General features: G+C 47.9%; 54 protein-coding genes (2 of these 54 only partly in view). 30 read left to right on the top strand and 24 right to left on the bottom strand.

Annotation, left to right across the window (positions count from 1 at the left end; genetic code table 11):
- Both ICN25_RS05330 and xseB read right to left on the bottom strand, forming a co-directional pair.
- Positions 1-752, bottom strand: partial view of a polyprenyl synthetase family protein gene (locus tag ICN25_RS05330; RefSeq protein ID WP_370624728.1) — the 5' portion only. It extends 133 nt beyond the left edge of the window; the window shows 752 of its 885 coding nt (coding positions 1-752); its start codon is at positions 750-752; its stop codon lies off the left edge, out of view.
- Between the two features lie 31 nt (positions 753-783).
- A complete protein-coding gene (gene xseB / locus ICN25_RS05325) occupies positions 784-1,017 on the bottom strand; it encodes an exodeoxyribonuclease VII small subunit (protein WP_015421852.1) in 234 nt (77 codons plus the stop codon).
- 162 nt (positions 1,018-1,179) lie between these two features.
- Between xseB and ICN25_RS05320 the strand changes: the two genes are divergently transcribed.
- Positions 1,180-2,286, top strand: a complete 1,107-nt coding sequence (locus ICN25_RS05320; protein WP_216179758.1) for an aromatic ring-hydroxylating dioxygenase subunit alpha — start codon at positions 1,180-1,182, stop codon at positions 2,284-2,286.
- Between the two features lie 36 nt (positions 2,287-2,322).
- Entirely contained in the window at positions 2,323-3,153 is an 831-nt protein-coding gene (locus tag ICN25_RS05315; RefSeq protein ID WP_216179756.1) for a sulfurtransferase, read from the top strand.
- Here the strand turns inward: ICN25_RS05315 and ICN25_RS05310 are convergent.
- Genes ICN25_RS05310 through polA form a run of 3 tightly spaced genes read right to left on the bottom strand, consistent with a single transcriptional unit; the run spans position 3,150 to position 7,669 of the window.
- Positions 3,150-3,923 (bottom strand): ZIP family metal transporter, encoded by a 774-nt coding sequence (locus ICN25_RS05310; RefSeq protein WP_216179754.1) that lies wholly within the window; start codon positions 3,921-3,923, stop codon positions 3,150-3,152. The genes ICN25_RS05315 and ICN25_RS05310 overlap by 4 nt on opposite strands.
- 5 nt (positions 3,924-3,928) lie before the next feature.
- Entirely contained in the window at positions 3,929-4,825 is an 897-nt protein-coding gene (locus ICN25_RS05305; RefSeq protein WP_216179752.1) for a dienelactone hydrolase family protein, read from the bottom strand.
- A gap of 15 nt (positions 4,826-4,840) precedes the next feature.
- Positions 4,841-7,669 (bottom strand): DNA polymerase I, encoded by a 2,829-nt coding sequence (gene polA, locus ICN25_RS05300; RefSeq protein WP_216179750.1) that lies wholly within the window; start codon positions 7,667-7,669, stop codon positions 4,841-4,843.
- Positions 7,670-7,750: 81 nt separating this feature from the next.
- On the opposite strand from polA, the gene ICN25_RS05295 reads away from it, so the two are divergent.
- Genes ICN25_RS05295 through ICN25_RS05285 form a run of 3 tightly spaced genes read left to right on the top strand, consistent with a single transcriptional unit; the run spans position 7,751 to position 9,924 of the window.
- Positions 7,751-8,158: a hypothetical protein gene (locus ICN25_RS05295; protein ID WP_255536696.1), complete on the top strand. Its 408-nt coding sequence runs from the start codon at positions 7,751-7,753 to the stop codon at positions 8,156-8,158.
- A gap of 9 nt (positions 8,159-8,167) precedes the next feature.
- On the top strand, positions 8,168-9,145 hold the full coding sequence (locus ICN25_RS05290) for a homoserine kinase (protein ID WP_216179748.1): 978 nt from the start codon (positions 8,168-8,170) through the stop codon (positions 9,143-9,145).
- The gene (locus ICN25_RS05285) at positions 9,142-9,924 is read left to right on the top strand and encodes a BPSS1780 family membrane protein (RefSeq protein ID WP_216179746.1); all 783 of its coding nucleotides are present in this window, start codon (positions 9,142-9,144) and stop codon (positions 9,922-9,924) included. The genes ICN25_RS05290 and ICN25_RS05285 overlap by 4 nt, the downstream gene beginning before the upstream one ends.
- Here the strand turns inward: ICN25_RS05285 and ICN25_RS05280 are convergent.
- Entirely contained in the window at positions 9,921-12,308 is a 2,388-nt protein-coding gene (locus ICN25_RS05280; protein ID WP_216179744.1) for a UvrD-helicase domain-containing protein, read from the bottom strand. The two genes, ICN25_RS05285 and ICN25_RS05280, sit on opposite strands and share 4 nt — an antisense overlap.
- A 24-nt stretch (positions 12,309-12,332) precedes the next feature.
- Here ICN25_RS05280 and ICN25_RS05275 point away from each other — a divergent pair, with 24 nt between their 5' ends.
- A complete protein-coding gene (locus ICN25_RS05275) occupies positions 12,333-15,224 on the top strand; it encodes a valine--tRNA ligase (protein ID WP_216179742.1) in 2,892 nt (963 codons plus the stop codon).
- A gap of 13 nt (positions 15,225-15,237) precedes the next feature.
- A complete protein-coding gene (galU, locus tag ICN25_RS05270; protein WP_216179740.1) occupies positions 15,238-16,128 on the top strand; it encodes a UTP--glucose-1-phosphate uridylyltransferase GalU in 891 nt (296 codons plus the stop codon).
- A gap of 75 nt (positions 16,129-16,203) precedes the next feature.
- Here the strand turns inward: galU and ICN25_RS05265 are convergent, their stop codons facing one another.
- Both ICN25_RS05265 and alaS read right to left on the bottom strand, forming a co-directional pair.
- Complete coding sequence (locus ICN25_RS05265; RefSeq protein WP_114692512.1) at positions 16,204-16,431, bottom strand: sulfurtransferase TusA family protein; 228 nt, start codon at positions 16,429-16,431, stop codon at positions 16,204-16,206.
- A gap of 8 nt (positions 16,432-16,439) precedes the next feature.
- Positions 16,440-19,064: an alanine--tRNA ligase gene (alaS, locus tag ICN25_RS05260; RefSeq protein ID WP_216179738.1), complete on the bottom strand. Its 2,625-nt coding sequence runs from the start codon at positions 19,062-19,064 to the stop codon at positions 16,440-16,442.
- Positions 19,065-19,187: 123 nt separating this feature from the next.
- On the opposite strand from alaS, the gene ICN25_RS05255 reads away from it, so the two are divergent.
- The 3 genes from ICN25_RS05255 (at position 19,188) to ICN25_RS05245 (ending at position 23,028) form a co-directional block, all read left to right on the top strand.
- Positions 19,188-19,649, top strand: a complete 462-nt coding sequence (locus ICN25_RS05255; RefSeq protein WP_216179736.1) for a tripartite tricarboxylate transporter TctB family protein — start codon at positions 19,188-19,190, stop codon at positions 19,647-19,649.
- 19 nt (positions 19,650-19,668) lie between these two features.
- Positions 19,669-21,171 (top strand): tripartite tricarboxylate transporter permease, encoded by a 1,503-nt coding sequence (locus ICN25_RS05250; RefSeq protein ID WP_216179734.1) that lies wholly within the window; start codon positions 19,669-19,671, stop codon positions 21,169-21,171.
- An 84-nt stretch (positions 21,172-21,255) separates the two neighbouring features.
- On the top strand, positions 21,256-23,028 hold the full coding sequence (locus ICN25_RS05245; protein WP_216179732.1) for a glutamine--tRNA ligase/YqeY domain fusion protein: 1,773 nt from the start codon (positions 21,256-21,258) through the stop codon (positions 23,026-23,028).
- Here the strand turns inward: ICN25_RS05245 and ICN25_RS05240 are convergent.
- Positions 23,009-23,896: an SDR family oxidoreductase gene (locus ICN25_RS05240; RefSeq protein ID WP_216179730.1), complete on the bottom strand. Its 888-nt coding sequence runs from the start codon at positions 23,894-23,896 to the stop codon at positions 23,009-23,011. The genes ICN25_RS05245 and ICN25_RS05240 overlap by 20 nt on opposite strands.
- 36 nt (positions 23,897-23,932) lie before the next feature.
- Here ICN25_RS05240 and ICN25_RS05235 point away from each other — a divergent pair, with 36 nt between their 5' ends.
- The gene (locus tag ICN25_RS05235) at positions 23,933-24,973 is read left to right on the top strand and encodes a 2Fe-2S iron-sulfur cluster-binding protein (protein WP_216179728.1); all 1,041 of its coding nucleotides are present in this window, start codon (positions 23,933-23,935) and stop codon (positions 24,971-24,973) included.
- A 51-nt stretch (positions 24,974-25,024) separates the two neighbouring features.
- Positions 25,025-26,218, top strand: a complete 1,194-nt coding sequence (locus ICN25_RS05230) for an acetylornithine transaminase (protein ID WP_216179726.1) — start codon at positions 25,025-25,027, stop codon at positions 26,216-26,218.
- Positions 26,219-26,270: 52 nt separating this feature from the next.
- Here the strand turns inward: ICN25_RS05230 and ispH are convergent, their stop codons facing one another.
- Entirely contained in the window at positions 26,271-27,212 is a 942-nt protein-coding gene (ispH, locus tag ICN25_RS05225) for a 4-hydroxy-3-methylbut-2-enyl diphosphate reductase (RefSeq protein ID WP_216179723.1), read from the bottom strand.
- Positions 27,213-27,215: 3 nt separating this feature from the next.
- Positions 27,216-27,662 carry a peptidylprolyl isomerase gene (locus ICN25_RS05220; protein ID WP_216179721.1) on the bottom strand — a complete coding sequence of 149 codons (447 nt, stop codon included), beginning with the start codon at positions 27,660-27,662 and terminating at the stop codon, positions 27,216-27,218.
- A gap of 42 nt (positions 27,663-27,704) precedes the next feature.
- Here ICN25_RS05220 and radC point away from each other — a divergent pair, with 42 nt between their 5' ends.
- From radC to rpmG, 3 genes are all read left to right on the top strand, one after another.
- Complete coding sequence (radC, locus tag ICN25_RS05215; protein WP_370624727.1) at positions 27,705-28,388, top strand: DNA repair protein RadC; 684 nt, start codon at positions 27,705-27,707, stop codon at positions 28,386-28,388.
- 144 nt (positions 28,389-28,532) lie between these two features.
- A complete protein-coding gene (rpmB, locus tag ICN25_RS05210) occupies positions 28,533-28,766 on the top strand; it encodes a 50S ribosomal protein L28 (protein ID WP_011903570.1) in 234 nt (77 codons plus the stop codon).
- 11 nt (positions 28,767-28,777) lie between these two features.
- The gene (gene rpmG / locus ICN25_RS05205; RefSeq protein WP_015421876.1) at positions 28,778-28,945 is read left to right on the top strand and encodes a 50S ribosomal protein L33; all 168 of its coding nucleotides are present in this window, start codon (positions 28,778-28,780) and stop codon (positions 28,943-28,945) included.
- Between the two features lie 78 nt (positions 28,946-29,023).
- Here the strand turns inward: rpmG and ICN25_RS05200 are convergent, their stop codons facing one another.
- Genes ICN25_RS05200 through purN form a run of 3 tightly spaced genes read right to left on the bottom strand, consistent with a single transcriptional unit; the run spans position 29,024 to position 32,461 of the window.
- Complete coding sequence (locus tag ICN25_RS05200; RefSeq protein WP_216179717.1) at positions 29,024-30,217, bottom strand: fatty acid desaturase; 1,194 nt, start codon at positions 30,215-30,217, stop codon at positions 29,024-29,026.
- A 28-nt stretch (positions 30,218-30,245) separates the two neighbouring features.
- On the bottom strand, positions 30,246-31,835 hold the full coding sequence (locus tag ICN25_RS05195) for an RsmB/NOP family class I SAM-dependent RNA methyltransferase (protein ID WP_216179715.1): 1,590 nt from the start codon (positions 31,833-31,835) through the stop codon (positions 30,246-30,248).
- Positions 31,832-32,461 (bottom strand): phosphoribosylglycinamide formyltransferase, encoded by a 630-nt coding sequence (purN, locus tag ICN25_RS05190; protein ID WP_216179713.1) that lies wholly within the window; start codon positions 32,459-32,461, stop codon positions 31,832-31,834. Before purN ends, ICN25_RS05195 begins: the two co-directional genes overlap by 4 nt.
- Positions 32,462-32,512: 51 nt before the next feature.
- On the opposite strand from purN, the gene ICN25_RS05185 reads away from it, so the two are divergent.
- Genes ICN25_RS05185 through dut form a run of 5 tightly spaced genes read left to right on the top strand, consistent with a single transcriptional unit; the run spans position 32,513 to position 38,562 of the window.
- Positions 32,513-33,463, top strand: coding sequence for a bifunctional riboflavin kinase/FAD synthetase (locus ICN25_RS05185; RefSeq protein WP_216179711.1), 951 nt, complete (start codon positions 32,513-32,515; stop codon positions 33,461-33,463).
- Positions 33,438-36,317 carry an isoleucine--tRNA ligase gene (gene ileS, locus ICN25_RS05180; RefSeq protein ID WP_370624726.1) on the top strand — a complete coding sequence of 960 codons (2,880 nt, stop codon included), beginning with the start codon at positions 33,438-33,440 and terminating at the stop codon, positions 36,315-36,317. The genes ICN25_RS05185 and ileS overlap by 26 nt, the downstream gene beginning before the upstream one ends.
- A 29-nt stretch (positions 36,318-36,346) precedes the next feature.
- Positions 36,347-36,841, top strand: coding sequence for a signal peptidase II (gene lspA, locus ICN25_RS05175; RefSeq protein ID WP_216179705.1), 495 nt, complete (start codon positions 36,347-36,349; stop codon positions 36,839-36,841).
- A gap of 9 nt (positions 36,842-36,850) precedes the next feature.
- Positions 36,851-38,062: a bifunctional phosphopantothenoylcysteine decarboxylase/phosphopantothenate--cysteine ligase CoaBC gene (coaBC, locus tag ICN25_RS05170; RefSeq protein ID WP_216179702.1), complete on the top strand. Its 1,212-nt coding sequence runs from the start codon at positions 36,851-36,853 to the stop codon at positions 38,060-38,062.
- 50 nt (positions 38,063-38,112) lie between these two features.
- Positions 38,113-38,562, top strand: coding sequence for a dUTP diphosphatase (gene dut, locus ICN25_RS05165; RefSeq protein ID WP_015421884.1), 450 nt, complete (start codon positions 38,113-38,115; stop codon positions 38,560-38,562).
- On the opposite strand, the gene ICN25_RS05160 is transcribed toward dut, so the two are convergent.
- The 3 genes from ICN25_RS05160 to clpS all read right to left on the bottom strand — a co-directional run bounded on the left by ICN25_RS05160 (position 38,563) and on the right by clpS (position 42,224).
- Positions 38,563-39,267, bottom strand: a complete 705-nt coding sequence (locus tag ICN25_RS05160; RefSeq protein WP_216179699.1) for a hypothetical protein — start codon at positions 39,265-39,267, stop codon at positions 38,563-38,565. It abuts the gene before it with no gap.
- A gap of 297 nt (positions 39,268-39,564) precedes the next feature.
- The gene (gene clpA / locus ICN25_RS05155; RefSeq protein WP_216179696.1) at positions 39,565-41,871 is read right to left on the bottom strand and encodes an ATP-dependent Clp protease ATP-binding subunit ClpA; all 2,307 of its coding nucleotides are present in this window, start codon (positions 41,869-41,871) and stop codon (positions 39,565-39,567) included.
- Positions 41,868-42,224: an ATP-dependent Clp protease adapter ClpS gene (gene clpS / locus ICN25_RS05150; protein WP_216179694.1), complete on the bottom strand. Its 357-nt coding sequence runs from the start codon at positions 42,222-42,224 to the stop codon at positions 41,868-41,870. The genes clpA and clpS overlap by 4 nt, the downstream gene beginning before the upstream one ends.
- 275 nt (positions 42,225-42,499) lie before the next feature.
- Here clpS and ICN25_RS05145 point away from each other — a divergent pair, with 275 nt between their 5' ends.
- Positions 42,500-42,703, top strand: a complete 204-nt coding sequence (locus ICN25_RS05145; protein WP_011903586.1) for a cold-shock protein — start codon at positions 42,500-42,502, stop codon at positions 42,701-42,703.
- A 121-nt stretch (positions 42,704-42,824) separates the two neighbouring features.
- Entirely contained in the window at positions 42,825-43,280 is a 456-nt protein-coding gene (locus ICN25_RS05140) for a DUF192 domain-containing protein (RefSeq protein WP_216179691.1), read from the top strand.
- A 5-nt stretch (positions 43,281-43,285) separates the two neighbouring features.
- Here the strand turns inward: ICN25_RS05140 and ICN25_RS05135 are convergent, their stop codons facing one another.
- The 4 genes from ICN25_RS05135 to argF form a co-directional block, all read right to left on the bottom strand.
- Positions 43,286-44,026, bottom strand: a complete 741-nt coding sequence (locus ICN25_RS05135; protein ID WP_216179690.1) for a hypothetical protein — start codon at positions 44,024-44,026, stop codon at positions 43,286-43,288.
- A gap of 73 nt (positions 44,027-44,099) precedes the next feature.
- Positions 44,100-44,405 (bottom strand): pyrimidine/purine nucleoside phosphorylase, encoded by a 306-nt coding sequence (locus ICN25_RS05130; protein ID WP_015421889.1) that lies wholly within the window; start codon positions 44,403-44,405, stop codon positions 44,100-44,102.
- 45 nt (positions 44,406-44,450) lie between these two features.
- The gene (locus tag ICN25_RS05125; protein ID WP_216179688.1) at positions 44,451-45,680 is read right to left on the bottom strand and encodes an argininosuccinate synthase; all 1,230 of its coding nucleotides are present in this window, start codon (positions 45,678-45,680) and stop codon (positions 44,451-44,453) included.
- Positions 45,681-45,727: 47 nt separating this feature from the next.
- Complete coding sequence (gene argF / locus ICN25_RS05120; protein WP_216182086.1) at positions 45,728-46,675, bottom strand: ornithine carbamoyltransferase; 948 nt, start codon at positions 46,673-46,675, stop codon at positions 45,728-45,730.
- A 153-nt stretch (positions 46,676-46,828) separates the two neighbouring features.
- On the opposite strand from argF, the gene ICN25_RS05115 reads away from it, so the two are divergent.
- Positions 46,829-47,143 (top strand): DUF3579 domain-containing protein, encoded by a 315-nt coding sequence (locus ICN25_RS05115; protein WP_114691861.1) that lies wholly within the window; start codon positions 46,829-46,831, stop codon positions 47,141-47,143.
- A gap of 75 nt (positions 47,144-47,218) precedes the next feature.
- Here the strand turns inward: ICN25_RS05115 and rpsT are convergent, their stop codons facing one another.
- The gene (gene rpsT, locus ICN25_RS05110; RefSeq protein WP_015421893.1) at positions 47,219-47,485 is read right to left on the bottom strand and encodes a 30S ribosomal protein S20; all 267 of its coding nucleotides are present in this window, start codon (positions 47,483-47,485) and stop codon (positions 47,219-47,221) included.
- A gap of 153 nt (positions 47,486-47,638) precedes the next feature.
- Here rpsT and murJ point away from each other — a divergent pair, with 153 nt between their 5' ends.
- Both murJ and ICN25_RS05100 read left to right on the top strand, forming a co-directional pair.
- Positions 47,639-49,192 carry a murein biosynthesis integral membrane protein MurJ gene (gene murJ, locus ICN25_RS05105; RefSeq protein WP_216179686.1) on the top strand — a complete coding sequence of 518 codons (1,554 nt, stop codon included), beginning with the start codon at positions 47,639-47,641 and terminating at the stop codon, positions 49,190-49,192.
- 5 nt (positions 49,193-49,197) lie between these two features.
- A complete protein-coding gene (locus tag ICN25_RS05100) occupies positions 49,198-50,040 on the top strand; it encodes a SirB1 family protein (RefSeq protein WP_216179684.1) in 843 nt (280 codons plus the stop codon).
- 32 nt (positions 50,041-50,072) lie between these two features.
- Here the strand turns inward: ICN25_RS05100 and ICN25_RS05095 are convergent, their stop codons facing one another.
- Positions 50,073-50,732 carry a DedA family protein gene (locus ICN25_RS05095; protein WP_216134791.1) on the bottom strand — a complete coding sequence of 220 codons (660 nt, stop codon included), beginning with the start codon at positions 50,730-50,732 and terminating at the stop codon, positions 50,073-50,075.
- A 67-nt stretch (positions 50,733-50,799) separates the two neighbouring features.
- Here ICN25_RS05095 and miaA point away from each other — a divergent pair, with 67 nt between their 5' ends.
- Positions 50,800-51,804 carry a tRNA (adenosine(37)-N6)-dimethylallyltransferase MiaA gene (miaA, locus tag ICN25_RS05090; protein ID WP_216179682.1) on the top strand — a complete coding sequence of 335 codons (1,005 nt, stop codon included), beginning with the start codon at positions 50,800-50,802 and terminating at the stop codon, positions 51,802-51,804.
- 14 nt (positions 51,805-51,818) lie between these two features.
- Here miaA and purM read toward each other — a convergent pair whose 3' ends face one another.
- On the bottom strand, positions 51,819-52,871 hold the full coding sequence (gene purM, locus ICN25_RS05085) for a phosphoribosylformylglycinamidine cyclo-ligase (protein ID WP_216179680.1): 1,053 nt from the start codon (positions 52,869-52,871) through the stop codon (positions 51,819-51,821).
- 73 nt (positions 52,872-52,944) lie between these two features.
- On the opposite strand from purM, the gene ICN25_RS05080 reads away from it, so the two are divergent.
- The 4 genes in view from ICN25_RS05080 to pcnB are tightly spaced (at most 12 nt apart) and all read left to right on the top strand, a layout consistent with a single transcriptional unit that may run on beyond the window.
- Entirely contained in the window at positions 52,945-53,934 is a 990-nt protein-coding gene (locus tag ICN25_RS05080) for an AI-2E family transporter (RefSeq protein WP_216179678.1), read from the top strand.
- Between the two features lie 12 nt (positions 53,935-53,946).
- Positions 53,947-54,705 carry a DnaA regulatory inactivator Hda gene (gene hda / locus ICN25_RS05075; RefSeq protein ID WP_216179676.1) on the top strand — a complete coding sequence of 253 codons (759 nt, stop codon included), beginning with the start codon at positions 53,947-53,949 and terminating at the stop codon, positions 54,703-54,705.
- A gap of 4 nt (positions 54,706-54,709) precedes the next feature.
- A complete protein-coding gene (locus tag ICN25_RS05070) occupies positions 54,710-55,390 on the top strand; it encodes an HAD family phosphatase (protein WP_216179673.1) in 681 nt (226 codons plus the stop codon).
- Positions 55,387-56,704 carry the 5' portion of a polynucleotide adenylyltransferase PcnB gene (gene pcnB / locus ICN25_RS05065; RefSeq protein WP_216179670.1) on the top strand. Its footprint extends 83 nt past the window's final position, so the window shows 1,318 of its 1,401 coding nt (coding positions 1-1,318); the start codon lies at positions 55,387-55,389; its stop codon lies beyond the right edge, outside the window. Before ICN25_RS05070 ends, pcnB begins: the two co-directional genes overlap by 4 nt.

The raw sequence follows: 56,704 nt of genomic DNA, 5'->3' as shown, positions 1-56,704 counted from the left end.
AAGGTGACATAGGTTGGCTTGTCATTAGCAGCGTCTTTTCCAGCGGTTTTACCCAGGGTTTGACTATCCGAAGTGGCGTCGAGAACATCATCCACAATTTGAAAAGCTAAACCTAAAGCTTCAGAGTAATTTTGGAGATGCTGCATTTGGGTAGGATTCAATTTGGCAGCAATACCACCCATCTGGACGGAGCAAGAAAGTAGAGCACCGGTTTTCATCGCATGCATTTGCTTTAAACCAGCGAGGTCTAATTTTTTACCAATACTATCGAGGTCAATTGCCTGGCCACCTGCCATTCCACGCGAACCAGATGCGCTAGCTAAGGCGCTGATCATAGCCAATCGTGTATCAGCATCACACTGTGCGTTTGCCAAAATCTCAAATGCACGAGTCTGTAATGCATCGCCAACTAACAAAGCAGTCGCCTCATCGAAGGCCTTGTGAACTGTAGGTCGACCACGACGCAAGTCATCGTCATCCATACAAGGCAAATCATCATGCACCAATGAATAGGCGTGGATACATTCGATTGCCACAGCAGCAGCATCTAATGCGCTTTGATTTGCCTCATCACTCAATGCACCAGCGGCATAAACTAAGAGAGGACGAATGCGTTTGCCACCACCTTGAGCGGCGTAACGCATAGCTTCATGCAAGCGCGCAGGATTGGTATTAGCTGCATCAAGCAAATTATCTAAAGCCGATTCAGTTCGCCGCCCGTAAGCGCGAACCCAATCCTCGAATGAAAGCATGTTGTTCATGAAGGTTTAATTTGCGCGTAACTTACGCTTCAAATACTCGAACTTGTTGCTCAACTTGAGCAAGCATGGCTTGGCAATGTTTCAAGAGCGCTGCGCCTCGTTGATAAGCCAAAAGTGTCTCTTCCAAGGAGAATTTGCCTGACTCCATATCAGAAATCAGCTTTTCTAGCTCCTTTACCGCCTGCTCGTAACGCAAGTTGGGGTCGATTTGAACCTCAAGACCGGGCTTCTGACCCTCAGATTTCTTCGCTGGCATTGGCTTATTTCCTTCAAATTTCTTACCTGTGTAGCCCTACATATTAAAGCGAGACGGGGGTCAGATGGGTATAATCCCCTCCTTCCTTTCCAATATCGATCCGTCGATGGTTGGATTGGTTATTCCGCTTAGCTTCGGCTGACGTTTTCGGGGGTGGGGAGAATGACTAATCTGGCTACCGCGCAGCAGCTTGCGCCGTCCAATTTACAACTGCCGGTTTCGGCCTATTTTGACGTTGATCTCTATCAGCGTGAAATTGAACTGCTTTTTAAGCAGGGCCCAGGCTATGTTGGTCACGAACTCATGGTTCCTGAGCTTGGCTCTTATCAAACCCTGACCTCAGAAAATGAGGGGCGCCTGCTGGTTCGCAATGCCCAAGGCGTTGAACTTCTTTCCAATGTCTGCCGTCATCGCCAAGCACTCATGCTCAATGGCAAAGGTAAGGCGGACAACATCGTTTGCCCTTTGCATCGCTGGACCTACGATTTAAATGGTCAACTCATGGGTGCACCCCATTTTGAAGATAAGCCTTGCCTCAATTTAGGCAAATCGCCTTTGCAGAATTGGCAAGGACTCTTATTTGAAGGTCCGCGTGATGTACGCACTGACCTTGCCAAACTCGGCGTAGCTGATGATCTTAATTTTGAAGGTTATGTTCTCGATCACGTTGAAGTCCATGAATGTAATTACAACTGGAAGACTTTTATCGAGGTCTATCTTGAGGACTATCACGTCGTTCCATTTCATCCAGGTTTAGGTAAGTTTGTTTCTTGTGAAGACTTGCGTTGGGAATTCGGGGACTGGCACAGCGTACAAACTGTGGGCATTCACAAAAACTTAGAGAAGCCAGGATCACCGGTTTACCAAAAGTGGCATGAAGCAGTATTGCGCCACCATGAGGGTAAGACACCGCGCCATGGCGCTATCTGGCTGACCTACTACCCCAATGTAATGGTGGAGTGGTACCCAGGCGTTTTATGCGTCTCTACCCTGCACCCAATGGGTCCGAACAAAACACGCAATATCGTCGAGTTTTATTACCCAGAAGAGATTGCTCTTTTTGAGCGTGAGTTTGTAGAGGCAGAACGTGCGGCCTACATGGAAACTTGCATCGAAGATGATGAGATTGCAGAGCGCATGGATGCTGGTCGCGCCGCCCTACTAGCCCGCGGTCAAAATGAAGTGGGGCCATATCAAAGCCCGATGGAAGACGGTATGCAACATTTCCATGAATGGTACCGTCGTGCCATGAACTATCAGGGCGCATAATCCAGTAACACCCATCGCCAACATTAGGAAGCCATCATGACGCCTCTCATTACTGCAAACCAGTTAGAAGAAATCCTCAATAGTGGCGAGAATGTTTTGCTATGTGATTGCCGCTTTGATTTAGTCGACCCACTCGCAGGCAGAAAGTCATATTTAGAAGGCCATATTCCGGGCGCACTCTACGTCGATCTAGATCACGATTTATCTGGCGCTAAGACCGGTAAAAATGGTCGTCACCCACTACCAACTCCTGAAGCCTGGGCACAAACAAAATCCCGTTTAGGAATGGATTCAAAAACTTTGGTGATCGCCTACGACAATCAAGGCTCCGTTTATGCCAGTCGCTTGTGGTGGATGCTCAAAGCTACTGGTCATGCCAATGTTCAAGTATTGGATGGCGGTCTAGATGCTTGGAATGGCCCAATCGGCACCCTGCCACGCCAGCCTCAAGCCACAAGTGCTCCTGTGGCAGCAATGCCTTATGTTGGCTTGGCAACGGTAGAAGAGGTTGTTCACAATCTTCAAGCCAAAACCAATGTCATTGTTGACGCTCGTGCAAACGATCGCTTTCATGGACGGAATGAAACCTTAGATCCGGTTGGCGGACATATTCCCAACGCAATCAATTACTGCTTTAGAGAAAATCTCACCGGCAAAGCATTCAAACCTGCGGAGCAGTTATTCAAAGATTTTCATGGTTTCTTGGGAACTACCAAACCCTCTGAAGTAATTCACCAGTGTGGTTCTGGAGTAACGGCCTGCCACAACTTACTTGCCATGGAAATCGCTGGCCTCAAAGGTTCGCGTATATATGCAGGCAGTTGGAGTGAATGGTGTGCCGATCCGAGCCGGCCAGTGGCGCTTTAATGCAGCAGCGAGAGCAAGATTACAAAGCCAACGCCGCAAGCAATCAAAATCGTTTGACGTAAAGACTCAGCCCAATGTGGGCGTCGATGCATTTGCGGAATGAGATCGCTCACCGCAATGTAAATAAAGCTACTTGATGCAATCACGAGCAAATATGGCATCGCTGCATGAGCCTTCTCCAAGAAGAAGTAAGCCAGTACACCGCCCACTACCGCAGACAAACCACAAATGAAGTTGTACATCAGGGCGCGAGTTCTAGAGAATCCCGCATTGAGCAATACGATGAAGTCCCCAATCTCCTGGGGAATCTCATGGGCAATGATGGCAATCGCAGTAAAAATACCAACCTGGTAATCCGCCATAAATGCTGCGGCAATCAAAACACCATCAACAAAATTGTGTAGGCCGTCGCCGACCAAAATCATCCAACCGCTACGACCCGCCACCTCAGCATCATGACCGTGATGGTGACCATGACCATCTCCTTCATGGTGATGACTGTGGCGCAGTAAAGCAATCTTCTCCAGCAAGAAAAATCCCAAGAGTCCTGCCAGTAAGGTTGCAAATAGCAACTGAGGGCTCGCGCCCGCCATCGTAAATGCCTCAGGCAGCGAGTGCAGCAAAGCAGTGGCCAGCAAAATACCAACTGACACACTAACCATGCTGTGGACCATCTTTGACAGCAAAGACAAAGAAAAACTTGCGGCAACGAGAACGCTAGCTGTTCCCGCTAGCGCTGTTACCAACAAGATGCTTTGCAGTACTGACATAGAAATTATGCAACTCCGTTTTGTTTAAACCAGGCAACGCACTTTTCCCAGCCATCTTTAGCTGGACCTTCGCGATAAGTTGCTCGGTAGTCAGCATGGAAAGCGTGCGGTGCATCAGGGTAAATTTCAAAACGACAGGCTTTAGCTACTGGATTTTTTGGAGCTGCTTTTGCAAGCGCTTCACGCATTTGCTCAACACTCTCTAAAGAGATGCCAGTATCAGCACCGCCATACAAGCCCAGCACAGGCGCTTTCAGATCGGCAGCGATATCCACCGGATGGCGCGGGTTGCCTTCTGTTTTTTCACCAATGACGCGACCATACCAAGCTACACCAGCCTTCACCTGAGGCAGGGTAGCTGAGAGCCATGTAATACGGCCGCCCCAACAGAATCCAGTGACGCCCACCTTTTTCGAATCGCCGCCATTCTTGCCGGCCCACACCAAGGCTGCTTGCAAATCATTCAGCACTTGCATGTCGGTAGTTGGTGCAACAATATTTTTCTGAATCTCAGCAACCGTGCCATAAGTATTCGGATCACCAGCACGAGTGAAGAATTCTGGGGCAATCGCCAGGTAGCCTAATTTTGCAAACCGACGTGTGACGTCAGCAATGTATTCGTGAACACCAAAAATTTCACTCACCACAATCACGATTGGTAAATTGCCCTTAGCTTTCTCTGGACGAGAAACATAGGCAGGCATCTGAAAGCTTCCGACCGGAATCATTTGCTCACCAGCCTTAATGCCGGCAAAGTCTGTTTCAATTGCCGCAGCTAAGACTGGCTCAGAGGCAGCGACAAAACCAATGCCCATAGTTGTTGCAGTAATGGCAGAGGCTTTCATAAAACCCCTTCTATCGCTAGACACTATTTTTGAATCTTGATCTTTTTTTGCTGTCATTTTTTGCCTCCTGATTTAGTGCGCTTCTTCCCAATTATCACCAATCCCAATACCAACCACCAAAGGAACCTTTAGATCGGCCACCTTACACATCAAGTCCGGCAACTTCGCCTGTAGGAGCTCCAGCTCATCCAAGGGTACGTCAAATACCAATTCATCATGCACCTGAAGCAGCATACGGGTCTTGAGTTGCTCTTTTTCTAGCCAGTTCTCGACAGCAACCATGGCTAGCTTAATAAGGTCAGCTGCCGTTCCTTGCATTGGCGCATTGATCGCGGCACGCTCTGCCCCTTGGCGGCGAGGGCCATTAGAACCCTTTATCTCAGGCAGCCATAGACGTCGGCCAAACACCGTCTCGACATAGCCATTCTCCCTAGCCTCCAAGCGAGTGCGTTCCATATATTGAGCAACTCCTGGATAGCGATCGAAGTACTTGGCAATGTAATTTTGGGCTGCTGAACGCTCAATACCCAAGTTACCTGCCAAACCAAAAGCACTCATGCCGTAGATCAAACCAAAGTTAATCACCTTGGCATAACGACGCTGCTCTGAAGTAACGCTTTCCAATGAAACACCAAAAATCTCAGCGGCGGTGGCTTGGTGCACATCTTTACCGGCAGCAAATGCAGCTAGTAAGTTTTCATCTTCGGCAATGTGCGCCATGATGCGCAATTCAATTTGAGAGTAATCGGCTGAGAGCAACTTACAACCTTCAGCTGGAATAAACGCCTCCCGAATGCGACGCCCCTCTTCCGTACGCACAGGAATATTTTGCAAATTCGGATCACTAGAAGCCAAGCGCCCCGTCACTGCAGTCGCTTGAGAAAAGCTCGTGTGCACTCGACCCGTCTTAGGGTCAGCCATGCGTGGCAGCTTCTCAATATAAGTCGACATCAATTTAGCGAGACTGCGGTAATCCAAAATACGCGCAGGCAGCGGATAGTCTTCAGCCAGTTTTTGCAAAACCTCTTCATCGGTTGATGGAGCACCCGACGGCGTCTTTTTAATTACTGGGAGCTCTAACTGACCAAACAAAATTTCTGCGATCTGTTTGGGTGATTGAATATTGAAAGGTTGCCCTGCAAGCTGATGAATCTCACCCTCTAAAGCTAGCAAACGTTTGCCAACCTCTTGGCCCTGCTTAGACAGCAACCCCGAATCAATTCGAATCCCATTGCGCTCCATGATGCCAAGGACGCGCATTGCTGGCATCTCAATATTTTCATAAACGTATAGAAGGCCTGGGCTCTCCTGAATTTGCGGCCACAAAGCTAAATGCAGGCGCAAGGTAATATCCGCATCTTCTGCAGCGTAGTCTGTAGCAATCTTCAGATCGACTTGATCAAAGCCAATCTGATGCACGCCTTTGCCACACACCTCTTCATACTTAATGGTCTTCATGCCAAGATGTCGCTCGGCCAAGTTATCCATGTTGTGCGGCATATGTGATTCCAACACGTAAGACTCCAGCATGGTGTCAAACGCAATGCCTTGCAAAGTAATGTCGTAGTTCGCAAAGATATGGCTGTCGTACTTGAGGTTTTGGCCCACCTTCAAATGCGAAGTGCTTTGTAACCAAGGCTTCAGGCGCGCTAAAACTAATTCGCGACTAAGCTGAGTTTCTCCATTACGGTGTGCGACGGGGATGTAGCAGGCCTCTCCAGGAGTGACGCTAAGCGAGATGCCTACTAACTCAGCAGCAAGCGCATCTAAGCTCGTAGTCTCAGTATCGACCGCTGTGAGATCAGCGCCTTCAATTTTTTTAACCCACCGATCCAATGCCACTTCATCGATAACACATTCATAGTGTTTTTCAATCGCACCTTGCAGATCCGTCGTTTCTTGCGATAAGGCAGTAGTTGCTTCTGTAGCAGTGGGACCAAACTTCTTGGGTACAGCTTTTACATTTTCTTCAGCAGTATTTTTGATGGGGCTACCAGCCAAATCAAAACCACTAGCGGCTTCAGGAGCTGCTCCACCCAACTGTTTCTCCACATCACGTAACCACGTCTTGAAAGCATAGCGTTCAAATAACTCTCTCAATAGCGGCGCATCTTCTGGTTTTGCATGCAGATCATCTAAGCCCGGAAGATGTGGAGATAAATCACAATCGGTTTTAACGGTAATGAGTTGACGCGCTTGTGGGAGCCACTCCAAACTATTACGCAGGTTCTCACCCACAACGCCTTTTACTTGATCGGCATTCGCCATCAAATTATCTAAATCGCCAAACTCAGCCAACCATTTATTTGCTGTTTTAGGACCAGCCTTTGGAACACCGGGGACGTTATCAACCGTATCTCCAATAATCGAAAGGTAATCTACGATGCGCTCGGGAGGCACGCCGAATTTTGCAATGACGCCTTCGATGTCGAGCTTTTCATCAGTCATCGTATTAATCAAAGTGACGGATGAATTCACCAGCTGAGCTAAATCTTTATCGCCAGTGGAAATAATGGTTTCCCAGCCAGCTTGGGTGGCTTGACAAGCCAAGGTACCAATCACGTCATCAGCCTCAACCCCAGAAACCATCAAGACTGGCCAGCCCAAAGCCTTCACCATGGCATGAATCGGCTCAATTTGTTTAACCAAATCCTCCGGCATGGGAGAGCGGTGCGCCTTGTACTCCGAGTACATTTCATCCCGGAAAGTCTTGCCTTTGGCATCGAAAACACAGGCAATATGGTCAGCCTTGAGCTCCGAGCGAGCGCGGCGCATCATATTAACCATCCCATAGATTGCCCCGGTTGGGTCGCCTGCCCCATTTCTGAGGTCTGGCATGGCATGAAAGGCGCGATAGAGGTAGCTAGAGCCGTCTACCAACAAGAGTCTATGTTTAGTCATACCGCAATCGTACAATCTAGTTGCTAACTGCCTACAGATCAGGTTCAAATCCCCCTGAAAAGAGGCCTAAAAAGGTGAAAAATGATGCACTCTCTAACTAACTTACTCCACTCTTCTTTGAGCCAAACCCTTGTTCTTACAAGCTTTTTAGTGGCTTTTGCCTCTTTTGGTCTCAATTTTGCGCACGCCCAAAACAATTCTCAAGCACTGAGCCCATCCGAGCTACAGCGCATTAATAGCCAGCCTTTGGCACCCGCAGTCAACGCATCACAAGTGACAAATGCTCCTGAAAGTCGTAAACCGAGCTTTCAGCATAAAGAAGTTACCGGCACTGAAGTTACTGAATACAAGGATGCCAATTCACCTACGCAAGTGGATGTGAAGACGCGCTACACCAGCTATGAAATGGCGCCTCCAACAACAGTGATGCCTGGCGTACCAAAAGAAACTGATCTGATCAGCGTACCGAGTATCAGCATCCCTTTTTAATTTCTAGTTATGGCCGTCTTCACCCCTATTGAATTAAGCGATATCTCCGCTTGGATCTCAAATGATTTTGATATTGGGCAGGCCATCGATATTCGCGGAATTCATGGTGGTATTGAGAACTCCAATTTTTTTCTCGACACCGAGAAAAATGGCAAGAAACAAGAATATGTTTTAACTATTTTTGAAAGACTGTCAGCAGAGCAACTTCCGTACTATTTAGAGTTGATGCGCCACTTGGCTGACAAGGGTATTGCAGTACCTAAGCCTCTTGAAAATAAACAGGGGCAAATTCTATTTACCCTTAAAGGCAAGCCCGCAGCAATTGTGAGCAAGCTTCCGGGCCTTTCTAGACTAGCGCCTGAAGCAAAGCATTGCGCATTGGTTGGCGAGAACCTGGCAAAGATGCATTTGGCCAGTAGCGATTTCAAACACACTCAGGAAAATCTACGCAGCCTGTCTTGGTGGCAAAAAACAGTTCCACAAGTGTTATCGCACTTGAGCGACGCACAAAAAGAATTACTCACGACTGAGCTTGCTACTCAAGAACAATTCTTTGCCTCTGCTGCTTATGCATCACTGCCTCAAGGGGCAAGCCATTGCGACCTGTTTAGAGATAACGTATTGTTCGATCCTCAGGGTGCAAGCGATAGACCCCAAGACCAACTTGGCGGCTTCTTCGACTTTTATTTCGCCGGCACAGACAAGTGGTTATTTGATTTGGCGGTGACTGCGAATGATTGGTGTCTTGCTGAAAACAAACAAGATTTAGATCCTGTGCGTTTCAAAGCATTGATGGATGCTTATCAGTCTGTTCGCCCCTTAAACAAGGAAGAGCAGGCGAGCTGGCCACTGATGATTCGCGCTGCAGCTCTACGCTTCTGGATTTCACGTCTGTGGGATTTTTATTTGCCACGTGATGCGCAAATGCTCACGCCACATGATCCTCGTCATTTTGAAAATATTCTCTTAAGTCGCAAAGCAATATGAAACTAAACTCCGTCACCCCAAAAGAGGGTTACACCTGGATACGTCAAGGCATTTGGCTGTTCAAACAAAATCCTTTGGGGTTTTTAATGTTGGTATTCATGTATGTGTTTGTGGCGCAGTTAGCAGTGCTCGTTCCAGTGATTGGTGTTTTTGCCGTCTTATTACTGACGCCCACTTTGTCGGTAGGCTTTATGACCGCCTGTCGCCAAGCGATTCAAAAAGAACGCATTCGCCCATCGGTATATGTCATTGCTTTGCAATCCTCGCCATTAATTCGTAAACGCATTTTGCAACTAGGTTTGATATATGCAGCACTCATCCTGGCCCTCAGCTTTATCTTAAGCATGTTGGTGGATTTCGAATTGCTCATCCCACTAATGACGAACGATAAGCCCATTACCCCAGAAGTAGTTCGTCAGATTTATCTGATTCTCTTTTTTGGCGGCCTACTGTATATCCCGGTAGCGATGTTGATGTGGTTCTCTCCCGTACTCGTTGCTTGGGCTGATATGCCGGTAGCGCAGGCGCTCTTTTCTAGCGCCATTGCTTGCTGGGCAAATCGTGGCGCATTCTTTTTGTATATCGCTATTTGGGGCGCGATCTTAATCGCTATTCCATTAACGATCGGCTCTATCTTTGATGCGCTGGATTTGGGTCAAGCCGCATCATTCATTATCGCCCCCATTTCCATGGCGGGATTGACGGTCATGCATTGCTCGTTCTTTGCTACTTGGAAAGCGTGCTTTGCTGAAAAAGAATCAGCAACCTTAATTGCTTAGTCTATCGCTGCAAGCTTAGCAATACTGAGCTGTAACCATTTCACACCATGGCGCTTGAAGTTCACTTGAGCACGCGCATCCGCATCATTACCCTCTAAGCCAGTCACACGCCCCTCACCAAACTTAGTATGAAAGACATTCTGTCCGATAGTAAATGGATAGTTACCACGTGGTGGTGAAGCCATTCGGGTAACAGAAGTTGAGGCAGATCCTACACGCCCAATTTGTCTTGCAGGTCGCTCACGCTCATTACCGGAATCAAAGAAGTCATTCGATCCAAACTCGCGTTGACGGGTATAGCCATCCTGCCAAGTTGATCCTGAACGACCGCCATTACCACCAGTTGTACCGCCCCAGCGAGCATCTTTTACTTTTGGTGTGAGCCACTTCAATGAATCAGATGGCAGCTCTTCCAAGAAGCGAGAAGGCATGTTGTAACGCACTTGGCCATGCAACATCCGTGATTGCGTATGAGAGAGATAGAGACGCTCCTTGGCGCGGGTAATCGCAACATACATCAAACGTCGCTCTTCTTCTAAACCATTCTGTTCGTTGATGCTGTTCTCATGTGGAAACAGACCCTCTTCCAAACCAGTAATAAATACAGAGGTGAACTCTAGACCTTTAGCAGAATGCACTGTCATCAGCTGAACGGCATCTTGGCCTGCTTGAGCTTGGTTATCACCAGCCTCGAGCGATGCATGGGAGAGGAATGCGGCCAATGGTGAGACCTCCGCTACGCCAGGTGCATTCTCACCGGGTAGTGTGGCAGCAGTGGCATCTTGGCCATAACCCTCTTCCGCAATAAATGCGGTCGCAGCGTTAATCAATTCTTGTAAGTTTTCAACGCGATCTTGACCTTCACGCTCTGAAAGATAGTGTTGAATCAAACCGCTATTCTGAATGACGAACTCCACTGTCTCGGGCAAAGTATTGTGACGAGTGGCTTCACGCATGTGATCTACTAAACGCACAAAGCCGCCTAAAGCTGCACCCGCCTTACCATCCAGTGTCGATGCAGCCAAATACAAAGAACTGTTTTGCGCGCGAGCTGCATCTTGCACAGCCTCTATCGATCTTGCCCCAATACCGCGTGTCGGGAAATTCACTACACGCGAGAACGAAGTGTCGTCATTCGGATTTTCTAAAAGACGGAGGTAGGCCAAAGCGTGTTTAATCTCAGCACGCTCGAAAAATCGCAATCCACCGTAAACGCGATATGGAATCGCTGCAGAAAATAAGGCGTGCTCGATGATGCGTGACTGAGCATTACTGCGATAAAGCAAGGCAATTTCAGTACGCTTGATACCGCTATTTACTAGTGCTTTGATTTCATCTACGAGCCAAGCAGCCTCTGCATGATCGCTAGGTGCATCGTAGATACGGACTGGCTCACCATGACCTGCATCGGTGCGCAGGTTTTTACCGAGTCGATCCGTATTATTTGAAATGAGATAGTTGGCAGTATCTAGGATGTGGCCATGTGAGCGATAGTTTTGCTCAAGCTTGACCATCATTGGATGGTATTGCTTTTCATACAGACGCATGTTCTCAACGTCTGCACCACGGAAAGCATAAATACTTTGATCGTCATCACCCACAGCGAAGACCGCACTACTTCCCATGCCGCTGACATTCACACGACTAGCATCGTGACCGGAGAGTAATTTGAGCCAGGCGTATTGCAAGGCATTGGTATCTTGGAACTCATCAATCAAGATATGACGGAAGCGCTCTTGATAGTGGGTGCGAATCGCTTCGTTGTGCTTGAGCAATTCATAGCTGCGCAATAAGAGTTCAGCAAAGTCGACTACGCCCTCACGTTGACACTGCTCATCGTAGGCTTCATACAATTGAGCCATCTTGGCCTGAAAGTCGTCCCCTACCGACAATTCTTTAGCGCGCTGACCGCGCTCCTTGGCGTGCGCAATAAAGTATTGCAACTGCTTAGGGGGGTATTTCTCATCATCAACCTTTAAGCCCTTTAAAAGACGCTTAATGGCGGAAAGTTGATCTTGGGTGTCCAAAATCTGAAAAGTGGACGGCAAACCAGCCTCTTTGTGATGCGCACGCAGTAAACGGTTACAAAGACCGTGAAAAGTGCCAATCCACATACCCCGAGTATTGATGGGCAACATGGCACTTAAGCGCAACATCATCTCTTTAGCGGCCTTATTGGTGAAGGTCACCGCAAGGACGCCAATCGGCGAAACCTGACCCGTTTGGATCAACCAAGCTATACGGGTCGTGAGTACGCGGGTCTTTCCACTCCCAGCGCCAGCCAAAATCAGGGCTGACTGGGCCTGGCCATTTTCATTTACTGGCGGGAGGGTCACTGCCTCGCGTTGTTCTGGATTAAGGTTTGCGAGTAGGTCTGAGTACATCGCCCCAATTATAATTTGCCTCTTATGCCAAATGCTTCGAATACCCCTAATTCATCAGCGGCCAGCTCCTTAGACGAACTAGCCAAATCCTACGAACCCGCCCCAATTGAAGCTTATTGGGGTCCGGAATGGGAACGCCGAGGCATTGCCGACGCCACCCTAGATGAGGGCAAGGGAGATTTCTCGATTCAGTTGCCGCCACCGAATGTGACGGGAACCCTACACATGGGTCACGCCTTCAATCAAACCATCATGGATGGCTTGGTACGTCATGCCCGTATGTCTGGCAAAAATACCTTGTGGGTTCCGGGTACGGATCATGCTGGCATTGCAACGCAAATCGTTGTTGAGCGCCAACTCGATGCACAGAAAGTTTCTCGTCACGATTTAGGTCGCGAGAAATTCTTAGAAAAAGTTTGGGAGTGGAAAGAAGCTTCCGGCAACACCATCACACGTCAGATTCGTCGCCTAGGCGCTTCGATTGATTGGGGTAGAGAATATTTCACAATGGACAGCAAGATGTCCAAAGCGGTTGTTGAAGTATTCGTTCGTTTACATGAGCAAGGCTTAATTTACCGCGGCAAACGTTTGGTGAACTGGGATCCTGTTTTAGGAACAGCAGTCTCAGATTTAGAAGTGGTGAGCGAAGAAGAAGATGGCTCGATGTGGCACATCCGCTATCCATTAGCAGATGGCTCCGGACACCTGACCGTTGCCACTACTCGCCCAGAGACCTTATTGGGCGACGTTGCCGTCATGGTCAACCCAGAAGACGAGCGCTACAAACACCTCATTGGTAAGTCAGTACAACTGCCCCTATGCAATCGCGAGATTCCGATTATTGCGGACGACTATGTTGATTTAGCTTTTGGTACTGGCGTGGTTAAAGTGACACCTGCGCATGACTTCAACGACTACGCCGTTGGACAGCGCCACCAATTGCCTCTCATTAATATTTTGACTCTCGATGCCAAGATTAATGAAAACGCACCTGCTGTTTATCAAGGCCTTGAGCGTTTTGCTGCACGCAAACAAATCGTTGCCGATCTAGATGCTGCTGGTTTACTAGAAAAAGTACAGCCGCATAAATTGATGGTGCCACGTGGCGATCGTACTCAAACCATTATTGAGCCAATGCTCACTGACCAATGGTTTGTTGCAGTATCCAAGCCAAGCCCTGACAACAAATATCAGCCAGGCTCATCTATCGCTGGCGCTGCATTAGATGCCGTTACCAAAGGTGACATCAAGCTCGTTCCAGAAAATTGGATCAGCACTTACACGCAGTGGCTAGAAAATATTCAAGACTGGTGCATCTCCCGTCAACTCTGGTGGGGTCATCAAATCCCGGCCTGGTATGGCGATGATGGTCAGATCTTTGTAGCCCGCTCTGAAGAGGAAGCCAAAGCTAAGGCTGCCGCTGCCGGTTATAACGGACAGCTAAATCGCGATCCTGACGTCTTAGATACCTGGTTTAGCTCAGCACTCGTGCCATTTAGCTCATTGGGCTGGCCAGAAGAAACTCCTGCGCTCAATCACTTCCTACCATCCTCGGTACTGGTAACCGGCTTTGACATCATTTTCTTCTGGGTAGCCAGAATGGTCATGATGACTTGCCACTTCACTGGCAAAGTTCCATTCAATACCGTCTATGTACACGGCTTAGTACGTGATGCGGAAGGTCAGAAGATGAGTAAGTCCAAAGGAAATACTTTGGACCCAATTGATTTGATTGATGGCATCAAGATTGAAGACTTGGTTGCTAAGCGCACCACCGGTTTGATGAATCCGAAACAAGCTGAAAGCATTGGCAAAAAAACCAAGAAAGAGTTTCCGGAAGGCATTCCTGCGTTTGGTACCGATGCCCTGCGCTTTACCTTTGCCTCACTCGCATCACTGGGTCGCAACATTAACTTTGATCAGAAACGCTGCGAAGGTTATCGCAATTTCTGCAACAAACTCTGGAATGCCACTCGCTTTGTGCTGATGAACTGTTCTGGCAATGATGAAGAGAATGGTTTTGCACCGTGTGACAACCAATGTGGGCCAGAAGGTTACTTAGATTTTTCTGACGCTGATAAATGGATTGTTTCTTTATTACAAAGAACGGAAGCTGATGTTGCTAAGGGCTTCCAGAACTATCGCTTTGACAATATCGCTACCAGTATTTATCAATTTGTTTGGGATGAGTATTGCGATTGGTACCTGGAATTAGCAAAGGTTCAATTACAGACTGGTACTCCTGCACAGCAACGCGCCACTCGTCGCACCTTGCTACGCGTTTTAGAAACCATCTTGCGCATGGCACATCCACTGATTCCGTTTATTACTGAAACCCTCTGGCAAACCGTTGGACCTAAGGTTGGTAAAGAGTTAGCCAAGCAAGATAAGCAAACGATTGCCCTGCAGCCCTACCCCGTTGCTCAACTCGATAAGGTTGATGAGCAAAGCGAAGCTTGGGTTGCCCAAATTAAATCGATTGTGGATGCTTGCCGTAATCTGCGTGGCGAGATGCAAGTCTCACCTGCACTCAAAGTACCCCTCTGGATTAGTGGACCGCAAGATTTCTTGAAACAGGCGAGTCCTTACTTAACTGCATTAGCAAAGCTGTCTGAAGTCAAAATCTACGATGACGAATCTGCTTTAGAGAAAGATGCTCCAGGTGCACCGATGGCCTTAGTTGGCAATCTCAAGCTACTCCTAAAGATTGAAGTGGACGTAGCCGCCGAAAGAATTCGTCTGGGCAAGGAAATTGAGCGCTTAGCCAATGAAATCACTAAGGCACGCAGCAAACTTGGTAATGAAAGCTTTGTGGCGCGCGCCCCAGAAGAGGTTGTTGCGCAAGAAAAGCAGCGTCTTGCCGGCTTTGAGCAAAACCATGAGAAGCTTGTTGCACAATTAGAACGTCTTAAATAAGAACGGATTCTCCATGCCATTACATTTCAGCTCCAAAAAGGTAACCAAGGCTGTATTTCCGGTTGCGGGATTTGGCACACGTTTTTTGCCAGCCACTAAAGCAAGTCCGAAAGAAATGCTCAATGTTGTTGATAAGCCGCTCATTCAGTATGCGGTTGATGAGGCCATTGCTGCCGGCATTACTGAATTAATTTTTGTCACTGGCCGCAGCAAACGTGCCATCGAAGATCACTTTGATAAGGCTTACGAATTAGAAGCAGCCCTTGAGGCCAAAAACAAACAAGACCTCCTGCATCTCGTACGCAGCGTCAAACCGGACAATGTTGATTGCGTATATATCCGACAATCTGAACCATTGGGCTTGGGACATGCCGTTTTATGCGCCGAGAAGCTGGTAGGTGATGAACCTTTTGCAATCATTTTGGCGGACGATCTTTTGGATGGACATCCTCCAGTGCTTTCGCAAATGCTAAAGGTTCATGAAGAGCAAGATGGCTCAGTATTAGCTGTTGAGAAAATTGATCCTTCCAGAAGTGGGTCCTATGGAGTTGTTTCAGGCAAAGAAGTTAGCAAAGGGATCTATCGCCTCGATGGCATCGTTGAAAAACCAAAACCCGCTGATGCCCCTTCTAATCTCGCAGTAGTAGGACGCTATGTGCTCTCATCAAAAATCTTTGATCACATCCGCAATGTAAAGCCTGGCGCTGGTGGAGAGATTCAGCTCACCGATGCCATTGCCGCCTTGCTTAAAGAACAGCCAGTATTTGCATATGAATATGATGGCGTGCGTTATGACTGCGGTAGCAAATTAGGCTACCTCAAAGCATCTGTAGACTTTGCTTTGCGTCACCAAGAAGTCGGTGAGGAATTTGCTGAGTACCTCAAAAGCTGGTCTCTAAAGTAATCCCGTGAAATAAAAGTAAAAAAGGCAGAAAGTGATTTCTGCCTTTTTCTTTGGTGCTGAGAGTTTCAGCGCGTCTTATCTTCTCTTGAGGAAGAAAACCAATACATCACCCTCTGTAGTACTGGAGAGAAGCTCGTTACCAGTCTGCTTTGCAAATGCAGGAAAGTCATGGGCTGCACCAGAATCCGTTGCCTTCACTTTGAGCACTTCGCCAGACTGCATTGTGGCTAAAGCTTTCTTGGTACGCAAAATTGGGAGCGGGCAGTTCATGCCAATGGCATCTACCTCGAGATTGAATTGGATGGCATCACTCACTTAGAAGCCACCCAGTCTTTTACGCCAGCTAAAGCCGCGCCCAACTTACTAGGATCGGTACCGCCAGCCATCGCCATCTCTGGCTTGCCGCCGCCTTTACCACCCACTTGCTGAGCCACAAAGTTCACCAAGTCGCCTGCCTTCACTTTGGCAATCGAATCTGCAGTCACGCCAGCAATCAAACTCACCTTATCGCCCTGCACAGAAGCCAAAACAATGGCGGCTGTTTTTAGTTTTGCTTTCAAAGCGTCCATGGTTTCGCGAAGAACTTGCGCATCCGCACCATCTAAGCGTGCTGCCAATACTTTCAGACCATTGACATCGATTGCTTGTGTTGCCAATTCATCGCCTTGGCTGGCAGCGAGTTTGGAATTCACTTTATCCAACTCACGTTCAGCCTGACGCAAACTTTCTTGCAACTGAGCAACGCGATTCACCAAATCACCCGGATGAGTTTTGAGGATGGTCGCTGCCTCATTAATCTTATCTTCTAAGCCTTGCAGGAAGTTCAATGCGTTTCTTCCGGTAACCGCCTCAACGCGACGAATACCAGCTGCAACGCCACCTTCAGAAACAATCTTTAAGCTACCGATGTCGCCAGTACGGCCAACGTGAGTGCCACCGCACAACTCTTTAGAGCTACCAATTTCTAGAACGCGCACCTCGTCACCATACTTCTCACCAAAGAGCATCATGGCGCCAGTCTTTTGCGCATCATCCAAAGACATTACTTTTCCAGAGGTCGCAGTATTAGCGAGGATCTCGGCATTCACAATGTCTTCTATCCGACGAATTTCTTGTGAGGTAATAGGTGCGTTGTGAGTAAAGTCAAAACGGGTTTTGCTAGCATCAACCAGGGAACCTTTTTGCTGTACATGGTCGCCCAATACTTCACGCAATGCTTTATGCAAAATATGCGTAGCACTGTGGTTGCGCATCGTTTCAGTTCTTTGTTCGATATCCACCAAGGCATTAATTGCATCGCCTACCTTGAGTTCGCCCTCTTGTACTTCACCTTGATGACCAAAGACATCAGCTTGAATCTTGAAAGTGTCTTCAACTGCAAAGCGTACCGCTTCATTACGCAACTCACCCTTATCGCCAACCTGTCCACCAGACTCAGCATAGAAAGGGGTGTTATCTAAAACGATCACAGCGGCATCGCCAGCTTTGACAGACTGCACAGCAGAGCCATCAACATAAAGCGCAGTTACTTTGGCGCCTTCGTGCTTCAAGGTATCGTAGCCATGGAACTGGGTTGGCTTGCCGGAGTACTCTAAGCCTTGAGCCACTTTGAACTTGCCAGCCGCCCTTGCTTGATCGCGCTGCTTTTGCATTGCCAAATCAAAGCCTTCAGCATCCACCGTGACATCGCGCTCGCGGCACACGTCCGCAGTCAAATCTAATGGGAAACCAAAGGTGTCGTGTAAACGGAAAGCGGTTTCACCATCAACCGTCTTGGCGCCACCTGCAAGCGCGCCCTCCAAGATTTCCATACCGTTAGCGATCGTCTGAAAGAAGCGCTCTTCTTCCTGCTTAATCACTTCACTCACTTTATCTTGTGCTGCCTGCAACTCTGGATAAGCTTGACCCATCTCTTTTACAAGAGCAGGAACGAGTTGATAGAAGAACGGTTTGCGTGCGCCTAATTTATAACCATGACGAATTGCACGACGTGTGATGCGACGTAGAACATAGCCACGACCAGCATTACCTGGAATCACGCCATCCACCACAATAAAACTACAAGCACGAATATGGTCTGCAATGACTTTAAGTGATGGACTCGTTGGATCGCAATTCTCACCACCAGCTGCATCAACAGCTTCCTTAGCTGCTTTGAGCAAATTAACAAAGAGATCGATCTCATAATTAGAGTGCACGTGCTGCAGAACTGCGGCAATGCGCTCAAGACCCATGCCGGTATCTACGCTAGGCTTAGGCAATGGATGCATATTGCCCGCTTCATCGCGATTGAACTGCATGAATACGTTATTCCAAATTTCGATGTAGCGATCACCATCTTCGTCAGGACTGCCTGGAGGACCACCAGCAATGTGAGGACCATGGTCATAGAAGATTTCAGTGCAAGGACCACATGGGCCTGTATCACCCATCATCCAGAAATTATCTGAAGCGTAACGAGCACCCTTGTTATCGCCGATGCGAATAATGCGCTCTGCCGGGATACCAATTTGCTTGTTCCAAATTTCATAAGCCTCGTCATCTTCTGCGTAGACGGTGACGAGCAGCTTTTCTTTTGGAAGCTTAAATACTTCTGTTAATAAACCCCAGGCAAACTGAATGGCATCTTTCTTAAAGTAATCCCCAAAAGAGAAGTTGCCCAACATTTCAAAGAAGGTGTGATGACGGGCTGTGTAGCCGACGTTATCCAAGTCATTGTGTTTGCCACCGGCACGAATGCATTTCTGGGCGGTTGTAGCGCGGTTATAGGGACGCTTATCAAAGCCTAAAAATACGTCCTTAAATTGGTTCATCCCCGCATTGGTAAATAACAGGGTAGGGTCGTCTCCAGGCACCACAGGGCTGGAAGGAACAATTTGGTGGCCTTTTTGGGCGAAGTAGTCCAGGTACGCCTGGCGAATTTGAGAGACTTTCATGCGAATAATTATCGCATTGGCACTAGTCAGGGGCAAACCCTAGGCAAAGCTCCTCAATCCTGCCTTACAATCCCGTAACATCAATAAATAGATCGGCATTTAAGTCGATATAAGGAGCTCAACTTGAAAATTCGCAATCAACGGGATTTTGGCGCTGGAATCATGTACATGGTTATCGGCCTATTCTTTACAGTGATAGCCACGCAGTACCCAATGGGCACTGCCGCCAAAATGGGGCCAGGTTACTTCCCCTTCTATCTCGGCATTCTGATGACCTTATTGGGGCTTTTGGTTCTCATTAAATCCATGGGTGCTAAAGCTGCAATTGAGTCCATCCCCAAGTTCAACTGGAAGATCATGGCTCAAATCACAGGCTCTGTGGTGCTCTATGGCCTGCTTCTCCCGCGTATGGGCTTCTTAGTGGCTGTGGTGGTCTTAGTACTTGTTTCCGCCAGCGCCAGCAAAGAGTTCACCTGGAAAGGCTCCCTACTCAATGCGGGCTTCCTAGTGATCTTTACTTATTCAGTGTTTGTCGTGGGCCTCAAGCTTCAGTTCCCACTCCTGCCTGTATTCCTACAACAATAACGAACCGGGACTCTGAAAAATGGATTTATTTGCTAACTTAGCCCTCGGTTTTGATACCGCCTTTACTTTACAAAACCTCATGTACTGCCTTATTGGCTGTATTTTGGGTACCTTAATTGGTGTTTTGCCAGGCTTAGGCCCGATCGCAACAATTGCGATGTTGTTGCCAGCAACCTATGCATTGCCTCCAATCGCTGCTTTGATCATGTTGGCCGGTATTTACTACGGCTCCCAGTACGGCGGCTCTACAACTGCAATTTTGCTCAATATCCCAGGGGAAACGTCCTCGGTGGTGACGGCGATTGATGGCTACCAAATGGCCAGAAATGGTCGAGCGGGCGTAGCGCTCTTTACTGCCGGCATGGGCTCCTTCTTTGCTGGTTGCGTAGCTACATTGGTTTTGGCTGCTTTTGCTGCTCCACTCTCTCAGCTAGCCTTTAAGTTTGGCCCTGCCGAATACTTCTCCCTAATGGTTTTAGGGTTAATTGGTGCGGTCGTGCTGGCCTCAGGCTCTTTGATCAAGGCGATCGGCATGATCATCCTAGGCCTCTTGATGGGCTTGATTGGTACTGACGTGAACTCAGGCGTATCCCGCTATGCATTTGACATCCCTGAATTGAGTGACGGTATTGGCTTCGTAGCCGTTGCAATGGGTGTGTTTGGTTTTGCAGAAATCATGGGCAACCTTGAAAAGACTGGTGACGACGAGGGCTTCCTCAATAAGCTCACCAGCATGGTTCCTACCAAACAAGATATCAAGCGCATGGTTCCATCCATTTTGCGCGGTACTACTATCGGCTCAATTTTGGGAATTCTGCCGGGCGGTGGTGCAGCTTTGGCAGCCTTCGGCGCCTACTCAGTTGAGAAGAAATCCTCCAAGTACAGCCATGAGTTTGGCAAAGGTGCGATTGAGGGTGTAGCAGGTCCTGAAGCAGCAAACAATGCTGCAGCTCAAACCTCTTTCATTCCATTGCTCACTTTGGGCATCCCACCAAACGCCGTGATGGCTTTGATGGTTGGTGCGATGACGATTCATAACATTCAGCCAGGTCCACAAGTGATGACCAGCAACCCAGCTTTGTTCTGGGGTCTGATCGCATCCATGTGGATTGGTAACGTCATGTTGATTCTCTTGAACTTGCCACTCATTGGTATTTGGGTAAAGCTCTTGAAGATTCCTTATCGCTTCCTATACCCAGCGATTCTGGTGTTCTGCTGTATCGGCGTTTACACCGTAAACAACACCGTATTTGATGTCTATGTAACTGCAGGCTTTGGCTTGATTGGTTACTTATTCTTCAAACTCGGTTGCGAACCTCCTCCATTGCTGCTCGGCTTCGTGCTCGGACCAATGATGGAAGAGAACTTCCGTCGCGCCCTATTGTTGTCACGCGGTGATTTCTCAACATTCGTAACCCGCCCACTATCTCTAGGCCTGCTCATCGCAGCAGCCCTCTTGGTTGTGATCGTGGCTCTGCCTGCGGTTAAGAAAACCCGTGAAGAGGCTTTCGTAGAAGATTAATTCTCGAACGCTTCCCAGAAACGAGCCCGCAGCAGTTTGCGGGCTTTTTTCTTTATAGGCAGGGCTTTTCTCTACAATGGGCGCATGTCCCAAGATAGCAAACCATCCAAATCGCCTGCCGGCACTGTTGCTGAGCCCTCTAACTTTTTGCGCCAGATCATCGACCATGACCTGGCGAGTGGCGCCTATCAGAACCGAAGCGATCGCAGTGGTCAAGCCATCCCATCCATCATTACGCGTTTTCCACCAGAGCCTAATGGCTACCTTCATATTGGTCATGCCAAAAGTATCTGCTTGAACTTTGGTTTAGCTGCGGATTACAACAATCAAGCGGGTGGCGCACGTTGCAATATGCGCCTGGACGATACCAATCCAGTTAAAGAAGATATTGAGTACGCTGACAGCATTCTGGATGCCGTTAAATGGTTGGGATTCGATTGGGGCACACACCTTTATCACGCAAGTGATTACTTTGACCAACTCTATGAGTTTGCGGAAATTCTGATTCAGAATGGCAAAGCCTATGTAGATAGTCAGAGTGCAGATGACATTCATACCAATCGCGGCAACTTTGGCCAAGTTGGAAAAAATAGTCCTTACCGCGATCGCACGCCCGATGAGAATCTGGCTTTATTCCGCGAGATGCGTGATGGCAAATTCAAAGATGGCGAACATGTACTGCGCCTGAAGATTGATATGGCGCATCCGAATATTGTGATGCGTGACCCCGTGGTTTATCGCATTCGTCACACCGATCACCACCGCACCGGTAGTAAGTGGTGCATCTATCCTTTATATGATTTCACGCACTGTATTTCTGATGCGCTGGAAAATGTTTCACACTCCATCTGCACATTGGAGTTTGAAAATAATCGCCCGCTCTACGACTGGATCGTAGCTTCACTGGCAGAGCTAGGGATCTTCAAAAATCCCGTTCCTCATCAATACGAATTTGCCCGCCTCAACTTAACTTACACCATCACCAGCAAGCGCAAGTTACTGCAATTGGTAGAAGAAAAACATGTTGACGGTTGGGATGACCCGCGGATGCCAACTATCGTAGGTATCCGACGCAGAGGTTACACACCAGAGAGTATTCGCTTGTTCTGTGAACGCATTGGCGTTTCTAAAGCAGATAGCTGGATTGATATGAGCACTCTGGATCAAGCCTTACGCGATGATCTGGAGGCCAAGGCCCCACGGGCCACAGCGGTTCTCAAGCCACTCAAACTCGTGATTGAAAACTTTGATGCTTCCGCAAGCGAGCCTTGCTCCGCTCCGCGCCATCCACAATATCCCGAGTGGGGCAATCGCGAGTTTCATTTCACAAAAGAATTGTGGATTGAAGAAGATGACTTTATGAAGGAACCTGTTAAGGGATTCTTTAGGCTTTATCCACCGATTGGTGATCAGCCCGGTGGACGCGTGCGCCTACGTCATGGCTTTGTGATCGAGTGCACCGGCTTTGAAGTAGATGCAAATGGTAATGTGATTCAAGTGAATGCGACCCACTTCCCCGACAGTAAGAGCGGCACTCCCGGCTCAAATAATTACAAGGTGAAAGGCAACATTCATTGGGTTAGCGCAGCAGAAGCTGTGCCTGCACAAGTGCGTCTCTATGACCATCTGTTTAATGACCCGCATCCGGATAGTGGCGATAAAAATTTCCTTGATGCGATCAATCCAAGCTCTAAGCAAACGATTACTGCGTACTTAGAGCCTTGCATGAAAGACGCTAAAGCAGAAGATCGTTTTCAGTTTGAGCGTCATGGTTACTTTGTTGCGGACCAAGGTGACTCCAAACCAGGTCAACCAGTATTTAATCGTACGGTCGGACTTAAGGATTCTTGGAAATAGTTTTTAGAAACTCTGCCACGCTCGGATAGCGTAGCGGGGTTTTTAATTCTGCTAGTCGCGTATTCGTGACGCGTCGTGACTCCCGCATAAACGACCACAACATCGGGGATACGATTTTCTCCAACTGCTCAGCTGGCAATCTTGGTGGTCGATCTAAACCAAATGCATCAGCTACTTCATCAAAGTAATCACCCATCTTGGTTTCACCGCCGTCACAGGCATTAATGACACGTTGTGGTTTACCGTGATACACAGCAGCACAAATCAATCTCGCCAAGTCATCACTTTGAATATGGTTTGAGTAGGCATCCTGAGTTGCAATTAAGGCAGGCGTTCCTGCTTGAATGCGCTCAACTGGCAATCGATCAAGGGCATAAATGCCCGGCACACGCAGAATGGTGAGAACTACGCCATGAGAGGGAGCCCAAAGACCTAGGCAGTTTTCTGCGTCCACTCGTCGCTTGGCTCGCTCGCTTTGGGGATTCACGGGTGTCACTTCACTCACCCTCTCACCCGCATGATCCCCATACACACCGGTAGTGCTCACATAAATCAAGCGCCCAACAGTATCTGAGCCTTGGGATAAAATTCGCAAGAGGTTGCGAGTTCGGCAATCACGATGACCTGTATTTTGGGGTGGTGCCAAGTGGATTACGGTTTGTGCCAATCCACTTAAGCGCCACAAGCTATCGGGCTTATCCAGATCCCCCAAAATCGGAATCGCGCCAACCGCTCTCAACTCCTGAAAACGTGCTTTCTGGGAAGTTAAGGCATATACGCGATGACTATGGGCAAGTTGCTTGGCAACACGAAGGCCAATGTCGCCGCAGCCGATGATTAGGATTCGAGATTTACCAAAAGATTGCATAGGTCACATCGTAACGATTTATTGAAAGGAATGAGAGTGTCTTACCAAGTCACGCTCAAGGCGAGCGGCAAACAATTTACTGTCCAGAAGGATGAAACCCTACTTGAAGCAGCGCTACAACAGGGCATTACCCTTCCCTATGGCTGTAAAAACGGTGCCTGTGGTTCTTGCAAGGGCAAGGTGCTGGAAGGTCAAGTAGAGCATGGCCAACATAGTGTTGCTGCTTTAAGCCCTGCTGATGAAGCTGCTGGGGGCACCTTGTTTTGCTGTGCCCACCCTAAATCAGACCTCCTCATTGAAGCACGCGAAGTTCAAGGTGCTGGCGATATCGCTATCCGCAAGGTTCCCTGTCGCGTGAACACCATTACAAAACCGAGTGCCGATGTAGCGATTCTGAAATTGCAATTGCCAGCTGCTGAGCGCTTTCAATTTCTGGCTGGGCAATATTTAGAGTTCCTGCTTAAAGATGGGCAACGTCGCGCTTATTCCATTGCCAACGCCCCCGATCAAGAAGGTCCTCTCGAGCTACATATTCGCCACTTACCAGGCGGACTCTTTACCGATTTTGTTTTTGGTGCGAAAGATCCAGCGCTAAAAGAAAAAGATATTCTGCGTTTTGAAGGGCCTTTAGGCAGCTTCTTCCTCAGAGAAGATTCCAAGAAGCCCATTATTTTTGTTGCGGCAGGCACTGGTTTTGCACCAATCAAGTCTATTGTTGAGCAAATGCAGCTCAAAAAGATTCATCGCCCTATCCACCTGTATTGGGGCGGTCGTCGCCCGAACGATCTCTACCTCAATGAACTCTGCCAGTCATGGGCCAAAGAAATTCCTGACTTCAAGTTCATCCCGGTTATTTCTGATGCCCTTCCAGAGGATCAATGGACTGGACGCACGGGTTTTGTACATCAAGCTGTGATCGCCGACCATCCTGATATGAGCCCTTACCAGGTCTACGCCTGTGGTGCGCCCGTCATGGTCAATGCAGCCCGCCAGGACTTTGCGTCACAGTGCAAGCTACCTGCAGACGAATTCTTTGCAGACTCCTTTACCAGCGCAGCGGATCTCGCCACCAACTAAGTTACTAAGCGTGATAATAGAAACCTCAATTGACCTCACTTTGCACACGATATGAATAAGCCAGCCCAATCCGTAGATGCCCATTCAGTGATGTTTATTACCCCACGACCAGAAGTAGCAATGGTTGAGGGTAAAGGCTCATGGCTCACCGATAACAATGGCAAGCGCTACCTGGACTTTTTGCAAGGTTGGGCAGTGAACTGCTTGGGCCATAGCAATCCCGGCATGATTGAAGCGCTGAATGCACAGGCTAAAAAACTCATTAATCCAAGTCCGGCTTTTTATAACGAGCCGATGATTCGCCTATCGAATCTACTGACTGATAACAGCTGCTTTAATAAAGTATTTTTTGCCAATAGCGGCGCCGAGGCAAATGAAGGCGCTATCAAGCTGGCACGCAAATGGGGTCAGCTCAATAAGTCAGGCGCCTTTGAAATCATTACCTTTGATCACAGCTTTCATGGTCGCACCTTAGCGACGATGAGCGCATCTGGAAAGCCAGGCTGGGACACGATGTTTGCTCCACAAGTTCCAGGTTTTCCAAAGGCGGATTTAAATGATTTGGACTCCGTTAAAAAACTGGTAACCGATAAAACGGTCGCAGTAATGCTTGAGCCAGTCCAGGGTGAAGGTGGCGTAATTCCTGTCACCAAAGAATTTATGCAAAGCCTGCGTAAGTTCACTAAAGAAAATAATATTTTGTTGATCGTGGATGAAGTGCAGGCTGGCTGTGGTCGCACTGGAAAACTGTTCGCCTATCAACATTACGGCATCGAACCAGACATCATGACCCTTGGCAAAGGCATTGGTGGTGGTGTTCCATTGGCAGCACTGATGGCGACCGATGCTGTCGCTTGTTTTGTACCCGGCGACCAAGGTGGCACCTATAACGGCAATCCACTCATGACCGCAGTAGGCATCAGCGTCATCGAGCAATTACTCGCACCAGGATTTTTGGATGCAGTCCGTGCAAAGGGTGAATTGCTCAGCAAAGAATTGCTTTCCATCTCAGCAGAATTTAATCTGAATGGCGAGCGTGGCGAAGGACTATTGCGTGCACTGATGTTGAGCAGTGATATTGGTGGCAAGCTGGTTGAGCTAGCTCGCGATAGAGGTCCAGAGGGATTGCTAATTAACTCACCAAGACCTAATCTGTTGCGCTTTATGCCAGCACTAAATGTATCTGATGATGAAATCCGCCAGATGTGCAACATCTTGAGAGAGTTACTCAAGCAAGTTGTCTAGAAACAATTGGGTGCGATGTAATAAAGGGGCTTTTAGCCCCTTTATTTTTTAGCTAGCCAACTAAATTCTTTGGTAGCGAGAATGTAACGTCTTCGACAACGCCCTCTAGATTACGAATACTGCGAGGGCCGAATTCTTGAATCTTTTCCACAATCGCGAGCGCTAGACTTTCAGGGGCTGACGCACCCGCAGTGAGGCCCACTCGCTTCTTACCCTCAAACCATTGGGGTTCAAGCTGCTCTGGCGCATCGACCATGTAAGCAGGTACGCCCAGTTTTTCAGCTAATTCACGCAAGCGATTCGAGTTCGAACTTGCTTTGCTTCCCACCACAATAACTACCTCAACTTGAGGCGCCATAAATTTCACAGCATCTTGGCGGTTTTGAGTGGCGTAACAAATATCTTGCTTACGTGGCTGAACAATATTTGGGAATTTTTGGGTTAAAGCATCGACGATTTCTTTCGTCTCATCTACGGAGAGTGTGGTTTGCGTTACAAAAGCAATTTTTTCATTCTCAGCAAAAGGCAGCTTAGCAATGTCCGCCACCCTTTCAATCAGATGCACACCTTCTTTTACCTGCCCCATCGTGCCCTCAACTTCGGGGTGCCCAGCATGACCAATCATCAAGACTGTGAAACCATCTTTGCACATCTTGACGACCTCAAGATGAACCTTAGTCACCAAAGGGCAAGTGGCGTCGTACACCTGCAGTCCACGTGCCTCGGCATCCTTACGCACCTCTTGAGAAACGCCATGAGCGCTAAACACGACGATGCCACCCTTAGGCACTTCATGCAGCTCATCAACAAACACAGCACCTTTTTCACGCAGGCCGTTCACGACATAGGCATTGTGAACAATTTCATGGCGAACATAAATCGGTGCACCAAAGCGTGTCAGCGCTTCATTGACGATATTGATTGCCCGATCAACACCCGCACAAAAGCCGCGGGGTTGAGCCATCAGAATTTCTGCTGGGACTTGATTACTCATTCGTTAAAGAATCGCAATGATTTCTGCTTCGAAGGTGACAGGCCTTCCGGCAAGCGGATGATTGAAATCAAACCAAGCGCCCTCTTCATTAATCGATTGCAATACACCGGCATATTGCGCGCCACCAGGCGCATTGAATTCAATCACGTCACCAGGATTAAATTCCACATCATCATCGCGACCTTCTTTGAGCGCGCCCAAAGAAACCCACTGAATTAATTCTTCCTTGCGCTCTCCAAAACTTTCCTCCGGAGGCAACAAGGCGCTTTTCTTTTCACCCACAGCCAATCCGATCAACACCTTTTCAAAACAAGGCGCAAATTGTCCAGAACCCATCAACACCGTCGCAGGGCGATCGATAAAAGTATTGATGTAATCATCCCCGCTAGGCAAAGTCAGCCGATAGTTGAGAGTCAGGAAGGAGTTGGGCAAAACCGTAAGCTTAGTCATAAGGTAATTGTATCTAGGCCCGACCCCAGCGTGCACTCGCCCATCACGGACTGGCCAAAAATGGATCAGCCCCGGGAGAAACTCCGCGCCCTTGGGGCAGCAGCACTGAGCGATGCTGAGCTGCTTGCGATCTTTCTACGAGTTGGCTTCAAAGGTAAATCTGCGGTGGCTTTGGCGGAGGATCTTCTCCACCATTTCGACAATTTGCCGCGCTTACTGTCCTGCACACCAGAAGAATTAACCCAGATTCATGGCATGGGTATTTCCAAGTGGTCGCAAATTCAAGCCGCTTATGAGCTCGTGAAGCGCAGCCTCGAGGAATCTCTTTCCCAGGACTCGGTTTTTTCATCGCCCGGGTATGTCAAAGAGTTCTTGCAAGCCCGATTTGGGCGCCTGCCACATGAAGTCTTCCTATGCCTGCATCTTGACTCCCGCCTGCACCTGATTGAGTGCCAGGAGCTCTTTAGAGGCTCCCTGACCCACACGGCCGTCTACCCCCGAGAAATCCTCAAGGAGGCCCTGGCAAGGAACGCCAGCGCCCTTATCGTGGCCCATAACCACCCAAGCGGAAATCCACTTCCCAGCATAGCCGACCAGGAATTGACCAAGATGCTGTCTAAAGCCTTGCAAATGGTGGATATTCCCCTCTTAGACCATTGCATTGTTAGTGAGAGCGGTTTTTTCTCATTTTCAGATGCAGGCCTTATGAAAAATGACTTTAATTAGAAGTAATCACTAACTTATTGGGCAATTTTGCTCAGTATTGGCAGCTAGATAGCTCAATCCTTAAAACTAAAGCCAATTAGGGGTAGATCAAAGTGCTCGGAGACTGATACAATCTTCTTTTTTCGCAATTAATGGAGTTATGTCATGGCAAAAGTTTGCCAAGTCACTGGGAAGAAGCCGATGGTTGGCAACAATGTATCCCATGCAAACAATAAAACGAAGCGTCGCTTTTTGCCGAATTTGCAAAACCGTCGTTTCTGGGTTGAATCTGAAAACCGTTGGATTAGCTTGCGCTTAACCAATGCTGGTTTGCGCGTTATCGACAAGAACGGCATTGATGCTGTGTTGTCTGATCTCCGTGCACGTGGCGAAATTTAAGGAGCGCACAAATGGCTAAAGGCGGCAGAGAAAAAATCAAATTAGAGTCATCAGCTGGTACTGGTCACTTCTATACAACTTCAAAAAACAAGCGTACAAAGCCTGAGAAAATGGAGATCATGAAATTCGATCCAACCATTCGCAAGCACGTTGCTTACAAAGAAACAAAGCTCAAGTAATTTATCGATTCGATATTTATTTGCAGCAAATAAAAAACCCGCTACATCAGCGGGTTTTTTATTACCTAGATTTTTCTCTTAAGCGTAGCGACGCAATCTCAATGAGAAGTCGCGCAAACTCGAGAGGCCACTTTCTTCTGCACGCTGACACCAGGCGTGCAATTGAGAAACCAATTGATCACCCGTGGCATTAGAGCGACTCCAGATCGCCTGCAAATCACGACGCATCTCAATCATCTTTCTTAGCTGCGCATTCGTTGCCATCAGCTCTTCCAGTTTAATTTTTTCATCCGCAGTCAAACGAGACTCATCTTTGCCCAACCAGGCGCGCGCGTCCTTTAAATGGGCAGCCAAGACTTGCATGTGTTGAACTTCATTACTAAAGAATGTACCCAGGGTCTTGCTATAGCGCGCCATGATTTCATAACGGTTAGCAATGATAGCCTCGAGCGTACCTTGATCAGCAGGACGTAAGTCACTTAGCACTGGCCTCGGAGAAGTCTTCTTCACTTTGGCCAAGCCCACGGCACTCATCATCTGAATGTACATCCAACCAATATCAAACTCGTACCACTTGCTAGAGAGCTTAGCGCTTGTAGCAAAGGTGTGATGGTTGTTATGTAACTCTTCACCACCAATCAAAATTCCCCAAGGGAAAATATTTCTTGAGGCGTCCTCGAAATCGTAATTACGATAGCCCCAGTAGTGACCAATGCCGTTAATAATTCCAGCAGCAGTAATTGGAATCCACAGCATCTGTACTGCCCAGACTGTTAAACCAATTGCGCCGAACAAGAACACATCGATGATCAACATCAAAGCAACGCCTTGCCAAGAAAACTTAGAATAGATATTGTGCTCGAGCCAATCATCCGGCGTGCCATGACCAAACTTATCTAAGGTCTCTTGATTGCGTGATTCTTTTTTGTACAACTCAGCACCGCGAGAAAGTACGGTCTTGATACCGAGAACTTGCGGGCTATGTGGGTCATCCACAGTCTCACACTTGGCGTGGTGCTTGCGATGAATCGCCGCCCACTCCTTAGTGACCATGCCCGTTGTCAGCCAGAGCCAAAAGCGGAAAAAATGCGACATGATGGGATGCAACTCCAAAGCACGATGCGCCTGGCAGCGATGCAAAAAGATGGTGACGCTAGCAATAGTGATGTGGGTAGCGACCAGCGTAAAAACGAGGATCTGCCACCAAGCCCAATCTAAGTAGCCATTAGCAAGCCAACCAAGAAATGCATCAAAACCTGAAACTGTATTCAAAAGGGTGTCCCCGAAGAGGTCTAAACCTTTATTTTAGTTCTTTAACGGCTTTCTTGCTTTTGACTTTTACCGACTTTTCGTCATCTTTATCGACAGTTACTGCAGAAACAGCCGCTTTTTTCTGAAAAACGGCGCCAAAGAAGCCATCTGTACCGTGAATATGGGGCCATAACTGCCACCAAGGGTTATCAGGACTGCATCCCAAAGGTATTTTATCCTTTGGAAACAATGGCTTAAGAACTTCAGCCGCAGGAACAGCCTCGAAATTAGGGTGCTTTGCTAAAAAATCTTCTGCAATTTGCTGGTTTTCTTGTGGCAATAGGCTGCAGGTGGCATAAACCAAGCGACCACCTGGCTTGAGCAAGCGGCTTGCGGAGGCCAAGATATTCATCTGCTTTTGATTGAGCTCCAGAACGCCTTCTGGGGTCTGACGCCATTTGAGATCGGGGTTACGGCGCAAAGTGCCCATACCGCTACAAGGGGCGTCCACTAAAACACGGTCAATCTTGCCGGCTAAGCGTTTGATCTTGGAGTCGTTCTCACTATCAATCCATACAGGGTGTACGTTAGAAAGGCCGCTACGAGCTTGTCGTGGCTTCAAATTGGCTAAACGACGCTCAGATGTATCTAGGGCATACAAACGGCCTGTGGAGCGCATGATTGCCCCAATCGCCAAAGTCTTGCCACCAGCACCAGCACAAAAGTCCACCACCATCTCACCACGTTTAGGGGCGAGCAAATAAGCCAACAGCTGACTGCCTTCATCCTGAACCTCAAACATCCCTGCTTTAAAGCCAACCGTATTTTGCAAAGCAGGCTTACCCATGATGCGAACACCATCAGGAGCATACGGAGTTGGGATTGCTTGATAGCGACCACCAAGAGCATTCATCTCCGCAAGCAATTGCTCGCGAGTTGTCTTCATGGTGTTTGCGCGCAAATCTAAAAGGGCTGGATGCATGAGTGATTTAGCCAATTCTTCACGTGACTCTTCACCGGGATATTTTCCAAAAGCATCCCATAACCATTCAGGCAAATTATTCCGAACCAAGGGATTAAGTGCTGATGGATCGACAGTTGCAAAACGTTGCAACCACTCGTACTCACCTGTCTTTAATACGTGGGCCAAGTCAGCAATCGCGCTCTCAGCACGGTTGGCAGAACCCAAACCACCTTCAGACAAAGCAGACAGCAAACCCAATAGGGCTAAGCGTCTAGCCTGTGAACCCTCACCACTTGAAGCGAACTGTGAGAACTCATTTTTACGACGCAAGATAGCAAAAGCACTTTCAGCAATTAAGGCGCGATCACGATTACCTAGCTGCGGCTCAGAACGGAAATACCGACTCACAACACGATCTGCCGGTTGTTCAAAATTCAACAACTCTGGAAGCAAACGCTCCAAATGAATTGCATGCTGAGGCAACGCCTTGGCATTAGAAAAGTTTTTTTGGCCTTCGGGCGCAATGATGTTGCCACTTGCATTTCGACGCTCTGGGCGACGCAATGGATCTTTAGATTTGGCTGCGTAACTCTTTTGTGGGCCTAAGCGTGATCCAGATCTGGACCCGGATTTACTACCAGCGCTAGCTCCGCGGGATGAACGTTCTTTACTCATAATTTTATTAATTGCGACTCCGGTGGTTGAACCTGAACTTGATTACCTACTATTCGCAATCGTCCATCTAGGAACCATTTTACGGCCCGCGGGTAAATCTGATGCTCAGCAGCCAAAACTCGTGCCGCCAAACTATCCGCGTCATCACCCGGAAGCACTGGAACTGAGGCTTGGCAGATGATCGGGCCTTCATCCACACCCTCGGTTACAAAGTGCACGCTGGCTCCATGTTCAGCTACGCCAGCCTCTAAAGCCCGCTCATGGGTGTGCAAACCCGGGAAGGCTGGTAGCAAGGCGGGGTGAATATTGATGAGTCGACCCTCAAAATGACGAATAAAGCTTGGGGTCAGAATGCGCATAAAACCCGCTAATACGACCAAATCCGCACCCAATTCATCGATTTTCTCGATGAGGGCAGCATCAAAGGACTCACGCGTGGCATGCTCTTTGTGCTCAATAGCAAAGGCAGGGATACCCTGGGAGCGAGCAAAATCAAGGCCCCTAGCTGCAGAGTGATTAGCAATCACCCCTGCAAAAGTGACGGGCCACTGCTCTTTTTGAGCTGTTTTGACGATGGCCTCGAAATTGGATCCGCGGCCTGAGATTAAGGTGACGATAGATGGCATGCCCACAATATAATTGATGGTTACCCCGAAAGCGACCCTGAAAGCGATTTAGTGAACGTATTCCGTGGCCCTACCCAGTTTTCTGCAGGACCAGCTTGTGCCTTAACCATCGGTAATTTCGATGGCGTGCACAGGGGTCATCGCGCCCTGCTCAAGCAACTGAAGGATGGCGCTCAAGAACGCGGCTTAGTGAGCTGCGTAATGACTTTCGAGCCACACCCTAAAGAATTCTTTTCTCCAGACCAAGCGCCCCCACGGATTCTGAATTTGCGTGACAAGCTTGCTGCGTTTGCGGACATTGGGATAGATCGAGTAGTGGTAGAGCATTTCAATTCAGCATTCGCTCGTCTCACACCAGAAGAATTTGTTTCCGAAATCATTGTTAAACAACTCAACGCTAAATGGATTTTGATTGGGGATGATTTTTGCTATGGTGCAAAACGCGTCGGCAATTTTGCAAGCCTCAAAGCTGCTGGCGAGCAATTTGGTTTTGAAGTTTCCAGTATTCACACCGTACTCGAAGATGGCGAACGAATTTCCAGCTCAGCATTACGCAATGCCTTAGCTAATGGGGACATGGATCAAGCCACCAAATTATTAGGTCGTCCTTACGGCATCTCTGGTCACGTCATTCATGGACAAAAGCTGGGGCGCACCTTAGGCTTCCCCACACTAAATCTCGCTGTTGCTAATCATCTCCACCACCGCAAGCCAGCATGCTCGGGCATCTTCACTGCACAGGTCTTGGGGCTTGGCGATAAACCACTTCCCGCCGTAGCCAGTCTTGGCGTAAGACCAACAGTCGAAGACGAAGGTCGCGTTCTCCTCGAGACACACATCTTTGATTACAACGCAGATGTTTACGGAAAAATTATTACCGTAGAACTTTTAGAAAAAATTCGTGACGAGGCGAAGTACTCTGACCTCGAAACCCTTACCAAAGCGATTGCATCTGATGCAGCGCATGCCAGAAATTATTTCCAGAAAAAAACTTATGTCTGAAAAAGAAAACTCTTACCCCGTCAATCTTCTAGAGACGTCGTTCCCGATGCGGGGAGACCTACCAAAGCGTGAGCCTCAATGGGTCGCTCAATGGCAGAAAAATAAACTCTACGAAAAGATTCGTGCGGCGCATGCTAATCAACCAAAGTTCATCTTGCATGATGGCCCCCCATATGCAAACGGCGATATTCATATTGGTCATGCGGTAAATAAGATCCTCAAGGACATGATTGTGAAGTCCCGCTGGTTAATGGGTTTTGACTCCGCATATGTCCCGGGCTGGGATTGCCATGGCATGCCGATTGAGATTCAGATTGAAAAAGAATTTGGCAAAAATTTACCGACCGCTGAAGTTCAATCAAAAGCACGCGCTTACGCTAAGGTGCAAGTAGATAAACAGAAGAAAGACTTTGAGCGTTTAGGTGTTCTGGGCGACTGGAATAACCCCTACCTCACCATGAACTTCCGCAATGAAGCCGATGAAATTCGTGCGCTTGGGAAGATCTGGGAAAAGGGATATGTTTTCCGTGGTCTAAAGCCTGTCAACTGGTGTTTTGATTGCGGCTCCGCATTAGCTGAAGCTGAAGTGGAATATCAAGATAAAACCGACCCAACAGTCGATGTTGGTTTTGCATTTGATGATGCGCAGCGCCCACAGCTCGCAAAAACTTTTGGCCTCACTGAGATTCCAGCTAAGCCTGGAATGATTGTGATTTGGACAACAACACCTTGGACCATTCCATCAAACCAAGCACTCAATGTTCATCCCGAGCTCAGCTATGCCTTGGTGGACACTGGCGACAAGTTACTCATATTGGCAGAAGACCGCGTAGAAACTTGCTTGGAAGATTTTGGTCTTGAAGGCAAAGTGATTGGCACTTGCTTGGGCAGCCAGTTAGCCAATATCTCTTTTTGGCATCCGCTCGCTCCATTGCATGAGGGATACAAACGCCTCTCACCAATCTATCCCGCCGAGTACGTCACGCTCGATACTGGTACTGGTGTTGTGCACTCTGCTCCAGCCTATGGCGAGGAAGACTTTAAGTCTTGCAAGGCCAATAAACTGGCCGATAAAGATATCTTGAACCCAGTCATGGGTAATGGTGTCTACGCTTCTTGGTTGCCACTCTTTGCCAATGAATATATTTGGAAAGCAAATCCGAAGATTGTTGAAGCTATGCGTGAAGCAGGCAGCCTCTTACGAGACAAAACTTACACCCACTCTTACATGCACTGCTGGCGCCACAAGTCGCCGATCATTTATCGCGCGACCTCACAGTGGTTTGCAAGCATGGACAAGAAGCCATCTGATGGCAGCGCGAGTTTGCGTGAGACTGCATTAGCAGGTATCGAGAACACGGAGTTCTTCCCAGCTTGGGGTAAGCAGCGCTTAAACAGCATGATTTCTAACCGTCCAGACTGGACCTTGTCACGCCAGCGCCAATGGGGTGTCCCAATGGCCTTCTTTGTTCACAAAGAAAGTGGTGAGCCACATCCACGCACAGTTGAATTGCTTGAAGAAATTGCAAAGCGTGTTGAAAAAGAAGGTATTGAAGCTTGGCAAAAGCTCGAAGTGGCTGAACTACTTGGCGAAGAAGCTGCTCAATACGAAAAGAATCGCGATACCTTGGATGTGTGGTTTGATTCCGGCACTACGCATTGGCACGTTATTCGTGGCTCACACCGTGATGAACTCTATCGCCCAGAGTCTGAAAATGCAGATGGTCGTTTAGCTGACTTGTACCTCGAAGGTTCAGACCAACATCGCGGGTGGTTCCACTCCTCCCTGCTTACGGGCGCTATGCTCGATGGCAAGCCACCTTACAAGGCCCTCCTGACACACGGCTTTACTGTTGATGGTCAAGGTCGCAAGATGAGTAAGTCTGTGGGTAACGTGATTGCCCCACAACAAGTTGCCGATAAGTTGGGCGCAGAGATTATTCGTCTCTGGGTAGCCTCTACCGACTACTCCGGTGAAATGACTATCTCCGATGAGATTCTGAAACGGGTGGTTGAAAGCTATCGCCGTATTCGTAATACATTGCGTTTCTTATTGGCCAATCTATCTGACTTTGATCCAAGCAAGCACGGGATGCCTGCAAGTGAATGGCTGGAGATTGATCGTTATGCTGTTGCACTCGCGAATCAATTGCAGCAGGATGTACAGGCGCACTATAAGGCTTATGAGTTCCAGCCAGCTGTAGCACGCATGTTGACTTTCTGTTCAGAAGATTTGGGCGGCTTCTACCTAGATATTCTGAAAGATCGCCTCTATACGAGTGCGCCAGATTCGAAAGAGCGTCGTGCAGCACAGAACGCCCTCTTCCATATCACGCGCAACCTACTCAAATGGTTAGCGCCGTTCCTATCCTTTACAGCTGAGGAAGCCTGGTTGTCATTCCCACATGGTGCGGATGAGAAGTTAAGTGAATCTATCTTCATGGAAGAATTCGGCACTTTCCCAGAAATTGCCCAAGCCACTGAACTTCTAGCTAAATGGAATCGTGTACGAGAAATTCGTTCCGAAGTAACTAAAGCAATTGAGATTGAACGTGAAGCAGGTAACGTAGGCTCATCACTTCAGGCGGAGCTCACCATTAAAGTAGGTGATGTCGATTTCGCAATTCTGCATTCCCTGGAAGATGACTTGCGCTTTGTGACCATCACCTCCAGCGCTAATCTCGAACTCAGCAATGCAGGCCTTGAAGTGCTTGTACGCGGTAGCCAATATAAGAAATGCGGTCGTTGCTGGCATCACACTGCCGATGTTGGAGAAAATGCCGAACATCCAGAGTTATGCGGTCGCTGCATTAGCAATCTCTTTGGTGATGGCGAATCACGCTTGTTTGCGTAAATAAAATATACGTAGACCAATCAAGACCTATGAACGCAAACCTATCATTTCTTCGTTATCTAGCGATTGCAATTGTTACGCTATTGCTAGACCAGTTGAGCAAATGGTCTGCCTTAAGTAATTTGCAGTTAGGTGTGCCTGAACCTGTTTTGCCATTTATGAACTGGCTCCTATTATTTAATCCAGGAGCTGCATTTTCATTTTTAGCGCAGGGGTCTGGCTGGCAGCGTTGGTTCTTTACAGTTCTTGGTTTGGCGGCCTCCACTTATATCCTTTGGCTGCTGCGCAAGAGCCTAGGCGACAAAATGCTCTGCTGGGCCCTCAGCCTCATTCTGGGTGGCGCACTAGGCAATGTCCTCGATCGCATTATGTACGGCGCTGTAGTGGACTTTATTGACCTGCATTACGCCAATTGGCACTGGCCAGCCTTCAATATTGCTGATAGCGCTATTTGCATCGGTGCGGCCCTCATCATTTGGGGTGAGCTACGCAAGTCATTTGGCAAAACTTCCCAATCCCTTTAAGCTGGCGCCATGCAATCACTTTTAAATAAGAAAATCGTTCTTGGTATCTCCGGCGGCATTGCAGCCTATAAGTCTGCCGAGCTAGCGCGTCAGTTGATGCAAGAAGGTGCCAGCGTTCAAGTAGTGATGACAGAAGCCGCTCAGCAATTTGTAACGCCAGTTACTATGCAGGCGCTAACAGGTAACCCGGTTTACACCAGCCAGTGGGATAGCAGTATTGCTAACAATATGGCGCACATTGAACTCTCTAGAGCGGCAGACGCGATTTTGATTGCACCGGCAAGCGCTGATCTCATGGCCAAGCTCTCTCTCGGCTTGGCAGATGACTTACTGTCCACTCTTTGCCTAGCAAGAGATTGCCCCCTGTTACTAGCTCCCGCTATGAATAAGCAGATGTGGGAACATGCAGCAACACAAAGAAGCGCCGAGCGCCTCCTGGCAGACAAAGTTACGTTACTCGGTCCAGCAAGTGGCTTTCAGGCATGTGGCGAAGTAGGCTACGGACGCATGCTCGAGCCTGCCGAAATTACCGAACAACTCATTGCCTTCTTCCAGAAAAAACCATTAGCAGGCAAGCGTGTACTCATTACTGCCGGCCCTACCTTTGAAGCGATTGATCCTGTACGCGGCATCACTAACCGCAGCTCAGGCAAGATGGGCTTTGCGATCGCACGTGCAGCCGTTGAAGCTGGTGCAGAGGTTCACCTTGTTGCTGGACCTTGTGATTTAGATACCCCACTAGTTGCAACCGGAAAAATTACCCGCACTGACGTAGTCAGCGCTAAAGAAATGCATGCAGCTACCATGCAATCTTCTGACTGCGATATTTTCTTTGCAGTGGCTGCAGTGGCTGACTGGGGCATTGCCAAGCCAGCGAAAGAAAAGATCAAACGCCAAGGTAAGCAAGCTCCCAACTTAGATTTTGTAGCCAACCCAGACATCCTTGCCGATATGGCGAAGGCGGTCAAAACTAAAAGCGGCAAGGCGCATCCCTATTGCGTTGGCTTTGCAGCTGAATCCACCGACCTCCAAAAACATGCTGAAGAGAAGCGTAAGCGCAAAGGCATTCCGATGGTAGTTGGCAATATTGGTCCTGATACTTTTGGTAGCGATCTTAATCAGCTCCTCATCATTGATGAGGGTGGTAGCAAGAAAATTGCCAAAGCCGAAAAGCTCCAACTTGCACGCCAACTCATTCAGTTAGTTGCCAAAAAAATCTAGCTTTACCCAAAACTTATTCCAATTATTTTTATCCCGTTTTAGGAAATTTCATGCAACAACTTCAAGTCAAAATTCTCGATGAACGTATGCGCGATCAACTACCTGCCTATGGGACCCCAGGTAGTGCCGGATTAGATCTGCGCGCCTGCATTGATGAGGCTATTGAAATTGCTCCAGGACAAACAGTCCTCGTACCAACAGGATTAGCGATTTATGTAGAAGACCCACGCTATGCAGCATTCATCCTCCCGCGCTCTGGCTTAGGCCATAAACATGGAATCGTTCTCGGAAATCTAGTGGGATTAATTGACTCCGACTACCAAGGTCAGCTGATGGTTAGTACCTGGAATCGCGGATCCACAGCATTCAAGCTCGAGCCAATGGAACGCCTAGCTCAGCTAGTAGTAATGCCAGTCCAACAAGTAGAACTTAAGGTAGTTGAAGAATTCACCGAGAGTAGTCGCGGAGCTGGTGGGTTTGGTAGCACTGGTAGAGCCTAATCATCGCGTGACAATAGGGCGCGGAAGCGTTCCTCGAGTATCAATGATCGTTTTATATCCGGTGACTGGATCGACAGTCTCTGTGTAGACACCCAATTGGCCGGCTGACACAACCTGCTGAGGTTTGTCATATTGAGCAGAGTGAGCTTTTTGTAATTCACTCTCATGCTGTTGACGCAACCTAATACAACTAGGTGCTGCCGCAGAATACTTACTAGTACATTTAATCGCTAAAGCATCTTCATGCATACCCGCCTGATCAAATGATCTTGCCGCCTCAAATGTCATACATTCAGTTGCCTCCCAGGATGAGCCGGCACTAAAACCAAAGAGTACTGCAGATCCCCCAATGGATGTGGATCCCATACATGGAGCAGTAGGATGGTTCGCCGGAGAAAATGCTGTAGCAACAGGAATCTTAGGAGCAACATAGGTTGACGTGATGGTTGTATTCCCCGACGTATTGCCTTGTGAACTTGAGGCACCAGAAGTGGTATTGCCAACAGACCCACCGGTACCGCCAGCACCACCAGCCGAGGTAGAGGCTCCCGTAGATAGACTGCCTACGCTTGAAACAGAATTACTCAGAGGGCTACTAGTGACAGCGCCACCGGTAGTGCCGCCGGTAGTGTCGACTGTAATTTGAGCATATGGCTTGGTAAATGCGAACGTAATCAAACTTGCCAATGCAAGTTTTTTAAACATATAAGAATTTTCTGAGAGGGATGAGACCTACTCTAATTCGCTAGAGAGGACGACTGTTACGTGAGGTTGAAAAACCCAGTGCTGTAACAGTTATCAGCCTTGGACTTCCCTCAAGATACTCTCTAAGTACAACAATAGATACAACTCATTCCTAAAGACCTTCTGGGCACCTGAATGAGACCTAAGTCACAGATTTTGCAGGTAACATTAATTATCTAGGGCCATTGTGAAATGTAAAAAACCACCCGAAGGTGGTCTTTACAGTCTTTCAATACCTTGGTATTGAATACGCAATACCTAGATCTCTTCAACTGGAGCTACATCAGCTTTTGGCCTCTTACCCGGAATCACTGGGGCATCAAACTGGAGTTGAACTTTGCCATCAGCATCAATGTCAACGTCCACATGACCACCCTGAGCCAATTTTCCGAAGAGTAGCTCGTCAGCCAAGGCTTTACGCACCGTATCTTGAATAATGCGTTGCATTGGTCTTGCACCCATGAGTGGATCAAAGCCATGTTTAGCTAAATGCGCACGTAATGCTGGGCTAAATGTGGCATCCACTTTCTTCTCATGGAGTTGCTCTTCTAGCTGCATTAAGAACTTATCCACTACACGCATGATGATGGTCTCATCAAGCGCTTTGAAGGAAACAATCGCATCTAAACGGTTGCGGAACTCTGGCGTAAAGAACTTCTTAATATCGGCCATCTCATCGCCAGACTCACGCGCATTGGTAAAGCCGATTGTGGACTTCTGCATCGCCTCAGCGCCAGCATTCGTAGTCATGATGATGATGACATTACGGAAGTCAGTCTTGCGACCATTGTTATCCGTAAGAGTGCCGTGATCCATTACCTGCAAGAGGATATTGAAAATATCTGGGTGGGCTTTTTCGATCTCATCAAGCAAGAGAACGCAATGCGGTTTCTTGTTAACAGCTTCAGTCAATAAGCCGCCCTGATCAAAACCTACATATCCTGGAGGCGCACCGATCAAGCGACTAACTGCATGACGCTCCATATACTCAGACATATCAAAGCGAAGAAGCTCAATACCCAAGATGTAAGCAAGCTGCTTGGCAACCTCAGTCTTACCCACACCAGTTGGGCCAGAGAACAAGAATGATCCAATTGGTCTATCGATCTTGCCAAGACCGGCACGAGTCATCTTAATAGCGCTCGCCAAAGCCTCAATTGCAGGATCTTGACCAAACACCACACTCTTAATATCGCGATCTAATGTTTGTAGTTTGCTGCGATCATCCACAGTTACAGACTGTGGCGGTATACGAGCAATCTTCGCAACGATCTCTTCAATCTCTGGGCGGCCAATGGTTTTCTTCTGCTTAGACTTCGGCAGAATGCGCTGTGCAGCACCAGCTTCATCAATCACATCAATCGCCTTATCAGGCAAATGGCGATCATTGATATAGCGTGAAGAAAGTTCAGCCGCAGCAACCAAAGCGGCGGAAGCGTATTTAACGCCGTGATGCTCTTCGAAACGTGACTTCAAACCACGTAAGATTTGTACTGTCTGATCTACGGTTGGCTCAACCACATCCACCTTCTGGAATCGACGTGACAGGGCTGCATCTTTTTCAAAAATGCCGCGGTATTCAGTAAAGGTAGTTGCGCCGATACATTTGAGCTGACCATTCGATAGTGCAGGCTTTAGCAAGTTGCTCGCATCTAAGGTGCCGCCCGATGCAGCACCAGCACCGATCAAAGTATGGATCTCATCAATAAATAAAACGCCATGTGCACTGTCTTTTAAAGACTTAAGAACACTCTTTAAGCGTTGTTCAAAATCTCCCCGGTACTTGGTGCCCGCCAATAGCGCGCCCATATCTAATGAATAGACTGTGGCATCAGCCAAAATTTCAGGGACATCACCTTTCACAATTCTCCAGGCTAGACCTTCAGCAATTGCGGTCTTACCCACGCCGGCCTCACCAACCAACAGCGGATTATTTTTGCGTCGACGGCACAGCACCTGAATCACACGTTCAACCTCACTATCGCGGCCGATAAGCGGATCAATCTTGCCCTGCTTAGCCAGAACATTGAGGTTCTGGGTGTACTGCTCCAAAGGACTCTCTTTGCCGGAAGATCCAGCCTCTTCAGTCTCTTGGGTAGCTTCAGCAGGTTTCACGCTCTCGGTTTGATCTTTGCGCACACCGTGACTAATAAAGTTCACTACATCCAAGCGTGTCACGCCTTGCTGCTGCAAGAAGTACACCGCATGCGAATCCTTTTCACCAAAGATAGCTACGAGCACATTAGCACCTGTAACTTCTTTCTTACCATTTGAAGTGGATTGCACATGCATGATGGCGCGTTGAATTACGCGCTGAAAACCTAAAGTTGGTTGCGTATCAACTTCATCGTTACCAGGGACAACGGGTGTGTTGTCATTAATAAAGTTCTTGAGTTGCGCGCGCAGCTCAGCAATATTGACGGCGCAGGCTTTTAAAACCTCGACTGCGGTTGCGTTATCTAACAAGGCGGCAAGTAAATGCTCCACCGTAATGAATTCATGTCTTGAAGCTCGTGCGTCAACAAACGCCATGTGCAAACTGACTTCTAGTTCCTGGGCAATCATGCTTCCTCCATAGTGCACTGTAGTGGGTGACCCGCTTCGCGGGAGAGCTCGATAACTTGATGCACTTTTGTTGCCGCAACATCTCGTGTAAATACACCGCAAATGCCTTTGCCAACTAAATGAACCTGCAACATGATCCGTGTAGCCGTCTCATGATCTTTATTAAAATACTCCTGAATAACCATCACCACAAATTCCATTGGCGTGTAATCGTCATTCAATAGTAAAACTTTATACATCGAAGGCGCTTTTAGTTTCTCGGCCTGCTTTTCGAGAAGTATGGTGTCTTCGATGTGGGGGTTGTTTGGATTGCCAACCGTGGAATTTTTCGTTGTACGACTCATGAGAAACATTCTAAACACAGATATAAAAATTTGGATTTGAGGGCTTTGTTGCAAAAAACCATCAAGAAAGGGCTCTTAACCCCATATTGGGGCATTTTTCGATAAAAAAAGGGGGCTTTAACAGTAACTATCTTTGCCCAACCCCTTGACACCCCACCATAAAGGGCAAACAATCAGGGGGTAGGCTTTATTTGAAGTCCTATTTAGGCGTGTTGTAGAGCGAGACTGATTAAAAAGTATTCACCCTCATCACGGTTGTTTTAAGTTTATGTAATGGAGTTCGCATGGCGACCGGAATTGTTAAGTGGTTCAATGATGCAAAAGGTTTTGGCTTTATCAAACCTGATGATGGTGAAGAAGAGTTGTTTGCGCATTTCAGCGCAATCACAATGCCTGGGTTCAAAACCCTCAAGGAAAACCAAAAGGTAACGTTTGACATTACCCAAGGTCCTAAAGGCAAACAAGCTACTAATATCCAAGCAGCTTAATCTGCTTTAGATCATTACTAAAACCCAGGACTTGTTCCTGGGTTTTTTTTCGCCTGTATTTTCTTGCCTCACCAGCGCTGCCTTAGAATTACTCCCACTTACACCAATCACTTAAAACATCATGCGCTTAACCAACATCAAACAATTCGCATTTTCATTGGCAGCGATTGTCGGCAGCTTTTCAAGCACTACATTTGCACAGCAAAATGTTGGTCTACCTACGATTGAACTTAAAGCTGGAATCTATCGAATTCAGGCAGAGCTAGCGGACACACCCAAGGCCCGTGAAGTTGGGCTCATGAATCGAACCAGTATGCCAACTAACTCCGGCATGCTTTTTATCTTTGAGCAAAAGGCGGGTCATTGCTTTTGGATGAGCAATACCAAAATTCCTTTATCGATTGCTTTCATTGCGGATGATGGCAAGATTGTGAACATCGAAGAGATGCAAGCTGAGACTACCAACAACCACTGCCCTAAAGCACCAGTCCGCTACGCACTAGAGATGAATAAACAGTGGTTCTCCGAGAGAGTCATCGTCCCTGGCACTGTAATTCAGGGCCTGCCTAAGAGATAGAACTTCTAGTTCTTTAAGATAAATTGCGCTGCAGCCCTAATAAATTCAGGCTCTTTTTCATTAAAGCCATGATAGGCCTTTGAGCCACAAACATCGCCCTCACTCACGCCGCCTTCCATCGGAACAAACTGTGATGGATATTTGCTGGGTCTATTTTTAATAATTCCTTCTGAGACAGAAAAAGGCGTATTTGCACAGCCGTCGTCTACATGATGAATAGCCTGTACCGGCATAGTTATATCCGAGTCAATAGAAGCTGAGCGAAAAGTACCAGCAACAATCACCCCAGAAATAAGTTCCGCCCGATCTTTTCCACCATTCACAAACTCAGTAACACTCACGGTTCCCATGCTGTGACCAAAAATCCAGATAGGTAACTTGAGCTTTTCTTTGTAATAGCGCACAACATTCAAAATTCTTTGCTGGTGGTCCCTAATGGAACGGGAGTTTCTCATTCCCCCGCCCAAGTCATAGGGTGTATCAACCAAGACGGCATCTATTCCGTATTGAGCCCATAAATTCTTCGAGCGCACAAAAGTGTGGAAGTTAGTGCTCGATCCATCATCCTGCAGACGCAGCATGCCACCGCCGCCAGGAAACAATATCACTACCGCCTTTGCCTTTGGCGCTGGCACCAATAACGTTCTTGTAGGGGGATCATCCTTATAAGGAATATCAAAAACCTGCGCACTCACCAAATTAGAGAATGCAATCCCCGCTAACAAGATTACTTGGGCTAGTTTCATACCCTTGTTTTTACACCGATCCAAATGAAAAAACCACCCGTAGGTGGTTTATCCGGTTTTAGCTATCAGGGCTTTATTCGAAGTGACAAACATAGTGAACTGGGGACTCGGCACGGATGATGAAATAACCACCCTTCTCCACTTCCCAGCTTTGACCAGCCTTGAACTCGACTTCTGGAGCACCGTTGATGCTAACGAAGGCATTTCCATCAACCACTTCCATGATTTCTTTAGTGCTGAGGTCAAAACGCAAAGTGCTTGGCAACACTACCCCAACTGACTTGCGAACACCGTTTGGCAAAGTCACAGTATGAGATACACACTTACCATCGAAAAATACATTGGCTTTTTTGCCTACAGAAACTTGATCAAATTGCATCTTTATTCTTTCTAATCTGAATTACTGCTTAGTTATTTATCTAAATTATTTAGCACGCTTACGTCTTGCAGTTTCAGCAATCCGCATACGCAAAGCATTGAGCTTAATGAATCCACCAGCATCAGCTTGGTTGTACGCACCGCCGTCATCATCAAATGTGGCGATAGTCTGATCAAACAAGGTATTTGCTGAATCACGTGAAATCACGGAGACAGATCCTTTGTAGAGCTTCAGGCGCACAACACCATTGACCATCTGTTGAGTGTGATCAATCAAGGTTTGCAAAGCCAGACGCTCTGGCGCCCACCATAAACCGTTGTAGATCAAGCTGGCATAACGTGGCATCAAGTCATCTTTGAGGTGAGCCACTTCACGATCCAAGGTAATACTTTCGATACCGCGGTGCGCCTTCAACAAGATTGTGCCGCCAGGGGTTTCATAGCAGCCACGGCTCTTCATGCCTACAAAGCGGTTCTCAACCAAATCGAGACGGCCAATACCATGCATACCACCGATACGATTGAGTTCAGCCAATAAATCATGAGGCTTATAAGCTTTGCCATTAATCGCTACTGGATCACCAGCGCGGAATTCAATTTCAATAATTTCTGGGGTATCTGGAGCCTTCTCGGGAGAGACCGTCCAACGCCACATAGATTCTTCAGCTTCAGCATTCGGGTTCTCAAGATGACGACCTTCATAACTGATATGTAACAAGTTGGCATCCATGGAATATGGTGAGCCGCCTTGCTTATGCTTCATCTCGACTGGAATGCCATGCTTTTCTGCATAGGCCATCAATTTTTCACGTGAGAGCAAATCCCATTCCCGCCATGGAGCAATGACTTTGATTCCTGGCTCAAGTGCGTAGTAGCCCAACTCAAAACGCACTTGGTCGTTACCCTTACCGGTAGCGCCGTGCGATACAGAGTCCGCACCAGTCTGACGAGCAATCTCGATTTGACGTTTAGCGATCAACGGACGTGCGATAGAAGTACCTAAAAGATACTCACCTTCGTAAATCGTATTAGCGCGGAACATCGGGAATACAAAGTCACGCACAAACTCTTCACGCAAGTCATCGATAAAAATATTTTCTGGTTTGATACCAAACTGCAGCGCTTTAGCGCGTGCTGGCTCGAGCTCTTCGCCCTGACCCAAATCAGCTGTAAAGGTAACGATCTCACATTGGTAAGTATCTTGAAGCCATTTCAAGATCACGCTAGTGTCAAGACCACCGGAATACGCTAGAACTACTTTTTTAATATCAGACATGATTTCTTTTCAATTAAAAATGAACTAAAAACAAATTACTTAAATAATTAATCCAAGCGGCCACAGAGTAAATACTCCATCAAGGCCTTTTGAACATGCAAACGATTTTCAGCCTCTTCCCACACAATGCTTTGAGGACCGTCAATTACTTCCGCAGAAACTTCTTCACCTCGATGTGCTGGCAAGCAGTGCATGAACAAGGCATCTGGTTTGGCCAAAGACATTAACTCTTCATCCACCATCCAGTCCTTAAAAGCAGCCATACGCGAAGTATTTTCATCCTCATAGCCCATGCTGGTCCACACATCAGTCGTAACCAAGTCAGCCCCTTTGCAGGCGTCTTTTGGATCGTTACAAACGGTGAGATGCTTTAACGCTTTAGCAGTCAATCTGGAGTCATCCAACTGATAACCGCCGGGAGCAGAGAAACGAATTTGAAAGTCCAGACACTCCGCCGCCTGAATCCAGGTGTACGCCATATTATTGGCATCACCTACCCAAGCAACTGTTTTACCTTGGATCGGACCGCGTGCCTCTACAAAGGTAAAGATATCGGCCAATACTTGGCAAGGATGGTATTCATTGGTTAAGCCATTGATCACGGGCACACGAGAGTTAGCAGCAAAACGCTCAATAATCTCTTGGCCAAAGGTGCGGATCATGATGATGTCAGTCATCCTAGAAATTACCTGCGCAGCGTCCTCTACGGGCTCGCCACGACCCAACTGGGTGTCACGGGTGTTCAGGTACACGGCGTGCCCGCCAAGCTGGTGTATGCCCGCTTCAAACGAAAGGCGAGTACGAGTCGAATGCTTCTCAAAGATCATCGCTAGAGTGCGATCATGCAAAGGATGCCAAGTTTCATAACTTTTGAACTTGGTCTTGAGCCAAGCAGAGCGCTTAAGGAGATAGTCATACTCTTCGCGCGTCAGGTCAGCAAACTGCAAGTAATGCTTAACCTGGCCAGGCACTTGAGGCTTTGCCAAAGATGTCATTGTTGAGCTTTCTACTAGAGTTTTAGCTTGCATTTTTTGTTTGGAGCATCGAACTGCACGAAAATAGTTCCTAAAGTCATCTTAAGGCCTTCGCAGACTGTTAAGCTAGAGGGCTGAGCAACACTGATTCCTTACAACGATTTCTACGCCAACTTGAACCACAAAAAGCTTTTCATTCAAGGCATTACAACTTCTGGCAAACCTTTTCGTCCCAGTGACTGGGCCGAACGTCTTTGCGGGGTGATGGCCACTTTTCGCCCACCAGGCGATGCTGGCGATCCCCGCTTCACTTACTCACCCTATGTCAGGCCAGTGGTTATTGCAAAAGTGAAATGCGTTGTTATTGATACCAGACTAAGAGACCTTGATCCGAGAGCGCTCGACTTTGTCATGAACTTTGCCAAAGACAACAGCCTACCAATCGAAGAAGCCTGTGAATTCGAACCGAATTCACAATCCCAGTCCTAAAAACAAAAACCCGCTCTGATAAGGAGCGGGCTTAGACTCCGATTTCTCTAGAGTCTGCCTAAAACTATAAAAGTCTTACGCTGCCATTGCCTTGATAGCTGCAGACAAACGTGACTTCTGACGTGATGCAGTATTTTTGTGAGCAATCTTTTTATCAGCAATCTTGTCGATTGTTGATTGAGTTGCTGCGAACACTTTAGCTGCAGCAGCCTTGTCGCCAGTTTCAATTGCTTTACGAACCGCCTTGATAGAAGTGCGAAGCTTTGAACGCAAACTGGAGTTGTGTTCATTCTGTTTTACTGCCTGCCGTGCGCGTTTACGCGCTTGTGCGGTATTGGCCATCTTTAAACCTTGCTATATAAAAATTACAAAATACGATTAACTGAAAATCTGCGTGGGTTCGCCAAATTTGTAAGCTGACTCACCAAAACCCAAGATTTTACATTAAAGGACTAAAAAAGCCCAGTCGCTTGATAAATAGGGGAAAATTAGCCCATGAATCTGCTTTCTGCTGCTGCCAAGGTCAGCTCCCTCACGATGCTCTCCAGGATCACCGGACTACTCCGGGAGACCCTGATTGCCCGTAGTTTTGGGGCCTCAGAGTGGACTGATGCCTTTAATGTGGCCTTTAGACTGCCCAATCTGCTACGTCGACTCTTTGCCGAGGGGGCCTTTTCCCAGGCATTTGTCCCTATTTTGGGAGAAATTTCGAGCCAAGGGGACGTAAAACAGTCCCAAATCCTCGTAAATGCCGTTGCTACGCTCTTATTCTGGGCTTTGCTGCTCACGGTACTCCTGGGAGTTATTGGTGCCCCCCTGCTGATTCTGGCGATTGCTACAGGCTTCGAAGGTGGCCCCGCCTATGAGGCAAGCGTAGTTATGACCCGGATCATGTTCCCCTATATTGGCCTTATTTCCATGGTTTCCCTGTCAGCCGGGATCCTCAATACCTTTGGCCGCTTTGCCATTCCGGCATTTACCCCGGTTTTACTCAATTTAGCCCTCATCGGGAGCGCCATCTTTTTAGCGCCCCATCTTGAACAGCCGATTTACGCTCTGAGCATTGGCGTGCTCTTGGGCGGCTTCTTGCAGCTCGCTATTCAGGTGCCAGCGCTATCCCGCCTAGGCTTATTGCCAAAAGTGGGTCTCTTGCCAGGCGCTATCAAAGCAGCCATTAAAAATCCGGACGCAAGACGCGTCATGAAATTAATGGGGCCTGCGGTGTTTGCAGTCTCTGTTGCTCAGATTTCCCTCATCATCAATACCAATATTGCTTCTCGCTTACAAGCGGGTAGCGTGTCCTGGCTCTCTTATGCGGATCGCCTGATGGAGTTTCCGACGGCCCTCTTAGGTGTGGCTCTGGGAACGGTTTTACTGCCAAGCCTGAGTAAGGCAAATGCAAAAAATGATTTAGTGCATGCTGGTGAACTTCTCATCTGGGGATTGCAACTCACCTTTTTGCTGGCTGCCCCTTGCGCAATTGCTCTCTTTATTTTTGGCGAGCCACTGGCAGCAGTGCTGTATCACTACGGCAAATTCAACGCCCTAGATGTCTTGATGACACAGCGTGCTTTAGCAGCTTATGGCGTTGGACTAATTGGGCTCATTTTGGTGAAGATCTTAGCTCCCGGCTTTTACTCGCGCCAAGATATCCGCACACCAGTAAAGATTGGCTTACTAGTCCTGGTAGCAACCCAATTAGCCAATTTAGTTTTTGTTCCTTGGTTGGGGCATGCCGGTCTTGCACTCTCCGTAGGCACTGGCGCCTGCCTGAACGCAATGCTCCTATGGGTAGGTTTACATCGACGCGGCGCCCTGCCTAGTGCTGCCTGGCTTAAGTATCTAGGGCAGTTATTGCTGGCTTTAATTCCTTTTGCATTCCTACTGTATTACGCAGCCACCGCACATGATTGGATAGCGCTTCAATCTACCCCCTGGACTCGAGTAGGGTTAGTAGCTGCCTGGCTAGCCACTGCTGCAGTGGTTTATTTTGCAGCTTTAGGTCTTGTCGGTATTCGCTGGCAAAAATTCCTGCGTCATGCAAAATAGCTTGTATGCCAACACAACAACTCGACTATTTCACATCCCTCGTTGCTGAAGACGAGCACCTCCCTTTAACCGAGGCGACGGTAGCAGTTGCACAACATGCCTACCCTGACCTCGATGTCCAAGGAGTACTTGATCAGATCGATCAGTGGGGCAACAAACTGAAGCAACGCATTACTCCGGATACACCACCGATTCAGCGCCTGCAGTTACTCAAGCATTTCTTTTATAACGAGTTGGGCTTTGGCCCCAATCCGAATGACTTCTACGCACCCGAGAATTCTTATCTGCATCAGATCATTGAGAATCGCCGTGGCATTCCGATTTCTCTAGCCATCTTGATGATGGAGCTCGGTCAGCAAATTGGTTTGAATATTCGTGGCGTATCTTTCCCGAATCACTTCATGATGCGCATCTCCTTGCAACAAGGCGAAATCATCATGGATCCCTTGAATGGCGACTCCCTCTCAAAAAATCAATTGCAAGAGATGCTCGATCCATACCTCGATGCCAAAGGCTATCGCGGCGATCTCAGTCTGCCATTGAATATTTTCTTGAGGGCCTCTAGCTCTCGCGAAATCCTCTCGCGCTTCATGAGAAATCTCAAAATGATTTATTCGGAAGATGAGCGCTGGGAGCGGCTGCTGGGCATTCAAGAGCGTCTAGTGATCTTGTTGCCAGATTCAACTGAAGAGGTTCGTGATCGTGGCTTGATCTTTGCGCAACTAGAGTATGTTCGTCCTGCGATAGCGGATCTGCATCGCTACTTAAGCGAAATGCCTGGCGCAGAAGATGCAGCAGACATTCGTGAGCATATCGCTACGCTAGAGAGTCAGACTAAGCTGCACTAAGCAGCCCAATTCAGCGATCTTATTTTTAATCTTTATTTCTTTTTGCGCTGAAATATTTTGTATAACGCGGCCAGCACAATTGGGATAGCTGCCGCACCAATACCAATCAACACGATCACATTCAGGTTTTGGCGAATGATGGGAATGTTGCCAAAGAAGTAACCAGCAACAACCAAACCAAAGACCCACAAGAGCGCACCAGTCACATTGAATAACTGGAAGCGAGAGAAGTTCATCGCCGAAACACCAGCAACAAATGGTGCGAAGGTACGAATGATCGGCAAAAAGCGGGCTACGATAATCGTCTTGCCACCATGCTTCTCATAGAAAGAATGTGTCTTACGTAAAGCCGCTTGATCAATCCAGCGAGACTGGCTACTAAAAATTCTTTCGCCAATCCAGCGACCAATGAAGTAGTTCACAGTATTGCCGGCAATAGCCGCGATTAACAATCCAATGCAAAGAGTCCACAGATTGAAATGCTCAGTAGCGCAATAGGCTCCGGCAATAAACAATAATGAATCGCCAGGTAAAAATGGAGCGACTACCAAACCGGTCTCGGCAAACACAATAGCGAAAAGTAGGCCATAAGCCCAATAACCATATTGCTGAATCACTACGTCTAAATGACGATCAATGTGCAACAGCAAATCACCTAACTGCAATAAGGTATCGATCAAATCGTGCTCCATGTATTAGTTGCAAGGATATTAACAGGCTAGCAATACCGATTGCCGCATTTCATTCCTATAATGCGGTATGCAAACTGAACTTCACATTCAGCCTACGCATCCTTCTGATCAGCCACCCATACTGTGTATTGTTGGCCCCACAGGCGCAGGCAAAACCCATCTCGCAATGGCATTAGCAGAGCATGCTAAATCTCATGGTCAAACTGTTGAATTAATCAGCATGGACTCCGCCTTGGTATATCGCGGATTGGATATTGGTAGCGCCAAGCCAACAAAAGCAGAGCAAGCAGCAGTTAAGCACCACTTGATTGATATTTTGGATCCTACCGAATCCTATTCAGCGGCACGCTTCGCAAACGATGCCAAGCGACTGTGCGCAGAAATTCGAGAACGTGGAAACATTCCTGTGGTGGTGGGTGGCACGATGCTGTACTGGCGTGCATGGGCATATGGCCTATCTTCCCTCCCACCTGCAGATCCAGAGATCCGCGCCCGCCTCGATGAGCAAGGCAAAGAAATTGGCTGGCCTGCGATGCATTCTGAACTAGCTAAAGTAGACCCCGTTACCGCCACACGTTTACAGCCCAATGACTCTCAACGCGTGCAACGTGCTTTAGAAGTTTATGAAATTACTGGCAAACCCATGTCGGAGCTATTGGCAGATTCGCCAAGCGAAGATGGCCGAGAAGGTTCATCTATCCCGGAATGGATTGACCTCATCTCACTAGAGCCAAGTGATCGCTTGCGCCTGCATCAGAACTTAGAAAAAAGATTTGATGAAATGCTAGTCGGTGGACTGCTAGAGGAAGTTGAATTACTCAGAAAGAATCCAGACCTGCATGGTGATCTACCCGCCATTCGCTCTGTTGGCTATCGACAAGTCTGGGAATATTTATCCGGTGAAGTAGATCAAGCTGAAATGCGCTACAAAGCCCTGGCTGCGACTAGACAGCTTGGCAAACGACAGTTAACTTGGTTGCGCGCGATTGCCGGAAGAAAAACATTTGACCCTTTCAACCCAGATGAGTTGAAGGCGGCCATAGAGTACTGCAAGCAAAGCCTAAATAAATAGGCTTTGACTGAGTATTAAATAACGATAGTTTGTGGTGCGCCAGCTGGACGCTCTACAACTTCACCAACAGTCCAAGCATGCAGACCTTCAGCTTTGAGTGACTGGATTGCAGCATCCGCTTGATCGGCAGTAACGATTACCACCATGCCAATACCACAGTTAAATACACGCACCATTTCTGCATCCGCTACGCCACCCTTCATCTGCAACCAACGGAAGAGTTCAGGCATCTGCCAACTATCGCGATGTAATACAGCTTGCGTATTTTCTGGGAGTACGCGTGGCACGTTGTCCACTAAGCCGCCACCAGTAATGTGCGCCATGCCTTTCACATTGACCTCTCCGATCAACTTCAGCAACTGCTTCACATAAATTTGCGTAGGGGCCATCACAACATCACCCAAGGAGCGACCACCTAAATCATCAGTTGGCTTGGCACCCGCACGCTCAATAATTTTGCGAACCAATGAATAGCCATTGGAATGTGCGCCACTCGAAGCAATTGCTAAAACAACATCGCCAGGGGTAATTGTTGCGCCAGTAATAATTTTGGATTTTTCAACTGCGCCAACAGCAAAGCCGGCCAAGTCATATTCACCTGGAGGGTACATACCAGGCATCTCAGCTGTCTCGCCACCGATCAATGCGCAACCAGATAACTCACAACCCTTAGCAATTCCGCCAACTACAGTGGCAGCAGTATCTACAGTGAGCTTGCCGCAGGCAAAGTAATCCAAGAAAAAGAGGGGTTCAGCACCCTGAACCAAAATGTCGTTCACACTCATCGCCACCAAATCCTGGCCAATCGTGTCATGACGATTCCACTCAAAAGCTAATCTCAGTTTTGTACCAACGCCGTCAGTACCAGATACCAATACCGGCTCTTTATAGCGTTTTGGTACCTCAAACAGGGCACCAAAGCCGCCAATCCCAGCTAATACGCCTTCGCGCATGGTTTTCTTGGCCAAAGGCTTGATGCGATCCACCAAATCATCCCCGGCGTCGATATCGACACCAGCGTCACGGTAGGAAAGGCCTTTTGAGGAAGAATTAGTAGATGAGTTCATGGCAGAGATAGAAGATTAGTAAAAAACACTACTTGGTCGGTAGAATCATTGAATTCTAGAGGATTCGAGCGCGATGGCTGAAATTTTTACCCCTTTTCTGACTGCATTTATTCTGGCTTACGCCCTACGCCCAGTTTGCCTGTGGCTTGAGAGGTATCGCCTACCCCGCGCAGCGGCTGCTGGGATTGCCATGATTTTTGGCCTGGGCGTGTGTTTTTTGATTTTGAGCCTGTTTATTACCCTCCTCAAAACTGAAATTCCCCTCATCAAGGCTCAATTTCCGGATTGGATCCAAAACACCCAAGCTTGGCTTGAGCCCAAATTGAATGATTTTCATATTGATGTGGATTGGGGCACCCTCAAGTCAAGCGCCACTCAAAAAATCACTACACACCTCAATGACAACTCAGATGCACTGATGTCCTCTACCTTAGACACAGTATTGATGTCAGGTAGCTCGGTAATTACCGGATTCGTTAATGCAGTGCTAACACTATTTGTAATGTTTTATCTCTTGATCGACTGGGAGCATTTTTTCAAACTCGTCAAATCGATTGTTCCATTACGCGCACAAGAAACTATTCACCACCTCGCAATGCATGCTGATGGTTTGCTATCCCAATACCTTAGGGGCATGCTTATCGTCATTTCTATCATGTCTGTTTTTTACAGCGCTGGATTAAGCATCATTGGAATTAAAGGCGCTGTTGCATTAGGCGTCTTTACGGCACTCATGATTGTGATTCCCTACATCGGTATTACCCTGGGCTTTACCTTAGCCATCCTTGCAGCCCTTTTACAATTTGGACCTGGGGGCGCAATCATTGGCGTCCTAGTGCTATATGGACTGGGGCAATTTATTGAAGGCTTCTTCCTCACGCCACGCCTAGTAGGCGAGCGAATTGGCTTGCATCCAGTCGCGGTACTTTTTGCTTTGCTGTTATTTGGGAAGTTATTTGGCTTCTTTGGTGTACTGCTGGCGTTACCAACAAGCGCAGTCAGCTTGGTGCTGCTGCAGTATGGTTGGTCACGCTATACCCAAAGCTCTTGGTATCAAAAATAAGTTTCCGCAGTAATGAATAACTCGTCACTACCAAAACAGTTTGCGCTTGATATTGGTCACACACCTAAACCCAGCTTAAGCAATTTTCTGGCTGGAGAAAATCTAGCGCTGCACTCAGCCTTATTGGCTTTAGTCAAATCTTGGGAAATAAACGCCCCAAGAGAGGCTAGTGAAAATCCCCTGAACCAACGCTGGATATATTGGTGGGGACCAGAAGGCTCTGGTCGCACCCATTTGCTTAGCGCTATTGGCGATGCCGCCCAAGAATTGGGTTTAGAGTACTTCCCCCTCACCCCCAATGAGCCGATTTCTTGGGTACGACTAGAGGAAAGCTTGCCCACCCTCTGTGCAAGCGATAAACCCTCTGTAATCACTGTGGATGACGTAGATCGACTTGATGAACGCTTGGTAGCCTCTTTATTTCGCATTCTGAATGCTATTCAGGGCAGCAAAGCCATTCACATCTTCATGGCAGGCAATGCCGCCCCTGGCGCTTTAAGCCTTAGAGAAGACCTTCGCACCCGTCTAGGCTGGGGTTTGATCTTTCAAACTCATCTTTTGGGCGATGATGAGAAAATAGAGGCCTTACAGCAAGCGGCGCAAGCGCGCGGCTTGGTTTTATCCCCAGATGTATTGCCTTGGTTGTTAAATCGCTTTTATCGCGATATGCCAAACCTCATGGCCTTGATTGATGCTTTGGATGCTTATTCACTAGAAACAAAACGTGCTGTTACCTTGCCTCTTGTTAGAGAGCTTTTACAGCCCAAATAAATTAATGACCCGATTAGCACTGTTCGACTTAGATCACACTCTTCTCCCCTGCGATAGCGATTACGAATGGGGTCAGTTTCTGGCACGTATTGGCGTAGTGGATAGCAAATACTATGCGCAGCAAAATGAGCGCTTCTATCAAGATTACAAAGATGGCAAGCTCAATATTCAGGAGTTCTTACGCTTTGCTTTGAAGCCGCTCTCGGAACATTCTCGAACACAGCTCAAAGAATGGCATGACGCATTTATGCAGGAAGTAATTACTGGCCAGATACGTCAACAAGCGCTTGATTTAGTAAAGCGCCACCAAGATGCCGGTGATCTTTGCTGCGTTGTGACTGCAACTAACAGCTTTGTTACTCGCCCCATCGTAGAAAGTTTTGGCATTGGTCATCTCGTGGCTACTGAACCTGCCACCGTGGGAGATAATCCTCTCGCCGCTTTCACTGGCGAAGTTAAAGGCATCCCGAGTTTTCGAGAAGGCAAGATTCAACGAGTACATGATTGGCTTGCTACACAAAATCTCGCATTAGGCCAATTGCCACAAAGCTATTTTTATTCAGATTCTATGAATGATTTACCTCTCCTGGAAAAAGTCAGCAACCCGGTTGCTACTAATCCAGATGCTCGCCTACGTGATGAAGCCTCAAAGCGTCACTGGCCCATACTTGAATTGTTTGCATGATTACCAAATTTATTAAGCGTATTTTGCGTCGCGACCCAATGGTCCGACATACTGCGGCCCATACCTCAGGCGCACCGAAACGAATTCCTAAAAAATCTCACCGCATTGATCCACATTTGCTATCAAAAAATGCGGTGAAGGTGACCCAAACATTACAGCAGGCTGGCTATGATGCTTTTATTGTCGGCGGCGCAGTACGAGATTTAGCTTTAGGAATTGGTCCAAAGGATTTTGATGTGGCAACCAATGCCACGCCCGAGCAAGTACAAAAGTTGTTCCGTAAAGCGCGCCTGATTGGCCGTCGCTTTCAGATTGTGCACGTGACTTTCTTTGGCAAAGGCCAACCTGAAATCATTGAGGTATCGACCTTCAGAGCCTTACTAGAGAACGCTGGCGAGCACGTAGCCGAAAATGGCCGCATCCTACGGGATAACGTCTGGGGCAGCCAACATGAAGATGCCGCTCGCAGGGATTTCAGCATTAATGCGATGTACTACGATCCAGCTACCGAGACCGTGCTCGACTATCACGGCGGTATGGCCGACATGCAGAAGAAAACCCTGCGCATGATTGGAGACCCCGCTAAGCGCTATCGTGAAGATCCTATTCGCATGTTGCGGGCCGTTCGTTTTGCCGCGAAGACCGGCTTTACTTTAGACGAAGCAACACGTGCGCCCATCGCCAAATTAGGCAAGTTGATTCATGATGTTCCATCCGCTCGCCTCTTCGATGAAATCCTGAAGCTACTCATGTCAGGTTATTCATGGGCTGCGATTCAAGGCCTGAAGGATGCGGGACTACATCACGGCCCTCTACCCTTGCTTGATCACATCCTAGATAAAAGTGCAGATTCAAAAGAAGCAAATGATTTTGTACGCATTGCCCTTGCGAATACTGACCAACGTATTCAGTCTGGCAAAAGTGTTTCCGCAGGATTCTTGTTTGCAACTTTACTCTGGCCAGACCTGTTGAGTAATTGGAAAAAGAATATTGCCAAAGGGATTTCTAATATTCCAGCACTGCATGATGCGATGGATGAAACGATTGCAAGTCAAAGTAGTGGCATGGTGATTCAACGTCGCTTCGAAAGTGACATGCGAGAAATCTGGTCCATGCAACCCCGTTTTGAAAAGCGTGTTGGACGCTACCCTTACCGCCTGATTGAATCCCCACGCTTTAGGGCGGGTTATGACTTTATGTTGCTGCGCTGCGCCACCGGGGAGAAAAACCCCTCTCTAGGGCAATGGTGGACTGACTTCATTGCTACCGATCCGGAAGGCCAGGAAGCCTTAATGGCCAGCGTCAAAAATGAGG

Source organism: Polynucleobacter sp. 80A-SIGWE, assembly GCF_018882295.1.
Classification (GTDB): Bacteria; Pseudomonadota; Gammaproteobacteria; order Burkholderiales; family Burkholderiaceae; genus Polynucleobacter.
Note: the sequence above shows the minus strand (reverse complement) of the source record. Positions and strands in the feature narration are given on the sequence as shown.

What these genes read in the sequence shown, in the direction of transcription:
- ICN25_RS05220 (WP_216179721.1), bottom strand. Translation starts at nt 27,662, where the DNA reads ATGACTAAGCTTACGGTTTTGCCCAACTCCTTCCTGACTCTCAACTAT.
- alaS (WP_216179738.1), bottom strand. Translation starts at nt 19,064, where the DNA reads ATGAAAGTCTCTCAAATTCGCCAGGCGTACCTGGACTACTTCGCCCAA.
- ICN25_RS05145 (WP_011903586.1), top strand. Translation starts at nt 42,500, where the DNA reads ATGGCGACCGGAATTGTTAAGTGGTTCAATGATGCAAAAGGTTTTGGC.
- miaA (WP_216179682.1), top strand. Translation starts at nt 50,800, where the DNA reads ATGCAAACTGAACTTCACATTCAGCCTACGCATCCTTCTGATCAGCCA.
- argF (WP_216182086.1), bottom strand. Translation starts at nt 46,675, where the DNA reads ATGACATCTTTGGCAAAGCCTCAAGTGCCTGGCCAGGTTAAGCATTAC.
- ICN25_RS05240 (WP_216179730.1), bottom strand. Translation starts at nt 23,896, where the DNA reads ATGCAATCTTTTGGTAAATCTCGAATCCTAATCATCGGCTGCGGCGAC.
- ICN25_RS05080 (WP_216179678.1), top strand. Translation starts at nt 52,945, where the DNA reads ATGGCTGAAATTTTTACCCCTTTTCTGACTGCATTTATTCTGGCTTAC.
- xseB (WP_015421852.1), bottom strand. Translation starts at nt 1,017, where the DNA reads ATGCCAGCGAAGAAATCTGAGGGTCAGAAGCCCGGTCTTGAGGTTCAA.
- ICN25_RS05135 (WP_216179690.1), bottom strand. Translation starts at nt 44,026, where the DNA reads ATGAAACTAGCCCAAGTAATCTTGTTAGCGGGGATTGCATTCTCTAAT.
- ICN25_RS05305 (WP_216179752.1), bottom strand. Translation starts at nt 4,825, where the DNA reads ATGACAGCAAAAAAAGATCAAGATTCAAAAATAGTGTCTAGCGATAGA.
- ICN25_RS05290 (WP_216179748.1), top strand. Translation starts at nt 8,168, where the DNA reads ATGGCCGTCTTCACCCCTATTGAATTAAGCGATATCTCCGCTTGGATC.
- ICN25_RS05140 (WP_216179691.1), top strand. Translation starts at nt 42,825, where the DNA reads ATGCGCTTAACCAACATCAAACAATTCGCATTTTCATTGGCAGCGATT.
- ICN25_RS05250 (WP_216179734.1), top strand. Translation starts at nt 19,669, where the DNA reads ATGGATTTATTTGCTAACTTAGCCCTCGGTTTTGATACCGCCTTTACT.
- ICN25_RS05100 (WP_216179684.1), top strand. Translation starts at nt 49,198, where the DNA reads ATGCCAACACAACAACTCGACTATTTCACATCCCTCGTTGCTGAAGAC.
- ICN25_RS05195 (WP_216179715.1), bottom strand. Translation starts at nt 31,835, where the DNA reads ATGAGTAAAGAACGTTCATCCCGCGGAGCTAGCGCTGGTAGTAAATCC.
- clpS (WP_216179694.1), bottom strand. Translation starts at nt 42,224, where the DNA reads ATGTTTCTCATGAGTCGTACAACGAAAAATTCCACGGTTGGCAATCCA.
- rpsT (WP_015421893.1), bottom strand. Translation starts at nt 47,485, where the DNA reads ATGGCCAATACCGCACAAGCGCGTAAACGCGCACGGCAGGCAGTAAAA.
- ICN25_RS05280 (WP_216179744.1), bottom strand. Translation starts at nt 12,308, where the DNA reads ATGTACTCAGACCTACTCGCAAACCTTAATCCAGAACAACGCGAGGCA.
- ICN25_RS05125 (WP_216179688.1), bottom strand. Translation starts at nt 45,680, where the DNA reads ATGTCTGATATTAAAAAAGTAGTTCTAGCGTATTCCGGTGGTCTTGAC.
- ICN25_RS05245 (WP_216179732.1), top strand. Translation starts at nt 21,256, where the DNA reads ATGTCCCAAGATAGCAAACCATCCAAATCGCCTGCCGGCACTGTTGCT.
- ICN25_RS05320 (WP_216179758.1), top strand. Translation starts at nt 1,180, where the DNA reads ATGACTAATCTGGCTACCGCGCAGCAGCTTGCGCCGTCCAATTTACAA.
- ICN25_RS05230 (WP_216179726.1), top strand. Translation starts at nt 25,025, where the DNA reads ATGAATAAGCCAGCCCAATCCGTAGATGCCCATTCAGTGATGTTTATT.
- galU (WP_216179740.1), top strand. Translation starts at nt 15,238, where the DNA reads ATGCCATTACATTTCAGCTCCAAAAAGGTAACCAAGGCTGTATTTCCG.
- polA (WP_216179750.1), bottom strand. Translation starts at nt 7,669, where the DNA reads ATGACTAAACATAGACTCTTGTTGGTAGACGGCTCTAGCTACCTCTAT.
- ICN25_RS05160 (WP_216179699.1), bottom strand. Translation starts at nt 39,267, where the DNA reads ATGTTTAAAAAACTTGCATTGGCAAGTTTGATTACGTTCGCATTTACC.
- ICN25_RS05095 (WP_216134791.1), bottom strand. Translation starts at nt 50,732, where the DNA reads ATGGAGCACGATTTGATCGATACCTTATTGCAGTTAGGTGATTTGCTG.
- ICN25_RS05275 (WP_216179742.1), top strand. Translation starts at nt 12,333, where the DNA reads ATGCCAAATGCTTCGAATACCCCTAATTCATCAGCGGCCAGCTCCTTA.
- ICN25_RS05070 (WP_216179673.1), top strand. Translation starts at nt 54,710, where the DNA reads ATGACCCGATTAGCACTGTTCGACTTAGATCACACTCTTCTCCCCTGC.
- rpmB (WP_011903570.1), top strand. Translation starts at nt 28,533, where the DNA reads ATGGCAAAAGTTTGCCAAGTCACTGGGAAGAAGCCGATGGTTGGCAAC.
- dut (WP_015421884.1), top strand. Translation starts at nt 38,113, where the DNA reads ATGCAACAACTTCAAGTCAAAATTCTCGATGAACGTATGCGCGATCAA.
- purN (WP_216179713.1), bottom strand. Translation starts at nt 32,461, where the DNA reads ATGCCATCTATCGTCACCTTAATCTCAGGCCGCGGATCCAATTTCGAG.
- clpA (WP_216179696.1), bottom strand. Translation starts at nt 41,871, where the DNA reads ATGATTGCCCAGGAACTAGAAGTCAGTTTGCACATGGCGTTTGTTGAC.
- ICN25_RS05130 (WP_015421889.1), bottom strand. Translation starts at nt 44,405, where the DNA reads ATGCAATTTGATCAAGTTTCTGTAGGCAAAAAAGCCAATGTATTTTTC.
- ICN25_RS05310 (WP_216179754.1), bottom strand. Translation starts at nt 3,923, where the DNA reads ATGTCAGTACTGCAAAGCATCTTGTTGGTAACAGCGCTAGCGGGAACA.
- hda (WP_216179676.1), top strand. Translation starts at nt 53,947, where the DNA reads ATGAATAACTCGTCACTACCAAAACAGTTTGCGCTTGATATTGGTCAC.
- murJ (WP_216179686.1), top strand. Translation starts at nt 47,639, where the DNA reads ATGAATCTGCTTTCTGCTGCTGCCAAGGTCAGCTCCCTCACGATGCTC.
- rpmG (WP_015421876.1), top strand. Translation starts at nt 28,778, where the DNA reads ATGGCTAAAGGCGGCAGAGAAAAAATCAAATTAGAGTCATCAGCTGGT.
- ICN25_RS05295 (WP_255536696.1), top strand. Translation starts at nt 7,751, where the DNA reads ATGATGCACTCTCTAACTAACTTACTCCACTCTTCTTTGAGCCAAACC.
- ICN25_RS05315 (WP_216179756.1), top strand. Translation starts at nt 2,323, where the DNA reads ATGACGCCTCTCATTACTGCAAACCAGTTAGAAGAAATCCTCAATAGT.
- ICN25_RS05285 (WP_216179746.1), top strand. Translation starts at nt 9,142, where the DNA reads ATGAAACTAAACTCCGTCACCCCAAAAGAGGGTTACACCTGGATACGT.
- lspA (WP_216179705.1), top strand. Translation starts at nt 36,347, where the DNA reads ATGAACGCAAACCTATCATTTCTTCGTTATCTAGCGATTGCAATTGTT.
- coaBC (WP_216179702.1), top strand. Translation starts at nt 36,851, where the DNA reads ATGCAATCACTTTTAAATAAGAAAATCGTTCTTGGTATCTCCGGCGGC.
- ispH (WP_216179723.1), bottom strand. Translation starts at nt 27,212, where the DNA reads ATGAGTAATCAAGTCCCAGCAGAAATTCTGATGGCTCAACCCCGCGGC.
- purM (WP_216179680.1), bottom strand. Translation starts at nt 52,871, where the DNA reads ATGAACTCATCTACTAATTCTTCCTCAAAAGGCCTTTCCTACCGTGAC.